Raw genomic sequence first — 57671 nt, 5'->3', positions numbered from 1 at the left:
CCGGTATCACCGTCAAGTTCGAGGTGGTGCCGTGGGATGTGCTGCTGCAGAAGCTGACTACCGACATCACCGCCGGCACCAATGCCGATCTGTCGATCATCGGCACGCGCTGGTTGATCGACTTTGTCCAGCAGGACGTCGCCGAGCCGCTCGACGGCTACATCAAGCCCGACTTCAAGGACCGCTTCATCGACACCTTCCTGTCGCCGTCGATCATGGAAGGCAAGACCTATGGCCTGCCGATCGCGGCCTCGGCGCGCGCCATGTATTACAATAAGGAGCTGTTCGAGAAGGCCGGCATCGCCAAGCCGCCGGCAACCTGGACCGAGCTGCAGGAAGATGCGCGCAAGATCAAGGCGCTGGGGTCAGGCACTTTCGGTTTCGGCCTGCAGGGCAAGGAGATCGAGACCGACGTCTACTACTATTATGCGATGTGGTCCCAGGGCACCGAGATTCTCAACAAGGATGGCACTTCGGGCCTTGGCACGCCCGGCGCGCTTGAAGCCGCCAAGCTCTACAAGTCGATGATCGACGAAGGCCTGACCGAGCCGGGTGTCACCTCCAACAACCGCGAGGACGTGCAGAACCTGTTCAAGCAGGGCAAGGTCGGGATGATGATCACGGCACCCTTCCTGTCCAACCAGATCAAGGACGAGGCGCCGAACCTGAAATATGGCGTGGCTGCCATTCCCGCCGGGCCAACCGGCGCGCGCGGCACCTATGGCGTCACCGATTCCATCATCATGTTCAAGAACTCCAAGAATAAGGACGAGGCCTGGAAGCTGCTCGACTTCCTGTTCACCACGGAACAGCGCGCCAAGTTCACGCAAGGCGAAGGCTTCCTGCCGGTGAATAAGGAAGAAGCCAAGATGGATTACTACGTCAACAATGCCGATCTGGCGGCGTTCACCGCGCTGCTGCCCGACGCCCGCTTCGCGCCGGTCATCCCAGGCTGGGAGGAGGTCGCCCAGATCACCTCCGACGCCATGCAGAAGATCTATCTCGGCGGCGACCCCGAGGCAGCATTGAAAGACGCAGCCGCCAAGGCCAACGCGGTGCTGAAGAAATAGGGCGTATCTCCCTGCGCCCGTGGCGCGCTCCACTCAGGCGGGGCGCGCCACCCCTTGATTCCCGGCAAGGTGCGGCGGATCCGAAATTCGCATAAGCAGAACCTTCTGATCCAGCGCCCCGAGGTTGCAGGCCAGCCGATGCAAAACCGTTTCTTGCCCTATCTCCTGACCTTGCCCAGCCTGTTCCTGGCGGCGATCGTCATCTTCTGGCCGGTCTGGGACCTGATCCAGATCTCGACGCATGACGTCAGCCGCTTCGGCCAGCTTCGCGACTTCAACGACTTTGCCAATTTCGCCACGCTCACTGCCGATCCCGATTTCATGGCCGCGCTCTGGCGCACCGGCCAGTGGACGGTGATGGTCGTCGGTGGTGCGCTGCTTTTGTCTGTCCCGGTGGCAATGATCCTCAACACCGATTTCTATGGCCGGGGTATTGCCCGCGTCATCATCATGCTGCCCTGGGCGGTGTCGCTGACCATGACCGCGGTGGTCTGGCGTTGGGCACTGAGCGGCGAAAGCGGCATGCTGAACTCGGCGCTGATCGGCCTCGGCCTCATCGACCACAATATCCAGTGGCTGGCGAGCGCCGAGACCGCCTTTCCCATGCAGGTGCTGATCGGCATCCTGGTGACGGTGCCGTTCACGACGACGATCTTCCTCGGCGGGCTGTCGTCGATCCCCGACGACCTTTACGAGGCGGCGGCGCTCGAAGGGGCGACGCCGCTGCAGCAGTTCCGCGAGATAACCTTTCCGCTCTTAAAACCGTTCATCAACATCGCCATCGTGCTCAACACCATCTATGTCTTCAATTCCTTCCCGATCATCTGGGTGATGACACAAGGCGGGCCGGCCAACTCGACCGATATCCTGGTCACCCACCTCTACAAGCTGGCCTTCCGCATCGGCAAACTCGGCGAAGCATCGGCGGTGTCGCTGGTGATGTTCGCCATATTGCTGGCCTTCACCATGATCTATGTGCGGCTGGCGATGCGGGAGCAACGCGCGTGACAAATAAGCTCATGACGGGCAAGCTGAAGCGTTCGATCATCGCCTGGCTGCTGCTGGCGCCGCTGATCGTGGTGACGATCTTTCCCTTTGCGGTGATGTTCCTGACCGCGGTCAAGCCAAGACAGGAAGTGCTGTCGCCGACCTGGTGGCCGAGCGAATTCCGTTGGTCGAATTTTTCCGACATGTGGGTGGCGACCGGCTTCGGCCAGGCGCTGCTCAATTCGCTCTACGTGTCTGTGATCGCCACCGTCGGCGCCATCCTGATCTCGGTTCCGGCGGCCTATGCGATGTCGCGCTTCCGCTTTGCCGGCTACGGCGCCTTGCGCCAGTTCCTGCTGATCTCGCAGATGATTTCGCCGATCGTGCTGGTGCTCGGCCTGTTCCGGCTGATGGCGGCATGGGGCCTGGTCGAGAGCACGACGGCGCTGGGCTTCATCTACATGGCCTTCAACGTCGCCTTCACGGTGTGGATGCTGCAGAGCTATTTCGACACCATTCCGCGCGATCTCGAGGAGGCGGCCTGGATGGAAGGCGCCGGCCGCTGGCTGACCTTGCGCAAGGTGTTCCTGCCGCTCTGCCTGCCGGCGATCGCGGTGACCGCGATCTTCACCTTCATCAATGCCTGGAACGAATTCGTCGTGGCGCTCACCATGCTGCGCAGCCAGGAAAGCTATACGCTGCCGATCCAGGTATTTTCGCTGGTCGCCGGCCGCTACACCATCGAATGGCATCACGTCATGGCCGCGACGCTGCTCGCGACCTTGCCGGTGGCCATCCTGTTTATCTGGCTGCAGCGCTACCTCGTTCGCGGGCTGGCGCTCGGGGCGGTCAAATAGCGCCTATTCACGACGGAGCTTTCATGCGCATCTTCACCGCCTCGCTGGCGACAGAAACCAACACCTTCTCGCCGGTGCCGACCGATAGGGCCTCGTTCGAGATGGCTTTCTATGCCGGGCCAGGCAAGCATCCGGAAACGCCGACGCTGTGCTCCTCGCCAATTGTGGCGCTGCGCCGGCGTGCCGTGGCCGAAGGGCTTGACGTCGTCGAGGGCACCGCCACCTGGGCGGAGCCGGGCGGCCTGGTGCAGCGGCAGACCTATGAGGCGCTGCGCGATGAGATTCTCGGCCAGCTGAAGGCAGCGCTGCCAGTCGATGCCGTCATCCTCGGCCTGCATGGCGCGATGGTGGCGCAAGGCTATGACGATTGCGAAGGCGACCTGCTCGAACGGGTTCGCGCAATGGTTGGGCCGGACGTGGTGATCGCGGTTGAACTCGATCCGCACAGCCATCTGACGCCGAAGCGCGTGGCGGCCTCTGACATCCTCGCCTACTTCCTCGAATTCCCGCACACCGATTTCTACGAGCGCGGCGAGCATGTCGTCGAGCTTGGCCTCGCCGCGGCGCGCGGCGAGATCAAGCCGGTCATCTCGACCTTCGACTGCCGCATGATCCAGGTGCTGCCGACCAGCCGCGAGCCGATGCGCTCCTTCGTCGACCGCATCAAGGCGTTGCACGGCAAGGACGGCGTGCTGTCGGTCTCGGTCATCCATGGCTTCATGGCGGCCGACGTGCCCGAGATGGGCACGCGCATCCTGGTCGTCACCGACAATGACAAGGCCAAGGGCGACGCGCTGGCGGAACGGCTGGGGCGGGAGCTTTACGCGCTGCGCGAAAAGACGGCGATGACCATGTTGAGCGCCGCCGACGGCATCGATCGGGCGCTGGCCGTGCGCGCGCAAAATCCGGGCAAGCCGGTGGTCATCGCCGATATCTGGGACAATCCCGGCGGCGGTGTCCCCGGCGACGGCACCTTTGTGCTGCGCCATATGCTGGCGCGTGGCCTGGACAAATTCGGCGTTGCGACGATCTGGGATCCGATCGCGGTCACCTTCTGCCTGGCCGCGGGCGAGGGTGCCATCATCGACTTGCGCTTCGGCGGCAAGGCCGGGCCGCAGGCAGGCGAGCCGATCGACGCGCGCGTGCGCGTGCTCAAAGTGGTTCCGGAGGGTTGGCAAAGTTTCGGGCCAAGCCGGGTGACGCTCGGGCCGACGGCGCTGGTCCGCCTCGAAGGCACCGAGGTCGACATCATCCTCAACACCAATCGCACGCAGACCTTCGAGCCGGATATCTTTTCCAACATCGGCGTCGATCCGATGAGCAAGGATATCCTGCTGATCAAGTCGACCAACCATTTCTATGCCGGCTTCGAGCCGATCGCCGCCGAGATCATCTATGTCTCGGCGCCGAGTTCGTATCCCAGCAATCCGGCGGTGACCAACTACACCAAGCTGAAGCGGCCGATCTGGCCGCGGGTGGCTGATCCATGGAAGGTGTAGGGCTTTCCCTTCTCCCACAGGGGAGGAAGGGAAAGGCTGGCCCTACACCAGCCCGCGCTTGGCCATCATCGCTTCGGGCGACGGCATCTTGCCGCGGAAGGCGGTGTAGAGTTCTTCCGGGTCCTTCGAGCCGCCGGCGGCGTAGATGTTCTTGCGCAGCCGCTCGGCCAGCGCCGGATTGAAGGGGTCGCCGGTTTCCTCGAAGGCGGCGAAAGCGTCGGCATCGAGTACTTCCGACCACATGTAGGAATAGTAGCCGGCCGAATAGCCGTCGCCGGAAAAGACATGGCCGAAATGCGGGGTGCGATGGCGCATCGCGATTGTGTCCGGCATGGACAGCTTCGCAAGCGTTTCGGCTTCGAAACGAAGCGGCGCCTCCGGTGCATCCGGCCGGGCGTGATAGGCCATGTCGATCAGCGCCGAGGCGGTGAATTCGACGGTGGCGAAGCCGGCGCCAAACGTGCGCGCCGCCAGCATCTTGTCGAGCAGCGCCTTGGGCATCGGCTTGCCCGTCTTCACATGCAAAGCATGCTTTTCCAGCACCGCCGGCACCGTCAGCCAATGCTCGTAGAGCTGCGAGGGAAGTTCGACGAAATCGCGGCTGACCGAGGTGCCCGCGACCGACGGCCAGGTGACGTCGGTCAGCATGCCGTGCAGCGCATGGCCGAACTCGTGGAACAGCGTCTTCGCCTCGTCGACCGACAGCAAAGCCGGCTCGCCCACCGGCGGCTTGGCGAAGTTCATGATGTTGTAGATCACCGGTTTCGAGCCGTGGCCCAACCTATAGCCGGACTGCAGCGCGCTCATCCAGGCGCCGGAGCGTTTTGACGGCCGCGCGAAATAGTCGGCAAGGAACAGGCCGCGCTCGCTGCCGTCGGCATTTTTCACCACGAAGACGCGGGCATCCGGATGCCAGGCGGCGATGCCTTTTTTCTCCTCGAAGGTGATGCCGAACAACCGTGTCGCCACATCGAAGCAGGCGTCGATGATCCGGTCGAGCTGCAAATAGGGTTTCAGCTCCGCCTCGTCGAAGGCGAATTTCTCCGCGCGCAGTTTCTCCTGGTAGAAGCGCCAGTCCCAGGCGGCGAATTTTTCATTGCTGCCGGCTGCGGTGGCCAACCGCTGCAGGTCGGTCTGGTCGGCGGCCGCCTTCTCCAGCGCTTTCTCCCACACCGGATCAAGCAGCGCGTGCACCGCCTTCGGTGTCTTGGCCATGGTGTCGTCGAGCTTCAGCGCGGCGAAGGAGGCGTAACCGAGCAGCTTTGCCCTTTCGGCGCGCAGGCGCAGCATGTCGCGCACGACGGATGTGTTGTCGGTGGCGCCGCCATTCTGGCCGCGCATGGTGAAGGCGCGGAAGGCGATCTCGCGCAGATCGCGACGTTCGGAGAAGGTCGAGAACGGCTCATAAATCGAGCGCGACAGGGTCACGGCATAGCGGCCCTTCTGGCCGCGCATTTCGGCGGCTTCGGCCATCGAGCTTTTCAGGAAATCCGGCAGACCGACAAGGTCGGCCTCGTCGAGATACAGCGCCCAGTCGCGCTCGTCGGCCAGCACATTCTGGCCAAAGCTGGTGCCGAGCGAAGACAGCTCCTCGCTGATCTTGGCCAGCCGCTTCTTGCCGTCGGCGTCGAGTTTGGCGCCAGATCGGACAAAGCCCTTCCAGGTCTTTTCCAGCACCCGCAGGGTCTCGGCATCGAGCTTCAGGCTCTCACGGCGCTGGTAGAGATCGTCGATACGGGCAAACAGCTGCTCATTCATCGAAATCGCCGAGAAATGCCTGGACATTTTCGGCGAGATGTCGCGCTCCAGCGCCTGGATCGTATCATTGGTGTAGGCGCCGGCGCGGCACCAGAAGATCGACGAGACACGATCGAGTGCTTCGCCGCCGAGCTCCAGCGCGGCAAGCGTGTTCTCGATCGTCGGCGCATCCTTGTTGCCGGCGATCGCCTCGATCTCGGCCTCATGCGCCTTCAGCGCCGCATCGAAGACCGGGGAGAAGTCGCCGTCGCCAATGCTGGCAAAATCGGGCAGGCCGAGCGGCCCACGCCACGCGGTCAGCGGATGGGTGGATAGGTCGACGGCTTTTGTGGAAGGCATGGACAGTCTTTCGCTGGAGAAGGCAGGGGTGGGCCGCCACCGATGTAGGGCGCGGCCGGCGGACTCGCAATATCGCGGTTGGCCGATATCCGCCTCAGAAGCCGTCGCAGTTCTCTGCGATTGCCGCTTGCGAACTGGCGGTGATGCGGTTGTCGGTCACCGCGAAGGTTTCCTGCATCAGCATGTCGTTGTTGGGGAAATCGTAACAGGCGACCACCGTGGTGACGCCGCCTTCGCTCTTCTCGATCCGGTGCCGGATCGCAGCACCCGCAACGGCACCTTTCCATTCGTCGATAGAAGCGATGAATTCCTGCTTGCTTTGCACGATGCCGAGGTCGTCCAGCTTGATGCGGACATCATCGGAGAGCAGGTCGGACAGTTCGGTGCGGTCGGCGACCAGCAGTGCCGAATACCAGCGGCTGATGATGGCGCGGTCATCGGCGCGGGCGGCAATAATCGCGACCAGCAGCGCGGCCGCCGTGAAAACGATCGACCGGATGTTCGCCACCTTGCGCGCCGCTGTGTTCATCCCAGCTCCGGCCGTTCGAAATCGCCGGTCTCCTTGTTCATCGTCCAGAGTTCACCGGTCGAAATGTCGAACCAGGCGCCGTGCAGCGACAGCCGTCCCTTGCCTTCGAGGATCGAGACGCAGGGAAAGGTCCGGAGATTGGCGATGGAATAGCGGATCGAGATGCGCTCCAGCGCGGTCTGGCGCTCCGTCGCCGTCATGAAGGTGCTGGAGGACACGGTTTCGGCGGCCGGTGCGATCAGGCTCATCCACTTGCCGATGAAGTCGCCGGGCGACAGCGGCGCGGAATTGGTGTCGAGCGCGGCGCGGATGCCGCCACAGCGGCCATGGCCCATGACGACGATGTTCTTGACCTTGAGGCTCTGCACGGCGAATTCAAGCGCCGCCGAGGTCGAATGGAATTCGCCGTCCGGCGCGTAGGGCGGCACCAGATTGCCGACATTGCGCAGCACGAAGAGTTCGCCCGGCCCCGCATCGAAGATCGCTTCGGGCGCCGAACGGGAATCGCAGCAGGCAACGATCATCGTTTCCGGGGCTTGGCCTTCGCGGGCAAGCTCGCGGTAGCGTCCGCTCTCGGTGAGATAGCGGCCGCTCATGAAATTGCGGTAGCCGGTGAGAAGATGTTCGGGGAGGTGGGACATGGGCGGCGTCTGGAGCCTTTCCGGGTTGGAGGCGGCAGCTCGTTGCGGTCAAAAGAGCCTCTAACCGTAAAAGCCCGTTGCGAGCAATGCAGAATTATGAGGGCTGGCTATAAATGCCATGCATCAGGCGCAGCCTTGGCCATGCTCACGCCCAGATGGCAATGGGAATGCCAAAACCGTCGCGGGCCGGCGGGTCGGGAAACGGCCGTGCCTCACCGCTGGCGATGCGACCGGCGATCAGCATCATTGCGGCTGCGTCAAGGAAATCATCGGCGGCGGCACCGCGCGGCGGCTGGTCGAGAAAGCCCTTCTCGTAGCCATGCCGGCAGAGCAGCGCCTTGCGTTCCGCCATGCCGGCCGGATTGACGCTGCCCTTGATCTTCTTCGGCAGTTGCATGGCCTGGTCGCCGTTCAGCCGGCAGAAGGCGACTTCCGGATGCGATTCGAACACACGGCCGCGTAGATCGGGTCGCGCGATCAGCAGGGCGTCGATCTCGCGGATCTTGGCAAAAATACCGAATGCCTGGATCGAAACGCCGCGCGGCGGGTCGGATGTGGTTTTGGCCACCTCGCTTGCCCTGATGTGCGCGGCATACCAGGCTTCGATGGTGGTGAAGTCGTTGGTGTCGGCATAGAGCGCGGCGCGGGACGGGATCGAGAAGACACTGGATTGGCGTGCCCCAAGCAACGGCCGCACCAGCGCCTCCGGGCCGCGCCCGCCTTTGCTCGAAAACTCGGGCAAGCCGATCGGCATGTCGACGGCAACAACCGCGTCATCGGGAAGTGCCGCAAGCAGAGCGGCGAAGCTGGCAAAGACAGCGACGGAGGGTGTCGAACCGGGGTTACGAGGTGTCGAACCGGGGTTACGAGGTGTCGAACCGGGGTTACGAAGTGTCGAACCGGGTTCGCGCCGCACGGCAATCCAGCCGGCTTTGCAGCCGTCGACGCCGACCAGCACGGTCTCGGTCGATGTCACGCCCGGCGGTCCCGCCCCGGATGCGTGAGGTGGCGCAGCTGGACCATCGCCATCGGGTGCGACAGGCTCGGGGCATCGGTTTCAAGCTGCAGTTCGTCACCGCCGCGCTTGGCGGTGCGCGCCAGGATCTCGTAGACCGCCGCCGTTGTCGACTGCAGCGCCTTGATCGCCGGCTGGCCCGACAGGATGCGTGCCAGGTAGACGGCCGCCGTCAGATCGCCCAGGCCATTCGGTGGCTTGTCGATCAGGCGGTGCTCGGCGAGCAGCGCCTGGTTGCCGTCGATCAGCAGGTTGCCGGTGCCGCCTGACATCATCGACGGCGCCGAGGTGACCAGCATGGTCGATGGCCCGGCATGGAGCGCCGCCGCGATCACCGATTTCAGGTCGGGCAACGGGGCGCCGGCCATCCATTCCAGTTCGTAGCGGTTGGGGGTGGCGATGTCGGCGATCGGCATCAGCCGGTCGCGCATGGCGATGGCGGTCGGCTCCGGCACATAGAGGCCGCCCGAATCACCCATCACCGGATCGCAGATATAGATGGCGTCAGGTGTCCTTGCCTTCACGGCGGCGACCAGCGAGGCGACGGCCTCGGCCTGACCGGCCTCGCCGAGGTATCCGGACAGCACGGCGCCGACCTCGCCCAGCCATGGCGCGCGCTCGAGATCGGCCATCAACGCCTTGAACTGATCGAGCGGCGGTACGATGCGCGTCGCCCGCCCATGGCCGGGATGCCAGGGCAGGATGACCGTCGGCACCGCCCAGACCGGGAAGCCCAGGGTCTCCAAGGCAAAGACGGCGGCACGATTGCCGACCGAGCCGCGCGCGACATGGCTGGAAATGACGATGACCGCACGCGGCGCGTCGGTTTGTTCGGCGCTCATTGTTGCTTGATTCCTAACTGCCCCGGATGACGTAAAGCACGAGCCAGATCATCAGGCCCAGCGCCAGCAGCAGGCCGAGTGTCCGGCCAATGCGAGTGCCCCAGACTTCGATCGGATCAGCACGATCGGCATCGGCCGCGGTGACGTGATCGTGCAGGCCTTTCGTGGCCCGCGCCACAAGCGAGTTGCCGGCCGGATCCGTCTCGCGCGCAACGCGCTCGAGGATACGGCGCGATTCCTTCTCGCTGTCCTGGCGTTCCGCCATGATGATGTCCCGTTTTGCCCGGACCTTATCGCGTTCGCGCGGCCAATCACAGGGCCTTGCAACGGCATCGGGCGTGCCAGGCAAACGGCTGCCGGTCGGGCGGTTTTCTTGCGCGCTGATTGTGGTAATGCTTGCCACGCAACTTCTACCGAGGAACCCCATCATGTTTGCCCAGCGCCTTGCCTCACCGTCCATGTTCCGCACGCTGCCCGCCTTCCTGGTGATGGCGATCGTGCTGCCGCTGCTGGCCGGCTGCGGCTACAACACCATCCCGACGGCGGAGGAAAACGCCAGGGCGGCATGGAGCGAGGTGCTGAACCAGTATCAGCGCCGCGCCGACCTCATCCCCAACCTGGTCGAGACGGTCAAGGGCTATGCCTCGCACGAAAAGGACACACTCGACGCGGTGGTCGAAGCCCGCGCCAAGGCCACACAGATCACAGTGACGCCGGAAACGCTGAAGGATCCCGAAGCCCTCAAGAAGTTCCAGGACGCCCAGGCAGGGTTGACCAGCGCGCTGTCGCGGCTGATCGCGGTCTCGGAAGCCTATCCCGACCTCAAGGCCAACCAGAATTTCCTGGCGCTGCAGGCGCAGCTCGAAGGCACCGAGAACCGCATCGCGGTGGCGCGGCGCGACTACATCCAGGCGGTCAGGGACTACAATCTGACGCTGAAGACGTTCCCGTCGGTGCTGTGGGCGACATTCTGGTTCCGCAGCAACGAGCCGTTCGCCAATTTCACCGTCGATGAAGACAAGATGCAGCCGCCGAAGGTCGATTTCGGCACGAAGCAGGGCGGGTGATCGTCGGGGCCAAACGTCGTGATCTTGCAGGCCGATAGGGGGCGACGCGTCATTCGTCTTGTCGCCGTCGTGCTCCTCATCCTTGTGCTGCCGTTCTCGGCCCTCGCCGCCGATCTCCCGGAGCTGACCGGTCGTGTCGTCGACAATGCCGGCATCATCGATGCGGCGACCAAGACAGTCCTGACGCAAAAGCTCGCCGACTTCGAGACAAAAGGCTCCGACCAGATCGTCGTCGCGACGATCCCCAGCCTCGACGGCGAAGAGATCGAGCCTTACGCCAACCGACTGTTCCGCTTCTGGAAACTCGGTCAGGCGAAGGAAAACAACGGCGTCCTGCTGCTGGTTGCACCAAACGACCGCAAGATGCGCATCGAGGTCGGTTATGGTCTTGAGGGGACGCTGACCGACCTGCACACCAAGCTGATCATCGAAAACGACATGGTGCCGGCCTTCCGCGCCGGCGATTTCTCCGGCGGCATAGAAAAGGCCGTCGACGACATGATCATGGTGCTGGAAGGCAATCCGGAGGAGCTGGAGGCGCGCGGCGAGCGCAACCAGCAGGCCCCCTTCAATTCCGACGACCTGTTCTTCGCCGTCTTCATCAGCATCTGGGCGATCATCTTCTTCGGCAGCATCGCGGTCTCCGTCCTGCCGCCGATCTTCGGCCAGAAGCTCGGTCCCGGCCGCTATCGCTGGCTCGGCATGACCTTCGAGCCAAACCGGCGGTCGCCCCGTGGCGGCTGGTCGTCGGGAAGCTCTGGCGGCGGCTGGTCTTCGGGCGGCGGCGGTGGCGGCTTTTCCGGCGGCGGCGGTTCGTCCGGTGGCGGCGGCTCGTCGGGAAGCTGGTGATGGCATGACGTTACGCACCATCAGCTTGATGAGACCTCGCCGCTTCGCCACAGCTGTCCTGATGGCCGTGGCCGTGCTGTTCTCCTGCTTCATGGCCTACGCCGCCGACTTGCCGGCCCTGACCGGCCGTGTCGTCGACAATGCCGGCATCATCGACGCCGCGACCAAGGCAGCGCTGACGCAAAAGCTTGCTGACTTCGAGACCAAAGGCTCCGACCAGATCGTCGTCGCGACGATCCCCAGTCTCGATGGCGAGGAGATCGAACCTTACGCCAACCGGCTGTTCCGCTTCTGGAAGCTCGGCCAGGCTGGCGAAAACAACGGCGTCCTGCTGCTGGTGGCACCGAACGATCGCAAGATGCGCATCGAGGTCGGCTACGGGCTGGAAGGCACGCTGACCGACCTGCACACCAAGCTGATCATTGAAAACGACATGGTGCCGGCGTTCCGCGCCGGCGATTTCTCCGGCGGCATAGCCAAGGCCGTCGACGACATGGTCATGGTGCTGGAAGGCAATCCGGAAGAACTGGAAGCGCGGGGCAAGCGCAATCCCGCCGATGACAGCACGTCCATCGACCCAATCGTCGCCGTGTTCCTGATCCTGTGGGCGACGATGTTCTTCGGCGGCATGGCGATGGCATTCCTGCCGCCGATGTTCGGCACAAAGCTGTCGCCAGGCGTGTACAAATGGTTGGGGATGACATTTCGCTACGGCCGCGGGCCGAGCAGGTCGGGCAGCAGCAGCTGGACAACGGGTTCGTCGTCAGGCAGCGGCTGGTCGTCGGGAAGCTCCGGTGGTGGCTGGTCTTCGGGGTCAAGCAGCGGTGGCGGGTTTTCCGGTGGCGGCGGCTCATCCGGTGGTGGCGGTTCTTCAGGAAGCTGGTGAGACAGATCATGGCAACACGACCAATCAGCCCGCAGGATCATGAGCGCATCGCAGCCGCGATCCGCTCCGCCGAATCGAAAACCGACGGCGAGATCTACTGCGTCGTGGCGCATGCCAGCGACGGGTATTTCTTCCCGGCCGCTTTCATGGCGACCGTAGGCATGCTGATCGTCAGCCTGGCCGTCGGCTATGGGCTGGAGGCCTGGTGGCTGTCGATCCGGCTGCCGCATTTCGTCCTCGCCCAACTCCTGGCACTGGCCTGCGTGCTGGCCTTGTTGTGGGTGCAGCCCGGCCTGCGCATCCATCTGGTGCCGGGGCGGCTGCGCTATCAGGCCGCGCACGCCAATGCGATCAAGCAATTCCTCGCCCGCAATGTCCACCGCACCACGGCGCGCACCGGTGTGCTGATCTTCGTCTCGATCGCCGAACGCTATGCCGAAGTGGTCGCCGACTCGGGCATCGATGCCAAGGTCGGCCAGGATGTCTGGGACGGCGTCGTGCGCGACCTTACCGCGCATGCCGGCGACGACCGGCTTGCCGACGGCTTCGTCAAGGCGATCGAGCAGGTGGGCGCGGTGCTGACCGAGCATTTCCCGGTCACGGCGGGCGACAGCAACGAGGTGGACGATCATCTCGTCGAAATCTAAGCCCTTCCGAAGAGGTATTGAAGGCATCTCACCGAGGCGGTGATCGCCTGTGAGAAAGCGGTCGGCAGGCCGCCCGGACTCTTGCAATCGGGCGATGCGGGTTTATGGTTAACAAATCATGAATACGCTGACCATCGACATCCGGAAGGCCGACCCGCGCGATGCCAGTGCCATCGCCGAGGTGCATCTGGAGGCCTGGCGCGGCGCCTATTCCGGCATCATTCCGCACCGTACGCTGACATCGATGATCAACCGTCGCGGCGCCGACTGGTGGGCGAACGCGATTCGCCGCGCCGCCACCGTTCTGGTGGTCGAAATCGGCGGCAAGATCGCCGGCTATGCGACGATCGGCAAGAACCGCGCCCGCGAACTGCGCCAGCAAGGCGAAATCTACGAATTGTACCTGCGCCCTGAATATCAGGGCATCGGGCTAGGCAGCCGGCTGTTTGCGGCAGCTAGGGCGCGTCTGGCCGATCACGGGCTGAAAGGCATGGTGGTCTGGGCGCTGGAAGACAACCAGAACGCGCTTGCCTTCTACGCCGGCGCCGGCGGCCGCGATGTCGCCGAGGGCGTCGAGATCTTCGAACAGAAGGCGCTGAAGAAGGTCGCTTTCGTCTGGGAATGACAGACCGGCCTTTCGGCCACTCGCGTCTTCCGATCGCACCCAGCACCATTCGCCGCATTGCGCCGCGCGGCAGCGCCCGCTATCGATCTCTCATCAAAAGAGGGACAAAGCCATGCGCATCGAAGCCATAGCCAGCGGAAAGAATCCGCCTGAGGACGTCAACGTCATCATCGAGGTGCCGATCGGCGGCGAGCCGATCAAGTATGAGATGGACAAGGAGGCCGGCACGCTGTTCGTCGACCGCTTCCTGCACACCTCGATGCGCTACCCCGGCAATTACGGCTTCGTGCCGCACACGCTGTCGGGCGACGGCGATCCGATCGACGTTCTGGTCTGCAACACGCGCGCGCTGGTGCCGGGTTGCGTCATCAATGTGAGGCCGATCGGCGTGCTGATCATGGAAGACAATGCCGGCCAGGACGAGAAGATCATCGCCGTGCCGTCACCGAAACTGACGCTGCGCTATGAGAACGTCACCGAATACACGCAACTGCCCGACATCACACGCCAGCAGGTGCAGCACTTCTTCGAGCACTACAAGGATCTCGAGCCCGGCAAATGGGTCAAGATCGAAGGCTGGCACGATTCCAAATATGCCAAGAAGATGATCGTCGACGCGATCGCGCGGGCCAAGGCGAGCAAGTAGCCGGACCGGTCAGTTATCGACCCGGCCGAAGGCCGGCACGTTGCCGATGACGGTGTGCCTGTCCTTGCCGCAGGCGAAGGTTCGCGCCTTGTCGTCGGCAAGCTTGCGTGCCTGATCGTTGGCGGCGGGATTGCCGGTGGCCAGAACCAGGCCGATCGTGCAGCCGTCGCGGGCTTCCATCTGGCCGACCTTGGCGACGAGCAGCACTTCGGTCGGCTTGTTCTCACCCTCGGGATTGCTGATCGAGCGGCGATGGATCGCGGCAAAGGGCACGGCCTTGTCGCCTTTGGTCTCGATGCGCCATTCGATCTTGGCTCCGGATGAATTGAAACCGGAAAAGCTCTCCCACACCGTCGTCATGTCGCCGCCGGGCGGAAACCCGTAGAACAGCGATTCACGCGCGTCGTCATAGGCAATCAGCACGGGATAGCCGCGATAGCCCGAACAGGCGAGTTCGGCCCAGTCGCCGTCGCCTTCCTCGGCCTGCGCGTAGGTCACGCAGTCCTTCTTCGAGTCGAGATCGGTATAGGCGCTTGCAATGCCATCGGCGTGTGCAGTCTGGCAGAAGCCGGCGAGAATGAGCGGAATCAGCAGGCTACGCATCGCGAGACGTCTCCGTTGCAGGCCATTGCAGCGTAGCGCCAAACGCTATTTCTTCAAACTGGCTTCAATCAGCAGATCGGCGTTGCGGGCGACCGCTTGTGCCGGGCCGCCGAGCCCGAACAACTGACCGCTGATATAGGCCCCTTCGATCAGGAGCAGCAGGCCGTCGCCGAGCGTGTCAGGGTCTTGTGCGCCCATCGCAACGGCCATCCCGCGCAACCGGCGGCGCAATTCCTGCTTGTTGGCCTCGCTGACCACGCGGGCGGGATGGTTGTGGTCGGGATATTCGACCGCCGCATTGGTCATGCCGCAGCCGCGATAGTCCGCCACTTGGGTGCGCTTGCCGATGCGGGTCAGGAACGCCTTAATCTGCGCGCGCGGGTCGCCGGGATGAGCGGCGACCGCCTCGTCGAAACGCTCCCAGTATTCAAGATCGTATTGCCTGAGATAGGAAGCGGCCAACTCGTCCTTGGAGGGAAAGCTGCGATAGAGGCTGGGCTTGGTGACGCCGGCCCGTTTGACGATCTCGTCGACGCCGATCGCCCTGATGCCGCGCCGGTAGAACAAGTCATAGGCCACATCGAGAATCTTCTTGGCGGCCTTCGGCGGCGCCGATGCATGACCGTCGCTGATGGTCAGATCAATATTTTTGTCCGTTGGCATCGCGTGACTCGATTGACAATGTTACCGATCGGTACGTATACGTGCTCCCACCCTGCAACGTACCGGTCAGTAACATGATAGCTCAATCCCGCCCATTTGGCCAGCGCTACGCTTTCGTCGTGGTTGGCGTCATCTTCCTCTGCCTGCTGGTCGCGGCCGGCCTGCGGTCCGCTCCCGCCGTCATGATGCTGCCGCTTGAGAACAGTTTTGGCTGGCGGCGCGACATCATCTCGCTGGCCGCCGGTGTCGGCATCCTGCTTTACGGCCTGACGGGGCCATTTGCCGCAGCCCTGATGGAGCGGATCGGGCTGCGCCGCACGCTGCTGGCCTCGCTGGTGGTGATGTCGGGCTCTACCGCGCTCAGCCTGCTGATGACCAAGCCCTGGCACCTGTTCATCACCTGGGGCGTGTTCTCGGGCATTGGTTCCGGCGCTGTCGCTAGCGTACTCGGCGCCACCATCGTCAATCGCTGGTTCAAGACCAATCGCGGCCTTGTCATGGGATTGATGTCGGCCTCCAGCGCCTCCGGCATGCTGGTGTTCCTGCCGCTGATCGCCGCGCTGGCGCAGTCGGGCGGCTGGCAACCTGTCGTCGTTGCGGTGGCGATCGCCACCGCGGCCCTGATACCGCTGGTCTGGCTGCTGGTGCCGGAGCGGCCGGCTTCGATCGGCATGGTGCGCTATGGCGCCCAGGCCGACGACGTGCCGCCGGCCCCGCCCGCTTCACAGGGCAATTTCCTCGCGCATACGTTCTCGACGCTGCGCCGCGCCGCCGGCACAAGGGTGTTCTGGTATCTGTTCGCCACCTTCTTCGTCTGCGGCTTCACCACCAACGGTCTGGTCGGCACGCACCTGATCGCCTTCTGCGGCGACATGGGCATCGGCGAGGTGCAGGCCGCCGGCCTTCTGTCGATGATGGGCATTTTCGATCTGATCGGCACCACATTGTCGGGCTGGCTCACCGACCGTTTCGACCCGCGCAAGCTGCTCGGCGTCTATTACGGCATCCGTGGCCTGTCGCTGATCTATCTGCCCTATTCCGGTTTCTCGGCGACCAGCCTGATCATCTTCGCCGTGCTCTACGGCCTCGACTGGATCGCCACCGTGCCGCCGACGCTGAGGCTCGCCAATGAGGCGTTCGGCGATCGCAGCGGGCCGATCGTGTTCGGCTGGATCGTCGCCGGCCACCAGATCGGTGCGGCCACCGCCGCCGCCTTCGGCGGCACCATGCGCGAGTTGCAGGGCAATTACGAGCTGGCCTTCCTGATTGCCGGCATGACGGCGATTGCCGCGGCGTGTATCTCGCTGCTGATCAACACCAGCAAGCCGGCATTCGAGGCGGAGCCGCAGGCGGCGTAGGCGCGGCGGTCGAGCGCTAATCTCCCCCCTCGAGGGGGGGAGATCACCCGCCTGTTAATCGTCAGAAAAACTTCATCATCCCGAGATACGCCTGAAACATTGACGCTGGACCTTGGTGGCACCGTTCAAGCGATCCAGGAGACAGCCGTGAACAAGCTCTCGATGACCCGACGCGCCTTCGTCACCTCCGCCAGCGCCGTCGGCCTGGCCGGCGTTTCGAGCCTGGCGCTGCCCTACTATTCGCGTGCCAACCAGCGGCCGGCCTTCACCCATGGCGTCCAGTCAGGCGATGTCGACGCAACCAGCGGCATGGTGTGGACGCGCACCGACCGCCCGTCGCGCGTCATGTTCGAGGTGTCGTCGACGGAGAATTTCGCCAATGCGACACGCCTGGCGCCGCTCGATACCTCGCCGGCCAGCGACTACACGGTCAAGCGGCTGCTCACCGACCTCGCTTCCGATCAGGACATCTTCTACCGCATGACATCAGCCGATCTCGCCGACATCAACGCCGTTTCCGAGCCGATCACCGGGCGCTTCAGGACGGCGCCGGCTTCGAAGCGCGACATCCGCTTCGCCTGGTCAGGCGACACCGCCGGCCAGGGCTGGGGCATCGACGAGACCGGCATGAAGACCTACGCCACGATCGGCAAGCACACGCCCGACTTCTTCCTGCATTCTGGTGACACCATCTATGCCGACGGCGCCATGAAGGACGAGGTCGACCTGCCCGGCGGCGGCAAGTGGAAGAACGTCGTGCTGATCAACGGCAAGCGCAAGGTCGCCGAGACGCTGGACGAATACCGAGACCAGTGGAAATACAACATGATGGACAGGAACGTGCTTGGCCTGAGCGCCATCTGCCCGACCTTCTACCAGTGGGACGACCACGAAGTGCTGAACAACTGGTCGGATTCGAAGGATCTCAGCGCCGACAATCGCTACACGGAGAAATCCATCCACGTGCTGGCGGCCCGCGCGGCGCGCGCCTTCCATGAAATGACGACGATCCGCTACGAACCGTCCGAGCCCGGCCGCGTCTATCGCAAAATTGCCTATGGGCCGCTGCTCGACGTGTTCTTCCTCGACATGCGCTCCTATCGCGGCCCCAACGGTCCTGGCATGCAGGATGAGATGACGCCGCAATCGCGCATGCTGGGCGAACAGCAGACGAAATGGCTGAAGCGCGAACTGGCGAATTCGAAGGCGACCTGGAAAATCATCGCCGCCGACATGCCGCTCGGCCTCGTCGTCTGGGACGATGGCGCCAAGAAGGCCGGCGCTGAAGCGGTCAGCAATGGCGACAATGGCTTGCCAAAAGGGCGCGAGCTCGAGATCGCCGACCTGCTGCGCTTCATCAAGAATGCCGGCATCAGCAACACCGTCTGGCTGACCGCCGACGTGCATTATACGGCTGCGCACTACTACAACCCGGACAAGGCGCAGTTCCAGGATTTCAATCCGTTCTGGGAATTCGTCTCAGGTCCCATCCATGCCGGCACGTTCGGCCCGAACGATTTCGACACGACGTTCGGCCCGGAGCTGAAGTTCATCAAGGCGCCGAGCGCCGAGCAAGGCCAGAACCTGCCGCCATCGGCCGGCCTGCAGTTCTTCGGGCTTGTCGACATCAACGGTGCCAGTGAGCAGATGACCGTGCGGTTGATGGATCGCGACGACAACGAGCTCTACAAGGTAACGCTCGACCCGGTGCGGTCGGCGTAAGCGCGCGCTCTGTTGGAAAGGTGTCGCGCGTCCAGGGCGCGCGGCGTCTTAGTCCGGGTAGCAGACCATCGGTATATTAGGCCACACGGCGCTGTCGCAGTTGGCGCTGACCTGCCTCTGCTTGAAGGCGGCGCTGACCGGGCCGGTCACCATCGGGTCGACGCCGTCCGGTGCATCGGCAAAGATCTGCTCGGCGGTCTGCGTGTCGGACTGCACAACTGCGCGCGCGCCCTTCTGCGTCGCGGCCGACTGCGCGGCGTTTGCGGCCAGCAGGACGGCGAAGGCAACGGACGCGATGAGCGGCCAGAATCGGTTGAGTCTATCGGTCATGACGTTCGAACTGCCCGGGCCCTGAAAGGTTCCCGCCTTGGTTAACAAAACCATCTCACACGCAGATGCTTAAGATTTGATGAGTATTTGGTGTCGCGCCTCCTCTTTCGCAACTGCGAAAAACCCTGTATGAGCCGCGCAACCGAAAGAGGCAGCGCCTTTTGGCCTGCTGCCTGCAACGCTTCCGAGACCAGAACATGAAAATCCGTAATATCGCGATCATCGCGCACGTCGACCATGGAAAAACCACCCTTGTCGACCAATTGCTCCGGCAATCCGGCTCCTTTCGCGACAATCAGCGCGTCGCCGAGCGCGCCATGGATTCCAACGACCTCGAAAAGGAACGCGGCATCACCATCCTTGCCAAGGCGACCTCGGTCGACTGGAAGGATACCCGCATCAATATCGTCGACACCCCTGGCCACGCCGATTTCGGTGGCGAGGTCGAACGCATCCTGTCGATGGTCGATTCGGCCATCGTGCTGGTCGACGCCGCAGAAGGGCCGATGCCGCAGACCAAATTCGTCGTCGGCAAGGCACTCAAGGTCGGCCTGAAGCCGATCGTCGTCATCAACAAGATCGACCGCCCGGACGCCCGCCATGTCGAGGTGGTCAACGAAGTGTTCGACCTGTTTGCAGCGCTCGACGCCACCGACGACCAGCTCGACTTCCCGATTCTGTACGGTTCAGGCCGTGACGGCTGGGTTTCGGAAAATTCGGAAGGCCCCAAGGATCAGGGCCTGGCGCCGCTGTTCGACCTGGTCATCAAGCATGTGCCGGCGCCGACCGTGCATCCCGGCCCGTTCCGCATGATCGGTACCATCCTGGAAGCCAATCCGTTCCTCGGCCGCATCATCACCGGCCGCATCGAGAGCGGCACGCTGAAGTCCAACCAGCCCGTCAAGGTGCTGCACCATGACGGCACGCTGGTCGAAACCGGCCGTATTTCCAAGATACTCGCTTTCCGCGGCCTCGAACGCCAGCCGATCGAGGAAGCTCAGGCGGGCGACATCGTCGCCATTGCCGGCCTGTCGAAAGGCACCGTCGCCGACACCTTCTGCGATCCGGCGGTGAGCGAGCCGCTGCATGCGCAGCCGATCGATCCGCCGACCGTGACCATGTCGTTCCTGGTCAACGATTCGCCACTGGCCGGTACCGAAGGCGACAAGGTGACCAGCCGCGTCATCCGCGACCGTCTGTTGCGCGAGGCCGAAGGCAATGTCGCGCTGAAGATCGAGGAATCGCCGGACAAGGATTCGTTCTTCGTCTCCGGCCGCGGCGAATTGCAGCTGGCCGTGCTGATCGAGACGATGCGCCGCGAAGGTTTCGAGATCGCCGTGTCGCGTCCGCGCGTCGTCATGCAGAAGGGTGAGAACGGCGACCTGCTCGAGCCGGTCGAGGAAGTCGTCATCGACGTCGACGAGGAACATGCCGGCATCGTCGTGCAGAAGATGTCGGAGCGCAAGGCCGAGATGGTCGAGCTGCGTCCGTCCGGCGGCAACCGCCAGCGCATCGTCTTCCACGCGCCGACGCGCGGCCTGATCGGCTACCAGTCGGAACTGTTGACCGACACGCGCGGCACCGCCGTGATGAACCGGCTGTTCCATGCCTATGAGCCTTACAAGGGCGAATTGCCGGGCCGCACCAATGGCGTGCTGATCTCCAACGAGCAGGGCGAGGCGGTGGCCTATGCCATGTGGAACCTTGAAGACCGTGGTCCGATGGTCATCGATCCCGGCGTCAAGGTCTATCAGGGCATGATCATCGGCATCCATTCCAGAGACAACGATCTCGAAGTGAATGTGCTGAAAGGCAAGAAGCTGACCAACATCCGCGCCGCCGGCAAGGATGAGGCGGTCAAGCTGACCCCGCCGATTCGCATGACGCTGGAGAAGGCCTTGGCCTGGATCCAGGACGACGAGCTAGTCGAGGTGACGCCGAAGACCATCCGTCTGCGCAAGCTCTATCTCGATCCGAACGAGCGCAAGCGCTTCGAGAAGTCAGCCAAGGCGGTCGGCGCGGCGTAAGCTCGCTATTTTTCCAACAGCCGAGAGGGGCGGAGCAAACCAGTGCTCCGCCCCTTTTCGTTCACCCACCGGCAGCCGCGATGATGGTCTGCCGATCGACCTCGCCGGACAGATCGATGTGGATCGTCATGCCCTCGCGGGCCGGCTTGCGCAGGGCCTTCGCCCCGTCCCGGCCAAGGATCAGCAATCGTTTCTCTTCCAGCGCTTGAAGCCGTGATCGCGAGATGCCGAGTTCGCCGGCGAGCAAACGATCGAGCCGGAGCGACGTCGGCATTTCGAGTCCAAGCTGGAGTTCCAGCACGGTCGCGGCTTCCCTGGTGTCGCCGAGCCTGCGCTTGTGCACGGCGACGTCGGGGAATTCCTCGACATGTCCCACCCGGCTGCGCAGCGCAACGACGTCGAAAGCATGGCGGCGGGAGAGTGCCGAATCGTTGTTTTCGAGCGCCTGTAGCAAGGCAGGCTCGATGTCGCGGCGGTTGCAGCGCTCGAAAATGTCGAAATTCCAGGAATTTTTGCAGTCGGTGCAGCGATAGATCAGCCACACATCAATACGCTTGCCATTGGCGTTGACGCGGAATTTTCCGCTGCTGCAATAGGCCTTCACAGTGCCGCAGCGATTGCAGTTGATGAGCGGTCGAGGTGCGGTCTTGGGCGCGATTGCCCAATGGATACGCAGAATTCCAGACATGCCGATAAGCCCTTCCCGTCGGGAAGTTCGCCAGGTCGGCGATGTCGAGATGCCCATGCGGGCACGGCGTGGCGAGAGGCTGCGGTTCTTGGAAATCAGGTGTCACGGGCGGAAAGCGCGCGACAGCGGTCCAGCAGTGCCAAACCGGTCTCGAACCGCCGCCCAGAAGAACACATGAACATGAAAACAGACACCGCGAATGCGGTGTTGTGCAGTGTGTCGGGGGAGTTGACGAGACCGGCGATTACGTAGGCAAAGTGAAGCTCAAAATTGTTTCGCGGCGACCTCTCTAGCCGCGGGATGCCGGACCGACAAGCGCCTTTTTGTCGGTGCTACCGCAGCCGAGCCACTTGCGCTAATGTCTGATATCGAAGGTTTTCAACCAGAGACCCTGGCCATGCACCACACCTCGCTCCTCATCTTCGCCGGCGCTTTGTTCGTTGCCGCCGGTTCACCCGGTCCGTCGATCGCGGCCCTCGTCGCGCGCGTTATCGCGAAAGGCTTTCGCGACGTGTTCCCGTTTCTGCTCGCCATGTGGATCGGCGAGGGCATCTGGCTGTCGCTGGCGGTGTTAGGGCTGGCCGTCGTAGCGCAGACCTTCCATTTCGCCTTCGTAGTCGTGAAATGGGTCGGCGTTGCCTATCTCGCTTACCTCGCCTGGAAGATGTGGACCGCCCCCGTCGATGCGAAAGAGGGCGAGATGCCGCGCGAGGATTCTCCGACAAAGCTGTTCTTCGCCGGCATGGCGGTGACGCTCGGCAATCCCAAGATCATGATGTTCTACCTGGCGCTGCTGCCGACCATCATCGACCTTGCTTCGGTCAGCATCGTCGGCTGGGTCGAGCTGACGGCGACAATGGCCGTGGTGCTGGTCGCCATCGATCTCGCCTGGGTGCTCGCTGCATCACAGGCGCGCAAGCTTTTGAAGAGCAAGCGCGCCATGAAGATCGCCAACCGCGTCAGCGCCACGACCATGGCCGGCGCGGCAGCGGCCATCGCGGCGCGGTCCTGAGCCGAAGCGTCCGCCCATCATATTGATGATCGGCGCGATCTCGACGTTGCAGTTCGGCTCCATCAGAATCGGACAGTCCCTAGTCTTGCTGGCAGCGTCATCGATGTCCTTTGCCTCGATGATCGAATAGCCGCCGGTCGGGTTGCTGCCGCCATGTTCTCGATCTTGCCTTCGGCAAGACGGTCTTCGACTGCCGGCTTGCGGTCACGCCGCCTGCCGATCATCGGACCAAACCGGCAAACAAGTAACGAGAATGCGAAATTGCTAATATAAGGCCTGGCTGGATTCCAGCTGCCGAGCCTCACCGAGCCATGGCATGGTATTCGTCGTTCGGCCGCATATCGATTGCCGCGGCCACCCGGTTCGACATGTTGAAGAAGGCCGCGGTCGAGGCGATGTCCCAGATGTCGCGGTCGGTGAAGCCGGCCTTGCGCAGTGCCGCCCGGTCGGCCTCGACGACCTTCGCCGGCTCCTCCGTCAGCTTGGCGGCGAATTCGAGCATCGCCGCCTGCTTCGGCGAAAGCTCGGCGGCGCGGAAATTCATCACCATCATTTCACCGAGCGCCGGGTCGCCGGACAGCTGACGCACCGCAGCGCCATGCGCGGTCAGGCAATAATAGCAGTGGTTGATCGAGGAGACGGCGACCGCAATCATCTCGCGTTCCAGCTTCGACAGGCCGGAATCACCCAGCATCAGATCATTGTACATGTCGGTGAAAGCACGCAGCTTCTTCTCGTCGAAGGCGTAGGCGCGCAACACGTTGGGAACCAGGCCGAGCTTCTCTTCGCATTTGGCGAAATAGGCTTTTGTCGCCTCACTCAGCTCCGCCTGGCCAAGGTCAAGCGCGGTGATTTTGCCGGTCATCGGTCATTTCTCCTCGTTGGGCGATGCCTTGTTGCCGAATTCCGATATTTCTTTGCAAGCCGTCAAACCTTTGTCGCCAAACAGCGGTCATCTGCTACCATAGTGGTAAAAGCATTGACGGGAGGGAAGTGCGTCATGGCCAGCGTGAAATCCGCGAGCAAGCCGAAGAAAAAAGCCACGGCAGCGACAAAAGCGGAGGAAAGGCCAGCCAGGCTTGCCGACTATCTGCTCGCCCGAGCGCCGGCTGAAGACATCGCCACCTATGAAGCGGCCGACCTCGAACGCGCCGCAGATCTCGCCGGCCGGGCGATTGCCGTTCACAAAAAAGGCGAGTGTGTCGTCGCCGTCGATGCCGATTCCGGCGTTGTGCGAGACGGCCGCCCGGTGACGGTCATCACCGTCGTCAACGACAACATGCCATTCCTGTTCGATTCCATCCTCGGCGAGATCACCGAGACATCAGGCGAACCGACGCTGGTCACCCATCCGGTCATCGTCGTGCGCCACGGCAAAGGCGGTGTGGATGAAATCCTCGGCGACGGCAATTTCGCCAAGGACGACGGCAACCACGACCGGCTGAGCGTCATCCATGTCCATATCCCGCGGCTGACCGCCGAGCAGGCCAGCGGATTGACAGAGCGGCTGCGCAAGATGCTCGGCCAGGTTCACGCCGCCGTGCACGACTGGAAGCCGATGCTGGCCCGCCTCGATCAGGCGATTTCCGAGTTCCGCTACTCGGCCGTGCCACTCGACAAGAAGAGCGTTGCCGAGGCCATCGCCTTCCTCGAGTGGCTGCGCGACGACAATTTCACCTTCCTCGGCATGCGCGAGTTCAAATACACCGGCGGCGAGGAAAGCGGCACGCTGGAGCGCGCAGACAAGCCCGGCCTCGGCATCCTCACCGACCCCGATGTGCTCGTGCTCAGGCGCGGCACCGAAGCGGTGACGACAACGCCGGAGATCCGCGCCTTCCTGCATGGGCCAGAGCCGCTGATCGTCACCAAGGCAAACGCAAAGTCTTCCGTGCATCGCCGCATCTATCTCGATTACATCGGCATCAAGACCTACACTGCAAAGGGCACGCTGGCGGGCGAATTGCGCATCGTCGGCCTGTTCACCTCGACCGCCTACACGCGTTCGGTGATGAAGATCCCATATCTTCGATCAAAGGCCGAAACCATCATCGCCAAGTCCGGCTTCGACCGGCACGATCACTCCGGCAAGGCGCTGATCAACGTTTTGGAGAGCTATCCGCGCGACGAATTGTTCCAGGTGCCGGTGCCGATCCTGAGGAAGCACGCCGCCGCCATTCTCGGCCTGGTCGAGCGGCCGCGCGTGCGGGCGCTGGTGCGCGCCGACCAGTTCGACCGCTTCGTCTCGATCCTCGTCTTCGTGCCGCGCGACCGTTACGACAGCGTCGTGCGCGAGAAGATCGGCAGCTATCTGAAGACCGTGTTCGAAGGCCGGTTGTCGGCCTACTACCCGGCCTTCCCCGAAGGCGGGCTGGCGCGCGTGCATTTCATCATCGGCCGTTCCGGCGGCAAGACGCCCAAGGTCGAGCAAGCGACGATCGAGGCGGCGATCCGCGACATCGTGCGTACCTGGGAAGATGCCCTTTCCGATGCGGCGGAGGCCAGTGGCTCCGACCAGGCGTTGAAGCGCATCGCCGCGCGGCTGCCGGAAAGCTACCGCGATTCGTTCAGCGCGGCGGTGGCGCTGGCCGATGCCGGGCGCATTGCCAAAATCAGCGCCAGCAATCCGATCGCCATCGACTATTATCGCCATGCCGAGCAGAAGCCGCACCAGGCGGCGCTGAAGATCTATCACCATGGCAGTCCGGTGGCGCTGTCGCGTCGGGTGCCGGTGCTGGAAAACATCGGCTTTCGCGTCATCAGCGAACGCACTTTCGAGGTCGGCGACGACCAGTCCGGCATGATCAATAGTGATCAGCCCGGCATGGTCTTCATCCACGACATGGAGCTGGAAAACAGCTACGGCAAGCCGATCGACTTGACGGACAGCGGCGCCCTGTTCGAGGACGCCTTCCTGTCCGTCTGGCGCGGCGACGTCGACAATGACGGCTATAACGGCCTCGCCCAGACCGCCGGTCTGTGGTCGGGCGAGATCACCATCCTGCGGGCCTATGGCCGCTACCTGCAGCAGGTCGGCATCCCGCAAAGCCAAGATTTCATCGCCGCCGCGCTCAATCGCTATCCCGACATCGCGCGCGGCCTGCATGCGCTGTTCATCGCCCGGCTTGGTCCGACGGCCGAAGGGGAAGGCGTCGTGGCGGCAAAGCATCTCAAGGCCAAGATCAAGGAGGCGCTGGAAGATGTGCCGAATATCGACGACGACACCATCATCCGGCGCTACCTCAACCTGATCGAAGCCTCGCTGCGCACCAATCATTTCGTTGCCGATACGAGGGCTAAAGGCCAATCGCTGGCGATCAAGCTCGATTCGCATGCGGTCGACGGTTTGCCGGCGCCGCGGCCGTGGCGGGAGATCTTCGTCTATGGCTCCGAGGTCGAGGGCGTGCATCTTCGCTTCGGCCCGGTGGCCCGCGGCGGCCTGCGCTGGTCGGACCGCGCCCAGGACTACCGCACCGAGGTGCTCGGCCTGGTCAAGGCGCAGCAGGTCAAGAATGCCGTCATCGTGCCGGTAGGCGCAAAGGGCGGCTTCTTCCCCAAGCGCCTGCCGGTGGGCGGCAGCCGCGATGCGATCTTCGAGGCCGGCACATCGGCCTACAAGAACTTCGTCTCCAGCCTGCTATCGATCACCGACAATATCGGCCTCGACGGTGTCATCCCGCCGGCTGGTGTCGTGCGCCGCGACCCGGACGATCCGTATTTCGTCGTTGCCGCCGACAAGGGCACGGCGACTTTCTCCGACACCGCCAACGCGATTAGCGAGAAGCATGGCTTCTGGCTCGACGACGCCTTCGCCAGCGGCGGCTCGGCCGGTTATGACCACAAGAAGATGGGCATCACCGCCAAGGGCGCCTGGGAGGCGGTCAAGCGGCATTTCCGCGAGATCAACCGCGACATCCAGACCTCGCCCTTCACCGTCGTCGGTGTCGGCGACATGTCGGGGGACGTGTTCGGCAACGGCATGCTGTTGTCGCCGAAGACCAGGCTGATCGCCGCCTTCGACCATCGCGATATCTTCATCGATCCCGATCCCGACATGGCGGCTTCGATGGCCGAGCGCGAGCGCATGTTCGCTTTGCCGCGTTCGAGCTGGCAGGACTACGACAAGACGAAACTGTCGGAAGGCGGCATCATCGTCTCGCGCAACCAGAAGTCGATCACCTTGCCGGCGGCAGCAGCGGCGGCGATCGGCCTGGGCAAAACCACCGCCACGCCGGTCGAGATCATGACCGCCATCCTCAAGGCGCCGGTCGATCTTCTCTGGTTCGGCGGCATCGGCACATATTTGCGGGCATCCACCGAAACCAATGCCGAGGTCGGCGACCGAGCCAATGACGCTATCCGCATCACCGCGCTCGACGTGCGCGCCAAGGTCATCGGCGAGGGCGCCAATCTCGGCGTCACGCAGCGGGCGCGCATCGAGTTCGGCCTGAATGGCGGCCGCTGCAACTCCGACGCCATCGACAATTCTGGCGGCGTCAACTGCTCCGACGTCGAGGTCAACATCAAGATCGCGCTGGCGTCCGCCATGCGCAAGGGATCGTTGACGCGGCCGGCACGCAACAAGCTGCTGGCCGAGATGACCGAGGAGGTCGGCTCGCTGGTGCTGTCCAACAACTACCAGCAGACGCTGGCGCTTTCGATCGCCCGCAAGCGCGGCCTTGCCGACATCGCGCACCAAAGCCGTTTCATGACGGCGCTGGAGGCACGCGGCCTGCTCGACCGTGCCGTGGAGACGCTGCCGTCGCCTGCGGCACTTGCCGAGCGCGAAGCGCGCGGCGAACCGCTGACACGGGCCGAGCTCGGCGTTCTGCTCGCCTATGCCAAGATCGTGCTGTTTTCCGACGTCGTCGCCAGCGACGTGCCGGACGATGCGCATTTCGACCGCGACCTGATGGGCTATTTCCCGGACCGGATGGCGAAGAAATACGCCACTGAGATCCATGGCCACAGGCTGCGCCGCGAGATCATCACCCGGGTCGTCGCCAACGATCTGGTCAATCGCGGCGGCCCGTCCTTCGTCGACCGGCTGCAGGAAGCCACGGGGTGCACCGCCGCCGACGTGGTGCGTACTTTCGCCGTCGTGCGCGACGGTTTTGCGCTGCCGGCGCTCTATCGCGAGATCGACGCGCTCGACAACCAGATCGACGGCCAGGTGCAGCTCGATCTCTATCAGATGGTCAGCCGGCTGATCTACGTGACCAGCGGCTGGTACCTGAAGAACGATGCCGGCACGGCACCCCTTGGCCAGCGCATCACTGAGCTGCAGGAAGCCCGCAAGGCGCTGGAACCCAAGCTCGTTTCGCTGCTGCCGGCCTTCTCGCGCGAGCGGATCGAAGAGAAACGCCACGGGCTGTTCAAGAGCGGCGCGCCAGAAAGGCTGGCCGAACAGCTGGCGCTGAGCGAGGTGGCGGAACTCATCCCCGACATCGCGCTGACGGCACGCACCGCCGGCGCCGACATCGTCGCCGCTGCCAAGGCGTTCTTCGCGGTCAGCGATGCCTTCCGCATCCCGCGTGTCGAGGACGCGGCACGCTCGATAACGCCCTCGGACTACTACGATCAGATGGCGCTTTCGCGCGCCACCGATACGATCGGCGCGGCACGGCGCGGCATCGCGGTGGCGGCACTCACCGGCCACGCCAAGACGGCCGATCCGGTGGCGGCCTGGCTGGAAGCCGGTGGCGAGCGGGTGGCGCGCATCCGCGAGAGGCTGCAGGCGCTGACCGAGGGCGGCGACATCACCGTGTCGCGGCTGTCGGTCGCGTCGGGGCTGATCAGCGATCTTACGGGGATGTAGTCTCGAAGCCTGGCGTTACCCTCCCGCTTGTGGGGAGGTCGCTGCGAAGCAGCGGGGTGGGGGGTGGCGCCGGACCCACCCGGACCCTCGGTCCGACCTACAAGGGGGAGGTCGGGGTTGGCGCCCATGCCCCGTTCACTCGGAAATCAAGGGGACAAGCCAATGAACGGCGACGCGACGCTTGTTCGTTTGCGTGCCCATCGGAAAACATGCAGACATGGCGCGAGCCGCCAGCGACATGAGGCGATCGGAGGGGACATGACCGAGGTAGCAGTGCAGCGCGCGTCCGGGCGCGGCATCTGGGGATGGATGCTGTTCGACTGGGCGGCGCAGCCGTTCTTCACGGTCGTCACCACTTTCATCTTCGGGCCCTACTTCGTCTCGCGCATGGCCAGCAATCCGGAAACCGGCCAGGCGGCCTGGGGCTACGGCATCGCCGCGGCCGGCCTTGTCATCGCCGTGCTGTCGCCGATCCTCGGCTCGATCGCCGACCAGACCGGACCGCGCAAGCCGTGGATCGCGTTTTTCGCCGCGGTCAAGATCACAAGCCTTTGCCTGTTGTGGTTCGCGGCCCCCGGCTCTAACCTTTTCCTGGTCGTGCTGTTGTTCTCGCTGGCATCGGTCGCGGCCGAGTTTTCGACCGTGTTCAACGATTCGATGATGCCGCGGCTGGTGCCGAAGAGCGAGATCGGCCGGATTTCCAACATGGCCTGGGGCCTTGGTTATCTCGGCGGCATGATTGCGCTGATCTTCGTCGTCGCCTGCATGGCCGGTTCGCCGGAGACCGGCAAGACGATCATCGGCATCGAGCCGCTGTTCGGGCTCGACCCGAAGCTCGGCGAGGATGCACGCGCCACCGGGCCTTTGTCGGCCGGCTGGTACTTCCTGTTCATCCTGCCGATGTTCTTCTTCACCCCCGATGCCATCAAGGGCCTGCCGATCGGTCCGGCGGTGCGAGAGGGATTGGCGGAGCTGAAAGTAACACTGGGTGAGGTGCGCAAGCGCAGCGGCATCTTCCGCTTCCTTGTCGCCCGCATGATCTATCAGGACGGAGTCAATGCGCTGCTGGCGCTGGGTGGCACTTTTGCGGCTGCAATGTTCCATTGGTCGATCACGGAGATCGGTATTTTCGGCATCATTCTCAACGTCGTCGCCATCTTCGGCTGCCTGGTTGCAGCCCGTCTCGACATGGCGCTTGGCTCAAAAACCATCGTGATGATTTCGCTGGTCCTGCTCAGCATCGCCACGATCGGCATCGTCTCGACCGGACCGGGCTACACTTTGTTCGGCCTCTGGATGATGCCTGGACCGGACAGTGGCGGCCTGTTCGGCACGGCGGCGGAAAAGGCCTACATCTTTTTCGGCCTGCTGATCGGCGTGGCTTTCGGGCCGGTGCAGGCGTCGTCGCGGTCCTACATGGCGCGCAGCGTCACGGCGGCAGAATCCGGCCGCTATTTCGGCATTTATGCGCTGGCCGGGCGGGCGACCAGTTTCCTGGCGCCGTTCATGGTCGCATCCGTCACCCTGGCCAGCGGCTCGGCGCGGCTCGGCATGGCGGTGATCGTGCTGTTCCTTGGGGTCGGCATGGCGATCCTGATCAAGACGCCCTATCCGGCGGACCGGCCAAGCGAATAGCCGCTCTTCCCTTCTCTCCCAAGGGAGAAGGAAAGGGCGCTAATGCCTGAAATGCCTCACACCCGTAAACACCATGGCGATGCCGTGCTCGTCGGCGGCGGCGATGACGTCCTTGTCGTTCATCGAGCCGCCGGGCTGGATGACGGCGGTGGCGCCGGCGGCGATCGCCGACAGCAATCCATCGGCGAAGGGGAAGAAAGCGTCGGAGGCGACGACCGAACCCTTGGTCAGCGGTTCGGCAAGGCCCGCGGCCTCGGCGGCGTCGAGCGCTTTGCGGGCGGCGATGCGTGAGGAATCGACCCGGCTCATCTGGCCGGCGCCGATGCCGACGGTGGCGCCGTCCTTGACGTAGACGATGGCGTTCGACTTGACGTGCTTGGCGATGCGGAAGGCGAATTTGAGGTCGGCCATTTCGGCGGGCGTCGGCGCGCGCTTGGTCACCACTTTCAGCTCGAGGTCGTCGACCACGGCATTGTCCCGGCCCTGGACGAGCATGCCGCCGGCGACGGATTTGACCGTCGTGCCTGATGTGCGCGGGTCCGGCAGGCCGCCGGCGACCAGCAGGCGCAGGTTCTTCTTCGCCGCGACGATCGCCGCTGCCTCGCCGGTCGCGCCGGGCGCGATGATCACCTCGGTGAAGGTCTTGACGATTTCTTCGGCGGCTTCGGCGTCGAGGACGCGATTCATGGCGACGATGCCGCCGAAGGCCGAGACCGGGTCGCAGGCGAGCGCCTTGGCGTAGGCCGCCTTTAGCGAGGTGCCTTCGGCGACACCGCACGGGTTGGCGTGCTTGATAATGGCGACGGCGGCGGAGCGTGCCGGATCGAATTCGCCGACCAGTTCGAAGGCGGCGTCGGTGTCGTTGATGTTGTTGTAGGACAGCTGCTTGCCCTGCAGCTGGCGCGCCGTGGCGACGCCCGGCCGCTTGTCGCCGTTGACGTAGAAGCCGGCGCTCTGATGCGGGTTCTCGCCGTAGCGCATCACCTCGACAAGCCTGCCGCCAAAGGCGCGCCATGTCGGATGCTCGATCTCGAGCGCTTCGGCGAACCAACCGGAGATCGCAGCGTCATAGGTGGCGGTGCGGGCAAAGGCCTTGGCCGCCAGCTTCTTGCGGAAATCCAGCGACAGCGAGCCGATGTTCATCTCCAGCGCGTTCAGCACCGAGGCGTAGTCGCCGGGATCGGTGACGATGGCGACATAGGCGTGGTTCTTGGCCGAGGCGCGGATCATCGCCGGCCCGCCAATATCGATGTTCTCGACGATCGATGCGTAGTCGGCGCCGGAGCGGCGGACCTCCTCGAACGGATAGAGATTGGAGACGACGAGATCGATCGGCTCGATGCCGTATTTGCGCATTGCCGCGGAATGCTCCGGGTCGTCGCGCACGCCCAGCAGCGCGCCATGCACGCTGGGATGCAAGGTCTTGACGCGGCCATCCATGATCTCGGGAAAACCGGTGAGCTCGGAGACGTCGCGCACCGCCAGGCCCGCTTCAGCGATCGCCTTTGCCGTGCCGCCGGTCGAGACCAGTTCGACACCAGCTGCTGCCAGCGCCGTGGCGAAATCGATGAGGCCGGTCTTGTCGAAGACGGAGAGCAGGGCGCGACGCACGGGAACGAGGTCAGGTGCGGGAATGTTCTTGGCGGCGACGGCCATGGGCTGGCGGCCTTTCACGGCTTGTGTGATGGATGCCCGCGCCCGTAGCACATGCCGCCCGGAAATCAAACCGGCGGTCAGGCAAGCTCAGTTGTTTTCCGGGTAACCGGCTATGCGGGTGCGCGTCAGCTGCCAGTGGACTTCGGCGACTTCCGAGGCCTTGAAGGCTAGCACGATCTGGCGGCTGCGGCGGGGGCCGCCGAGACCGGCGAAATAGATCGATTCCTCGACCTCCGGCACCACTTCGGCTGATGTGAACACCCAGGTGTCGGCCTGATCTGCGGCCAGCACCAGGCGATCATGCTCGTCCTGCAGGAGGTTGATGTCGGGGTGGACGTGGAAGCGGATGGTGACGAAGTCGCGTCCGTTGTTGCGGATTGCAGCGTTGCCGGGGCGCTGGAAACGGTCTCTGCCGGCCAGCACATTGCCGTTCGCCGACAGTTTCAGCTCGCGCTCATGCAGGAAGCCGAAGCGCGGGACATAGCCGTCGTGGCGGGCGATGAACCCCTGAACGCCCTTCTGGTCGGTACGCTTGCACTGCACATGCTGCGGGCCGCCGATCAACGGCGAACCGAGCAGGTCGTTGACGCGCAGCGAATGGCTGAAGCGTGCCGACGAGGTGTCGTTGATGGTGGCGGTCGAGTGCGCGGCGGTGGCGCGCGCCAGCGGCCGGAATTCAGCTGCGCCATAGGTGTCGATGCCGGCGTTGACGATGTAGTGCTGGCGGCCGGACGACAGTTCGAAGGCGAGGCAGCTGGCGTGTGCTGCGTTGGACACGTCGACCGGCGGCGGCAGGCCGGTGTCGGCGATGACCGTGCTGCCACCCATCGACAGGCGCTCATAGCCGGAATGCGGCGCATGCAGCAGGGGCGCGCCAGCGGTATCGTCGTGGCGCAGGATGGTGGCGATGCGGTCGTGGATGGTGGCGCCCATGCCGTTGAAGCGGGCGAGGCTGCCGTCCTGATGGCGGAAGAAGCGCAGCGCCGGCAGCATGCGGTCGATGGCGCCGATCAGTGCCTGCGGCGGCGTCTCCGCCTGGTTGGCATAGGTCTGGCGCAGCGGCAGAAGGTCGGCGAGGATTTCCAGGACGACCATCGGATTGCGCGAAATGTGCCCGCCGTCGGCGAGGATCTGGCGGTCGAGTTCCTCGGCAAGGTTTCGGGTTGCGCCGCGCAGTGCCGATGCCGGCGCCGGCAGGGACAACGCGGCGAAGGCGAGCGCGATGCGGGCCCGCAGCCTGTCCTTGCCGTCGGGCATTTCGCGCGCCATCGACCGGAGGTAGCGGATCTGGATGGCGAGCGACTTCAGGAAAGCGCGGTAGAAGGGGAACTCGGCCCCCTGCAGCACGACGGAGGAGTGCTGCAGCCAGGCGATGATGCGCTTGGCCGTAGTGCCTGGCTCCCAGGCGATGCCGGAAATATGGCTGCCATGCATGGCGATCCAGTCGGAGACCAGGGCGCGGGCATTGGCGGCTGCAAGCTCGGTGCCGGCGGCGCGCATATGGCGCAGCCAGCGAAAACCGTGCAGCGTCTTCTGCCAGCCGTGATTGGGTACGGTGATCTGGAAAGGCGACTTGCCCCCGGTCTCGACCAGATGTCCCGACAGGGGATAGCGGCCGTAATAAATCTCGAGTGCAATCTGCGGGTCGGCGAGGCGCAGGTCAGGCGGCGCTATGAGCACACGTTCGGGCGTGCGGCCGGAATAGCGCCAGCGATAGACAGGCCCGGCACGCAGGCGTCGGCGCGTCTTGCGCCAGAACTCCTTCGCGACAAGCGTCCACAGACGCGTCGTGCTGCTGGCAGCAAGTGCCAAAACCCCTCCTGATCGTCCTCTACCCCGGCGCCGAGTTTACATGATTGAACGACTCGTGCGAAGGCGAATTCCACGGGACCGTGCCGGTTCACCCGGTTTTGCCCCCGAGCCTCCCTAAAAAAGTCATTAAATCCAGTCAGTTAAATCCCAAAGCGCGCCGCTGTAATCCGATGCGAAGCACCTCAGGGTTGTGTTTCACATATGTCGTTGCCCCAAAACCGCTGCGGCATACATTAGCCGGCTCGACGCATCCGGGCGGCGAAGAAGCCGTCGAGGCCCGAGCGCTCCGGCGCGCCGAGGTCCAGGTCGGCGGGCGTGGTGCGCAGCGTGCCTTGCGGCGTCAGGAACGGATCGATGCCGGCAATCTCACCTTGCCGCAGCGGATCGTTGGCTATGTCAGCCCTGCCGGCCAGAAAGGCGCGATGGAGATCCTCGCCTTCGAGCGGGTCGAGCGAGCAGTTGGAAAAGACGATCCTGCCGCCGGGTTTCACCAGCGTAACAGTGCGGGCGAGCAGCCTGCGTTGCAGGTCGGCGAGTTTCTCGACATCGGCCGCCGTCTTGGTCCATGGCACGTCGGGATGCCTCCGCACCGTGCCGGTCGACGAGCAGGGCGCGTCGAGAAGAACGGCGTCGAACAATTCCTTCGGCTCGTATTTGAGCAGGTCGGCCGGGACGATCTCGGCGGACAGGCCGAGGCGGTCGAGGTTCTGCGTCAGCCGCATTAGCCGGTTTTTCGAGGTGTCGACGGCGGTGACCTTGGCGCCGGCGAGAATGAGCTGAGCGGTCTTGCCGCCGGGAGCTGCGCAGAGATCGGCGACACGAAGCCCCCTGACATCGCCGAACAGCCGGGCCGGCAGACTGGCCGCGGCATCCTGGACCCACCAGGCGCCCTCGGCAAAGCCGGGCAATTCGATGACGGGTCCAACAAGCTTTTCCACCCGGACCGTGCCGGTCGGCAGAACGATGCCGCCGAGCTTTTCGGCCCAAAGCTCGGGATCGGCCTTGACCGAGAAATCGACCGGCGCCTCAACGCGGTGGGCTGCCAGGATCTGCCTGGCCTTCTCAGGGCCATAGGTGGACTTCAGCCGGTCGGAAAACCATTTGGGCGCTTCGTCGGTGGCGGCAAGGGCGGCAGGCAATTCCGTTTCCTTGGCGCGCGCGAGCGTGCGCAGCACGCCATTGACGAGGCCGGAGAAGCGCACCGTGCGCGGATCGGACTTGGCGTGGGTCACGGCCAGGTCGACTGCGGCGCTGTCGGGGATGTCGAGGAACAGGATCTGGGCCGCCGCCACATGCAAGATGTGCGACAAAGCAGTGGCATTGGGCGGCAGCGGCTTCTCCAGGCGTCGCGCCAGCAGCCCTGATATGGTCATGCGATAGCGTAGCGCGGTGACCAGAATGGCGCGCACGAGGCCGCGATCGCGCAAATCGAGCGCCCTGTATTGCGGGTGGCCGTTTTCGTGATCGGTCAGGCCGTCGAGCGGCGTCCTGGCGTCGATGACGGCGGCAAGCAGGCGCGCCGCCGCCTTGCGTGCGGCGAGGCCGGCAACGAAGTCGCCGCCGTCCTTGTGTTCCTGATCACCTGAAACCGTGCGTCGAGGTCCTCTGTCCGCCACGCTCACGACCACCGGCCCTTGGGTCCGGTCGGGTTGCGGCCCCACGGGTTGGATTTCGGCCTGGCGGGCTCCGCCGGCTGCTCGGGCTGCGCGGCCTCGCCCCACGGGCCGGATGGCCGCTGTTCGTCCGCCTGCCGTGGCGCCTGGCGCGGAGCGGCCTGGGTTTCGCTGCCTTGCATCTGCTGCGCCATCGCCTGCAAGGCGGCGATGCGGTTTTCTGTGCTTGGGTGGGTGGAAAACAGACTGTCCATGCGCTCGCCGGAAAGAGGATTGATGATGAAGAGATGCGCGGTTGCCGGATTGCGCTCGGCATCGGGGTTGCGGATGCGTTCGGCGCCGCGGGCGATCTTGTCAAGGGCCGACGCCAGCCAGAGCGGGTGTCCACAGATTTCGGCACCGCGCCGGTCGGCCTCGTATTCGCGGGTGCGGCTGACCGCCATCTGCACGACCATCGCGGCAAAGGGCGCCACGATCATCGCCGCCAGCACGCCGACAAAGCCGAACGGGTTGTTGTTGTTGTCGTCGTTGTCGCGATTGCCGCCGAAGAAGAAGGCGAAATTCCCGAGCATCGAGATGGCGCCGGCAAAGGTGGCGACGATCGTCATGGTCAGCGTGTCGCGGTGCTGCACATGGGCGAGCTCGTGCGCCATGACCGCGGCGACCTCTTCATGCGTCAGCGCCTGCAAAAGGCCGGTGGAGGCGGCGACCGCGGCGTTCTGCGGGTTGCGGCCGGTGGCGAAGGCGTTCGGCTGCGGATTGTCGATCAGATAGGTCTTCGGCATCGGCAGGTCGGCCTGTTTGGCCAGCGACTGGACGATGGCGTAATATTCGGGCGCGTTCCTTTCGTCGACCTCGACGGCGCGGTTCATCGACAGCACCATCTTGTCGGCGTTCCAGTAGCTGAACAGATTGGTGCCGGCGGCGAACAGGAAAGCGATCATCATGCCGCCCGATCCGCCGATCAAGAAGCCGACGCCCATGAACAGTGCGGTTATCGCGGCAAGAAGCATGGCGGTGCGGATGGTGTTCATCGTCTGCTCCTGTCCAACTGGTGGTGAAAGGGGGTCGATAGTCGTGCGTTCATCGCTATATGATGGGAAACGCCAGTTCCTGTTTCAATCCGTTGGAAGTATCGCGTGAACGACGAAACCAGTAAAATCGATGCCGACCTTGGCCATGATCCCTCGCCAAAGGCGCTGACGCCGGCAGCCAGACGGGCGCTCGCGGAGGCCGAAGCAAGGCGTGTAAAATATTTGGAGAAAGAAGCGGCAGCGCCGAAGGAAATCGGCGGCCGTGGCGGCAAGGAGCCCGGCCGCTATGGCGACTGGGAGGTCAAGGGCCTGACCAGCGACTTCTAAGGTATGTTGATATTCAGGTGATGCTGGCCTGCAAGCGTTGGTTTCCTGCGCTTCCGGTGCTCACGTACTTTAGTACGCTCTGCTCCGGTTCTCGGAAACCAACGCTTTCGTCTCAGCCTGACCTGAATCTCAACACACCTTTAGACGGCGTTGCGCTACATCTTTAGGCGGCGCTGCGCTGCGGTTCCAGCGCGATCCAGCCATGCTCGTCGATGGTGATGCCAACCGTGTCGTAGCCTGCGATCGCGGCATGCTGCGTTGGCAAGGGATGCTTGTGCGTGGCGTTGATGACCATGACCGCCGCGCCCGCCGCCTCGGCTGCGGTGATGCCAGCCGGAGCATCCTCGAACACGAGGCAGTCGCGCGCATCGAAGCCCAGCCGTTCCGCGCCAAGCCGGAAGCAATCGGGCGCCGGCTTGCCGCAGGAGACATCTTCCGCCGCGACGAGGACGGAAGGGACAGGGATGCCGGCGGCCTGCATGCGCAACAGCGCCAGTTCACGCGGCGCTGAGGTCACGATCGCCCAGCGCTCGGGCGGCAGCGAATTGAGAAACGCCGCCGCGCCGGCGATCTGGAGAATGCCGTCCAGATCGGCTGCCTCGGCCTTCAGCAGCAGATCAGCCTCGTACGCCGGGTCTACGCCCGGGAGTGCCAGGCCGGTGATGGTCTCGATCGCCCGTACGCCATGGATAGTCGGCAGGAAGGCGGCAACGTCGAGGCCCTGGCGGCTTGCCCAATCGCTCCACACCCGTTCCGCCGAGGCGATGGAATTGATGAGCGTGCCGTCCATATCGAAGAGGAAGGCCGCGAATTTTCTGCCTGAATACATGATTTTCCTTGAGTCCGGGGGAGCGCTTGTGGCGTTCCCGAACCTAACGTCTCGGCCACGGCAGGGGAAGACATGGGCCGGGCTTTTCAATCGGCCCAGGGAACCACGCCAGTCTTTTCGCGTTTGAGCAAAACTGTTTTTCGCGACGATCGAAGGGGGACTGCGATGCTGATCCGGCTCGGCTACGAAATCGCCATCGAATGCACCGAGGCCACCCCGGTGATTTCGCTGCTTGAGATCCACAAGGACCGCCAGGCCGACATCAAGCGGCAGACGCGCGTGCTGACCTCGCCGTCGGTGCCGACCAAGCTCTACCACGATCTGTACGGCAATGCCTGCCGCCGCTTCACCGCCCCCGCCGGCGGCTTTCGCATCCTTTACGATGCGGTCGTCGAGGACAGCGGCGACACTGACGAGGTCAACACGCTGGCCAGGGAAGTGCCGGTGGCGGAATTGCCCGACGAGGTGCTTGGTTATCTGCTGGGCAGCCGCTATTGCGAGACGGATCATCTGAGCGGCCTGGCCTGGCAGCTCTTTGGCCATGTCCCGCCGGGCTGGGCCCGCGTGCAGGCTATCGTCGATTATGTCCACAACCGGCTGTCCTTCGGCTACGGCTATGCACGCTCGACCCGCACCGCGGCGCAGGCGCATGAGGAACGGGTCGGCGTCTGCCGTGACTTCGCCCATCTGGCGATCACGCTGTGCCGCTGCATGAACATTCCGGCGCGCTATGTGAACGGCTATCTCGGCGACATCGGCGTGCCGGTCGATCCGGCGCCGATGGACTTCTCGGCTTGGCTGGAAGTGTTCCTCGACGGCAAATGGTACACGTTCGATGCCCGCCACAACACGCCGAGGACCGGCCGCGTCGTCATCGCGCGCGGCCGTGACGCCACCGACGTGCCGCTGCTGCACAGCTTCGGCCCGCACCGGCTCAGCCTGTTCAAGGTGTGGACCTACGAACAGGAAGGCAATTTGTTCAACCCGCCCTATCACGGCATCGACAGGACGGTCAGCGCACGGATGCTGGCCTAAACACGTTCTACGGTCTCGGAACATCTGGTCCGCTTCGGCACACAAGCCCTGTGCCGCAACAGGACGTCATCGGGCATTCCTGCGATCTTAGGTCAGATGATGGTAAGCGGTTTGTAAACGAAGCCGCGGCCGTGTCTTTTTGTTTACCAATCGTTCACCTTTGTGAAGCTCGAAACCAAACAAAAACAATGCGTTGGTGTTGAGCAGCCAGCCCTCCAGGGCGCGGCGGCGTCATCCGGCTGGAATCCTGCATTGTCCTTCCTGCGGCGACGAGGCCGAGGCGAGTGGAGGCTGTAGGATGCGGAATTACGGGGGTCTTGTTCACGCGGTCGGCGGGTTCGCCAGGGATCGCGGTGGAAATTTCGCAGTCCTGTTCGGCCTTGCTGCCTCGGTCTTGGCGCTGAGCGTCGGCTTTTCCGTCAACGTCTCGCAGCTGTACAATGCCAGATCGAGCCTTCAGGGCGTGGTCGACGCCGCGGTCACGTCGACGGCGCGCGACCTGACGACCGGCGTCATCAAGGAAGCCGACGCCAACAAATCGGTGCAGGCCTTTCTCGACGCCAACAGCCAGGCCGGCATCCTGCGGGTCGATCAGATCGTGCTCGACAGCCTGATTGTCAGCAAGACCGCCAAGACGGTCCAGGCGGACGCCCATGTCGACGTCGCCCTGTATTTCCCGATTCTTGGCATGGGTGACATGAAGCGCGTCACCGCTTCAACGACGGCGCTCTATTCGGACAAGACCGTCGAAGTGGCGATGATGCTCGACATAACAGGATCGATGAGGAAGCGCGGCAAGGTCGACAAAATCCGCGATCTGAGAGCAGCTGCAAAAAACGCCGTTCTGACGATGCTGCAGAACCAGGATCCGAAGAACCCCCGCATCCGCGTCGCGATTGTGCCTTACGCATCAGGGGTGAACGCCGGCAAGCTGGCGGAAAACGTCTATGCCGAGAAGCAAGGGAGCTCTGAGCTGCCACCCGTCGCCGGCAGTCCGCTTCTCGTCGCCAAGACGGGCAAAAATCTGCTGCCCTCCTTCAGCGACTACACCTCCATCGTCGGCGCGGCGATGCCACATCCCGACAACTGCACCACGGAGCGCAAGGACAAGAACGGCAACGCGGATATGAGCGCCGATGGCCCAGACACTGTTCGCACCGACAGGAACGGCAAGAAATATTATGCCTTGGTCAATCGGGATGATCATCTCGATGGCGGAGGAATGAACAGGTGCCCTGATGCGGAAGTGATTCCGTTGACTGCCGATTCCGAAGCATTGCTTGGTTCGATCGACGACTTCCAGGCCGATGGTTATACGGCCGGCGCGATCGCCATTCAGTGGACCTACTACATGCTGTCGCCGCAATGGCGCACTGCGATCAAGAATGCCGGTCTCGGCAAAGGCGCCTCGGATGCCGACGCGAAGAAGATCGCCAAGGTCGCGATCCTGATGACCGATGGCCAATTCAACACCGCCTTCGCTGGTGCCGGGGGCAGCTACAACAGCCAGGGCAACCTTGCGCGCGGCAACGCCGAAACGCTGTGCGGCAACATGAAAAATGACGGCATCGAGATTTTCACCATCGGCTTCGATCTGAACAACAAGGACATGTCGGCAACCGAGCGGGACCAGGCAAAGGCGGTGCTGAAAGGCTGTTCATCGAAAGACGCCTCCGCCGCCAAGAGACATTTCTTCGAGGTGTCCACCGGGGCCGAATTGAACGACGCCTTTCAGGAAATCATCCGCAACACCGAAAAGGTCGCATTGACCCAGTAATCCGCAAACGTAAAAGGCCGCCGCTTCTTTCGAAGCTGGCGGCCTTCCGTGTTTCCGTCCGTGGCGCGGCCCTAGGCGATGACCCAAGAGGTCCTCCGCCGCGCATCTCGCGCCTTAACGGGAAGACTGCTTCCCGAAAGTGCAATCCGCTGAGGCCACGTTCTGGAAAACGAAATCACTCGACATCGGATCACCTCCTTTCGATCTGTTGAACACACTGAGATGATGGGGTCTCATTTGAGAAATGGCAAGGTGCCACCCTCAAAAAGCAGGGTGTGTGTCTTTCCAGACAGGCTGGCCAGACGGGCGGCTTGCAGTCCAGGGGCAAACAGACAACATTGGCGCTCTGGCTTTGGGGAGGAAGCATGGACGCCAACGACAAGGCCGCGCGGATCGTTCGAACGGTTGTTGAAACGCTGAAGCCGGGCTTTGCTGTCAAGCTCTGGACCGGCGAGCGCATTGGCCCCGCCACCGGCCCTGTGCTCACTGTCAACGATCAGGACATCGTCTGGCAGATGGTGAAGCGACCGTCCCTGTCGACGCTGATCGAGATGTGGATTTCCAAGACGATAGACATCGAAGACGGGACGATTTTCGATTTCTACGCCCTGCCGTCGCAAGGCAGGCTCAGAACCAAGATCAAGTCGCTGCCGAAGATGGCGATCCTGCGTGATCTGCCAGCCGTGCTGTTTTCAAGGAAACAGATGACGGCGCGGACCGATCTTTCGGGGCGCAATCCTTATGTCAGCGGTTCGAGCCAGGAAGCGATCCAGCATCACTATGACATTTCGAACGCCTTCTATCGGCTCTTCCTCGACGAGCGCATGGTCTACAGCTGCGGCTACTTCAAGGATTTCGCCAACAGCATCGACCAGGCGCAGATCGACAAGCTCGACCATATCTGCCGCAAGCTGCGGCTGAAGCCCGGCGAGAGGCTGCTCGACATCGGCTGCGGCTGGGGAGCGATGCTGATCCATGCCGCGAAGAACTACGGCGTCGTCGGCCACGGTGTCTCGTTGTCGGAAGCCCAGACGCAACTCGCCCGTGAGCGCATTCGCGCCGAGGGGCTGGAGGACAAGATCACGATTGAAATAAAATCCTACGCCGAGCTTACCGGTAGCTTCGACAAGATATCGTCGATCGGCATGTTCGAGCATCTAGGCCTCGCCAACCACGCCGCCTACTTTTCGACCGTTCACCGCCTGCTCAAACCCGGCGGCATCTACCTGCACCACGCCATCACCAGGCGCAGCAAGGGCGACATGAAAAAGACCTTGCGCAAGGGTCCGGAGTTCAAGGCGCTGATCAAATACATCTTCCCCGGCGGCGAACTCGACACGATCGGCATGACGCTCGGCAATCTCGAAGCCCACGGCTTCCTCGTCTACGATGTCGAGAATCTGCGTGAGCATTATGCCCGCACCTGCCGCCTATGGGCCGAGCGTCTGCACGCGCGGTTCGACGAGGCGATCGCCGAGGTAGGAGAAGCCAAGGCGCGCCTCTGGCTGCTTTATCTGACCGGCTGTTCGATCACCTTCGAACGCGCCTCGGCACAGATTTTCCAGACCGTCGTCACCAAGCGCGCGCGTGGCCCGAGCGGGCTGCCGCCGACGCGGGCGGATCTGTATCGGTAGCTTACAGGAAGCGTATCGTGTCGCCGACCTCGATGCTGGCCGGTCGATCCACCGTGCAATAGACGCCGAGATTGTGCGCGTTGTGGCGAACCAGATTGCGCAGGATCGCCGGATCGTTTTCGAAGCCATCCTGGGCGATGATGGTGAAACCGCAGCGGCGGCAGGGTTCCGAGATGGTCAGCAACAGGTCGCCGATCGCCAGCTTGCGGCCGATCCATTCCGTCTCGGGAAACGCCCCTTCGATTGCCGCCATGTCGACGACGATGTTGGGGCGAAAACGGCGCGGATCGGGGGTGCCTTCCGGATGCAATGCCTTCAGGCGTGCCAGCGACGCCGTGGTCAACAGATGGATCGGCGCCTTGCGATAACGCTCCGCCGTCAGCGGGCCGGAATAGTCAGGCGCGGCATTCTCCCGGCGAAACGGCCGGATCGAGGCCTCGAAGCCAAGATAGGCCGACACCGCGCGGTCGCTCTCGATCCCCGGCGCAGCCAGCCAGCCGCCGCCCGGAACGGCGATCTCGAGTTCGCGGGCCGGCGACAGCCGGGTGCGGATGCGCGGCACCTTGTGCCATTTCGCCTCGCGGTCCGGTCGTGCGATCTCGTTGTCGGTGGCATCGACCAGACCGAACAGGCGGTCGCCGTCGATGCTTTCCGAACCGACAAGGATCGCATCGAGCCGTTCGCCGGCGAGCGAGCTCGCCGGATAGCGCCAAAGCTCAGTAACGGAACCCAGTGCAGTCCCGGTTTGCATCAAGCCTTCTTGTTCTGCCGGTTGGCGATCAGGTCTTCGACGACGGCCGGGTCGGCCAGTGTCGAGGTGTCGCCGAGGGCTGAAAAGTCGTCCTCGGCGATCTTGCGCAGAATGCGGCGCATGATCTTGCCCGAGCGCGTCTTCGGCAGGCCAGGCGCGAACTGGATCTTGTCGGGCGAAGCGATGGCGCCGATCTCCTTGCGGACATGAGCGATCAGCTCCTTGCGCAATTCCTCGCCGGGCTGCTCGCCGGCCATCAGCGTGACGTAGCAGTAGATGCCCTGGCCCTTGATGTCGTGCGGGTAGCCGACGACGGCGGCTTCGGAAATCTTGTCGTGGCTGACCAGTGCGGATTCGACTTCGGCCGTGCCCATGCGATGGCCGGAGACGTTGATGACATCGTCGACGCGGCCGGTGATCCAGTAATAGCCGTCGGCGTCACGGCGGCAGCCATCGCCGGTGAAGTACTTGCCCTTGTAGGTGGAAAAATAGGTCTGGATGAAGCGCTCGTGATCGCCGTAGACGGTGCGCATCTGGCCGGGCCAGGAATCGGTGATGCACAGATTGCCGTCGGCCGCCCCCTCCAGCACCTTCCCCTCGCCGTCGACCAGCTGCGGCTTGACGCCGAAGAAGGGCCGCGTCGCCGAACCTGGCTTGAGGTCGGTGGCACCCGGCAGCGGCGTGATCAGGATGCCGCCGGTCTCGGTCTGCCACCAGGTGTCGACGATCGGCACCTTGCCGTTGCCGACGATGTTGAAATACCACTCCCAGGCTTCCGGGTTGATCGGCTCGCCCACCGAACCCAGCACGCGCAGCGATCTGCGCGATGTCTTGGTGACATGCGCATCGCCAGCGCCCATCAGCGCGCGCAGAGCCGTCGGCGCGGTGTAGAAGATGTTGACCTTGTGCTTGTCGATGACGTCCCAGAAGCGCGACTGCGACGGATAGTTCGGCACGCCTTCGAACATCAGCGTGGTGGCGCCGTTGGCGAGCGGGCCGTAGATGATGTAGCTGTGGCCGGTCACCCAGCCGACATCGGCGGTGCACCAGTAGATGTCACCGTCATGGTAGTCGAAGACATATTGGTGCGTCATCGAGACGTAGACAAGGTAGCCGGCGGTGGTGTGCAGCACACCCTTCGGCTTGCCGGTCGAGCCGGAGGTGTAGAGGATGAACAGCGGATCCTCGGCTTTCATCTTCTCCGGCTTGCATTCGGCCTTCACCGTCGCGACTTCGTCGTGATACCAGACGTCGCGTCCCGGCGCCCAGCCGACCTTGCCGCCGGTGCGGCGCACGACGACGACGTTCTTGACCATGACGAAATTCTTGGCGGCGATGTCGATCGCCTTGTCGGTGTTTTCCTTAAGCGGAATGACCTTGCCGCCGCGCAGGCCTTCGTCGGCAGTGATGACGAAGGTCGATTCGCAATCGACGATGCGGCCGGCCAGCGCATCCGGCGAAAAGCCGCCGAAGACGATCGAGTGGATGGCGCCGATGCGGGTGCAGGCCAGCATCGCATAGGCGGCTTCCGGGATCATCGGCATGTAGATGGTGACTCGATCACCCTTCTTGACGCCGTGCTTCTTCATCACATTTGCGAGCCGGCAGACATGCTCGTAAAGCTCGTTGTAGGTGATCTTCTTGTCGTCGTAGGGATTGTCGCCTTCCCAGATGATGGCGGTCTGGTTGCCGCGTTTCTTCAGGTGCCGGTCGATGCAGTTGACCGAGACGTTGGTCAGCCCGTCCTCGAACCATTTGATCGAGACCTTGCCGTCGAAGGAGGTGTTCTTGACCTTGCTGAAGGGCTTGAACCAGTCGATGCGCTTGCCGTGCTTGCCCCAGAACTTGTCCGGGTTCTTGACGCTGTCGGCATACCATTTCAGGTAGGTGTCATTGTCGATCAGCGCGTTTTTCTTCCACGCCGGCTGGACGCGATGGACATGAACCTCGGACATTTCTGACTTTCCTCCCGAACCAATCCGCCGGCTTGAAACGCCGGCGGGGATCGCGACTAGGCTGCCGCGAATTCGGCGGCATTATTACCAGTTCGTCTGTCATCGCAATATTAGACGTTGGATTCGCGCGGCGGGATGCCGCAGGTGGTTTCTCCGGGGCTGTCAGCACTCGGACAAGCTCGCTGCTAACTGCATGTTTTCACGCGGAAAACCTGTTTTCGATCAGGAAAAATCAATAGACAGTTAAGCAACGGCGCGCACACTCTGACGTTGGGAGGAAAGGAGACTCAACCAGGGACCGCCCGAGGGGACTGCCATGCGCGACCATTCCGAAATGGACCTGATGCTCAAAGGCTATGGCTTGACCACGGCCAAGATTCTTTATCATTTCCCCGATCACCCGCATCTCCTGCAGAGCTTCATCTGGCAGGACTATGATCTGGCGCCGCAATTTCCGGTGCTGATCAAGTTCATCGAGTTCTGGAAGGCCAAGCTGGACGGGCCGCTGCATTCGATCAGCTACACGCACCATAAGCTGATCGCGCCGAATGAATGGCGCAAGGTCGACGGCGAGTTCGTGGTTCATTGAACGGCGGCAAGGCCGCCGTTCAGTTCGATTGCAAGTTTCAGACCGCCGGCGGGTTGAGCCGGGCGAAACCTTCCTGCCGCCGGTACGGGAAATACGGGTAGGGCGCGGTGACTTCGCTTGCCGCATCGAGTGTCCTGATCTGCTCCGGCGTCAACGTCCAGCCGACGGCGCCGAGATTCTGCCGGAGCTGTTCCTCGTTGCGGGCGCCGATGATGACCGACGACACGGTCGGGCGCTGCAGCAGCCAGTTGATCGCGATCTGCGGCACGGTCTTGCCGGTTTCCTCAGCCACCGCGTCGAGGGCATCCATGACCCGGTAGAGATGCTCGTCCTCGACCGGCGGCCCGAAATCAGCTGTGTCGTGCAGCCGGCTCTTTTCCGGCAAGGGCTGGCCACGGCGGATCTTGCCGGTCAGGCGGCCCCAGCCGAGCGGGCTCCACACCAGCGCGCCGACGCCCTGGTCGAGGCCGAGCGGCATCAGCTCCCACTCATAGTCGCGGCCGACCAGCGAATAATAGACCTGATGGGCAACATAGCGCGGATAGCCTTGGCTGTCGGCTTGCGCCAACGACTTCATCACTTGCCAGCCGGAGAAGTTGGAGACGCCGACATAGCGCAGCTTGCCGGCGCGCACGAGCTCGTCCAGCGTCGACAGAACCTCCTCGATCGGTGTGCCGGCATCGAAGGCATGCAACTGCAAAAGATCGATATAATCGGTGCCGAGACGCTTCAACGCGGCGTCGACCGACCTGATCAGCCGCGAACGCGACGAGCCGTAATCGGCCGGGCCGTCGCCCATCGGCAGCGAGGTCTTGGTCGAGATCAGCACGGCGCCGCGGCGGCCTTTTATCGCTTCGCCAAGCACCTGTTCCGAAGCCCCGTTCGAATAGACGTCGGCGGTGTCGAACAAATTGACGCCGGCCTCCAGGCAGATATCGATCAGCCGCCGCGCTTCCCTGGCGTCGCTGTTGCCCCAGGCGCCGAACAGCGGGCCGGAACCGCCAAAGGTTCCCGCGCCGAATGAGAGTGCGGGCACTTTCAGGCCCGATGCGCCGAGACGTCGATAGTCCATCTTTTTACTCCTGGTTGTGTGGGTGTTGAAAGCGGATTTGCCGAGGACGGCTACGACCGGACGGAGGCAGGCGCGCCGAGCGCGGCGGTGCGATCGAGACGCAGCGCCAGTCCCGCCACACCGAGTGCCGCGAGCGGCAGCAGGGCGGCGACCCAGGTGAGGGAACCCAGACCAAGCCCATGGGCAATGACCGCGCCGCCAAGCCAGGCGCCTGCCGCATTGCCGAGATTGAAAGCGGCGATGTTGAAGGACGAGGCGAGGCTCTGGCCCGCACCTTGCGCCTTGTCCAGCACCCACATCTGCAGCGGCGCCACGGTGGCGAAGGCGGCGGCGCCGAGCAGGCCGACATAGATGACGGCCATCACCTGGCTGTGGATGGCGAAGGTCATGGTTGCGAGCACCAGTGCGAGCACCACGAGACTGCCCAGCACGGCCGGCACCAGCCAGCGGTCGGCGACCTTGCCGCCTGCGAGATTGCCGGCGATGAGACCGCCGCCGAAGACGAGCAGGATCGGCGACACGGCCGCTTCCTGGAAGCCGCTGATCTGCGTCAACACCGGAGCGATGTAGGTGAAGACGGCGAAGACACCGGCGTAGCCGAGCACGGTGGTGGCAAGACCAAGCAGGACGGGCATGCGGCGCAGAACGGCGAGATCGGCGCGCAGGTCGCTCTTTTCGGGCGCCGTCTGGCTGCGTGGTACCAGAGCCAGGATGACGGCGAAGGCCGCCAGGCCGACCGCGGTCACCACCCAGAAGGTCGTCCGCCAGCCGAAAGCTTGGCCGAGCCAGGTGCCGAAGGGCACGCCGAGGATGTTGGCGATGGTCAGGCCGGTGAACATCAGCGCGATCGCCGAGGCCTTCTTGTTGGGTGCGACTAGCCCGGTGGCGACGACAGAGCCGACGCCGAAGAAGGTGCCGTGGGCAAAAGCGGTGATGACGCGGGCGCCCATCAGCGTCCAGTAGTCGGGCGCCAGCGCACAGGCGAGATTGCCAAGCGTGAAGATCGCCATCAGCGCCAGAAGCACGGTCTTGCGTGGCCAGTTGCCGGTGGCGATGGTCAGCAAGGGGGCGCCGATGACGACGCCGAGCGCATAGCCCGAAATGAGCTGGCCGGCGGCCGAGATCGAAACGCCGAGATCCTTGCTGACATCGAGCAGCAGACCCATGATGACAAATTCGGTGACGCCAATGCCGAAGGCACCGGCGGCAAGCGCGTAGAGAGCAAGAGGCATGGCGGTTTCCACTTCGATGTCGAAGAGCGCCGTCCCGCGCCCCGACCCAAAAGATCGTGCGGCCATGCATTGTGAACCAGACTTGCCTTGGGCACATTTTCTGTGAAATAGATTCACAAATGGCCAGACCCGACATCAATCGCTCCGGCGAGATCGAAGTGTTCGTGCGCGTCGTCGAGGAAGGCAGTTTTTCCTCCGCCGCACGCGCGTTGCGGATGACGCCGTCGGCGGTGAGCAAGCTGATCGCGCGGCTGGAGGCCAGGCTTGGCACGCGGCTGGTCAGCCGTTCGACGCGAAAGCTGCAACTGACCCCGGAAGGCACGGCGTTCTACGAGAGCAGCCTGCGCATCCTCGCCGACATGGCGGCGGCCGAGCAGGAGGCAGCGGCGGGCGCGGCACCGCGCGGGCGGCTGCGCGTCAACACCTACGTGCCCTTCGGGGTGCACCGGCTGATCCCGCTTCTGCCGGGCTTCCTCGAACGCTACCCGGAAATTTCGGTCGATCTGGTGCTGACCGACAGCGTCATCGACCTGATGGCGGAACGCGCCGATGTCGCCATCCGTGCCGGCCCGCTGAGTGAGTCACGGCTGGTGGCGCGCAAGCTCGGGCAAAGCCCGGTGGTGGTCGTTGCGGCACCTTCTTACCTCGAGACGCACGGCATACCGCTGACGCCAGCCAATCTCGACAGGCACAACCGGATGGGCTTCGGTTTTGTTCGGCATGTCGATGGCTGGCCGTTCGTCGACGCGGCCGGCAACCCCATCATGGTTCCGATCACCGGCAACACTCTGGTCAGCGATGGCGAGGCGATGCGGCTGATGGCGCTGGCGGGCGCGGGCATCGCCCGGCTGGCCCGTTGGCATGTTGCGTCCGATATCGCCACCGGCCGGCTGGTGTCGCTGCTGGAGGCATTCAATCCCGGCGACGAGGAGCCCACCCACGCCGTCTATGTCGGCCAGGGCCGGCATCTGCCGGCGCGGGTGCGCGCCTTTCTCGATTTTCTGGGGGAGAGTGTACGGCTGACCTGACATCTCGGGAGTCACGGATTCCCGAGATGTCAGTGTGGGCTGTGTTTATGCTTTCGGCGTGAACGGCGCCGGGCGTCGGCCCGCTGCCTGACGCTCCAGCATCCAGCCGGGATATTCGGACGGCAGGGCGCTGACCTCGTCCAGACGAACCAGATCGTCGGTGTCGAGCTTCAGCTGGGTCGCGGCAAGGTTCTGCTCCAGCTGCTCCATGCGGCTGGCGCCGATGATGACGCTCATCACGAAGGGCTTGGCCAGGACATAGCCGAGCGCCACCGTGGCGACGCTCACATCATGCTTTTTGGCGATTTCGCGCATGACGGCAACGGCCGCCCAGGCGCGATCCTCATTGACCGGTGGGAAGTTGAAGCTGGCGCGACGGCCTTCGCCATTGTCCGGAGCGCCGGGGCCATATTTGCCGGACAGCAAGCCGCCGGCCATCGGCGACCACACCATCAGGCCGAGCTTCTCCTCGTTAAGCAAAGGCACGATTTCGCGCTCGAGGTCGCGGCCGGCGATCGAATAGTAGGATTGCACGGTCTCGAATCGGGCAAAGCCCTTGCGCTCGGCGATGCCGAGCGCCTTGGCGATGCGCCATGCAGCCCAGTTGGAGACGCCGACATAGCGGACCTTGCCGCTGGCAACCAGATCGTCCAGCGCCCGCAGCGTCTCGTCGATCGGCGTCACCGCGTCGGTGCCGTGCAGCTGATAGAGATCGATATGGTCGAGTTGCAGCCGCTCCAAGCTGGCGTCGACCGAGTCCATGATGTGGCCGCGTGACGAGCCGCGCTGGTTGGGGCCTTCGCCCATGGCGCCATGCGCCTTGGTGGCGATGACCACGTTCTGCCTGTTGACGTCGAGATCCCTGAGCGACTGGCCGAGCAGGCGCTCAGATTCGCCAAAGGAGTAGACGTCAGCCGTGTCGAAGAAGTTGACGCCGGCGGCGAGCGAATGGGCAACGATCTCGTTGACGCCCTTCTGGTCGAGGCTGGCGATCAGGCCCCATTGGGCATTCTGGCCGGCGGCGCCGAAGGTCATGGTGCCGAGGCAGAGTTCGGAGACGAACATCCCCGTATTTCCAAGCTGGTTGTAACGCATGGTGGAGGCTCCAGAGAGTTTGTGATGGCACAAAGCAAATAGGAACGGTACGTTTCGTTTCTAGTCCTGGAGCAAAGAGCCCGCCGAGTTGGCCTAAAGGCCGTTGCCTCTCAGCGACTGCCGAAGATCGCCGACCCAACCCGGACGCTGGTGGCGCCGAAGGCGATCGCCGTCTCGTAGTCGCCGGACATGCCCATCGACAGTTTGGCGACGCCGGCCTCATGCCCAAGCTTTTCCAGCAGGGCGAAGTGGGGGCCGGGGTTCTCGTCGGCCGGCGGGATGCACATCAGGCCTTCGATGGCGAGGCCATGCACATCGCGGCAGCGGGCGACGAAAGCCACCGCCTCGCGGGGCTCGATGCCGGCTTTCTGCGGTTCGGAACCGGTGTTGACCTGGACGTAGAGTCTTGGTGCGCGGCCCTGCCTGGCGATCTCCTTGGCGAGTTCGGCGGCGATCTTCTCGCGATCGACCGTTTCGATGACGTCGAACAGCGCTACCGCTTCCCTGGCCTTGTTGGATTGCAGCGGGCCGATCAGATGAAGTTCGATATCCGGAAATGCGTCCTTCAGATCAGGCCATTTGCCTTGCGCTTCCTGCACGCGATTCTCGCCAAAAATGCGCTGGCCGGCCTCGATGACGGGGCTTATCTCGGCGGCGTCAAAGGTCTTGGAAACCGCGACCAGCGTCACCGCGCCAGCATCCCGCCCGGCCTCCTGCTCCGCTGCGCCGATCTTCGCCTTGACCGCGAAAAACTGCTGAACGACATCGCCCATATGCAAATCCTGCTGTTTTGTCCGACGTTTTTGTCAGACGCGATACCCATATGGTTGACGGGTTTGCCAAACCATGGTGAACACCCGGACCACATTCCCTGAACTGCCGAGCTCTCGCCCGCGGTTCGCGCATGCTTTTAAGTGAAAAACGTCCCATGGCAACCGAACGATACAATCCGCGCGCGTCAGAGCCCAAATGGCAGAAGGCTTGGGACGCCAAGAAGCTGTTCGAAGCGCACAATGACGATCCGCGCCCGAAATACTACGTGCTGGAGATGTTCCCCTATCCGTCGGGGCGCATCCATATCGGCCACACCCGCAACTACACGATGGGCGACGTGGTGGCGCGCTACAAGCGGGCCAAGGGTTTCAACGTGCTTCACCCGATGGGCTGGGATGCCTTCGGCATGCCGGCCGAAAACGCGGCGATGCAGAACAAGGTCCACCCCAAGGAATGGACCTATCAGAACATCGCCACCATGCGCGAGCAGCTCAAGGTCATGGGTCTGTCGCTGGACTGGGCGCGCGAATTCGCCACCTGCGACGTCGACTATTATCACCGCCAGCAGATGCTGTTCCTCGATTTCGTCGAGAAGGGGCTGGTGACCCGCAAATCCTCCAAGGTCAACTGGGATCCGGAGGACATGACCGTGCTCGCCAACGAGCAGGTCATCGACGGGCGCGGCTGGCGCTCGGGTGCGCTGGTCGAACAGCGCGAACTGACGCAGTGGTTCTTCAAGATCACCGACTTTGCACAGGACCTGCTGGATTCGCTCGACGGCCTCGACGAATGGCCGGAAAAAGTGAAACTGATGCAGCAGAACTGGATCGGCCGCTCGGAAGGCCTGCTGATCCGCTGGGCTTTGGCTGTTCCAGACGCTGGCAAAATTGGCAACGGCGAGCATGAGCTGGAAGTCTATACGACAAGGCCCGACACCATTTTCGGCGCTTCCTTCATGGCTGTCGCCGCCGATCATCCGTTGGCCAAAAAAGCCGCCGAGAGCAATCCGGCGCTGGCGAAGTTCATCGAGGAAGTCCGTCATATGGGCACCTCGGTGGCGGCGCTGGAGACGGCTGAGAAGAAGGGCTTTGACACCGGCATCCGCGTCGTCCATCCGTTTGACGACTCATGGACGCTGCCTGTCTATGTCGCCAATTTTGTTTTGATGGAATACGGCACCGGCGCCATCTTCGGCTGCCCATCCGGTGACCAGCGCGACCTCGACTTCGCCAACAAATACGGCCTGCCGGTGATTCCGGTGGTGATGCCGGAAGGCGAGAATCCGGCGACGTTCCAGATCATCGATGAGGCCTATGTCGACGACGGCGTGATGATCAATTCGCGCTTCCTCGACGGCATGAAGCCGGATCAGGCTTTCGGCGAGGTGGCGAAACTGCTGGAGCAGAAGACCATCGGCAACCGGCCGATGGCCGAGCGCAAGGTGAATTTCCGCCTGCGCGACTGGGGTATTTCGCGCCAGCGCTACTGGGGCTGCCCGATCCCAATGATCCATTGCGAGGATTGCGGCGTGGTGCCGGTGCCGAAGGCCGACCTGCCGGTCAAGCTGCCCGACGATGTCGATTTCGACCGGCCGGGCAATCCGCTCGACCGGCATCCGACATGGCGGCATGTGAAATGCCCGCGATGCGGCAGGGACGCGCGGCGCGAAACCGACACGATGGACACGTTCGTCGATTCGTCCTGGTATTTTGCCCGCTTCACGGCACCGTGGGCGCATGAACCGACCGATCCCAAGGCGGCGAATGAATGGCTGCCGGTCGACCAGTATATTGGCGGCATCGAGCACGCGATCCTGCACCTGCTCTATTCGCGCTTCTTCACCCGCGCCATGCGTGAGACCGGCCATGTCGATCTGGCCGAGCCGTTCAAGGGCCTGTTCACGCAAGGCATGGTGGTGCACGAAACCTATCGCGTCGGCTCGGCATCGAACGGCCGCTGGTTGGCGCCCACCGAGGTGCGGCTGGAGGATATCGACGGCAAGCGCAGCGCCATCGACATCGCCACCGGTGAGGCCGTCACCATTGGCCCGCTCGAAAAAATGTCGAAATCGAAGAAGAATACGGTGAGTCCGGAAGACATCACCGATGGCTACGGCGCCGATACGGCGCGCTGGTTCATGCTGTCGGATTCGCCGCCCGAGCGCGATGTCGAATGGACCGACGATGGTGCCGCCGGCGCGCATCGCTTCATCCAGCGCATCTGGCGCCTGGTGTCGACGGCGGCCGAGACGCTGGCCGGCATCAAGCCCGCGGCGGCTGGCAGCGGCGAGGCCGCGGTGGTTTCCAAGGCCGCGCACAAGATCCTGAAGGCGGTCGGTGAGGATATCGAGAAGCTCGCTTTCAACCGCGCCATTGCCCGCATGTACGAACTGGCCAACGCGCTGACCACGCCGCTCAACGAGGTGACCGAAGGCAAGGCCGATGCAGCGCTGAAAGGCGCCTGCCGGCAGGCGGTGGAGGTTCTCGTGCATCTGATCGCGCCGGTCATGCCGCATCTGGCCGAGGAGTGCTGGGAAACGCTCGGCGGCACCGATCTGGTCGCCGAACGGCCGTGGCCGGTCTTCGATCCGGCGCTGGTCGTCGACAACGAAGTCACCTATCCGGTACAGGTCAACGGCAAGAAGCGGGGGGATTTGACAATTGCCCGCGACGCGGACCAAGGTGCGGTCGAAAAAGCGGTATTGGCTCTCGACTTCGTGCAGAAAGCACTCGAAGGCAAGGCTCCGCGCAAGGTGATCATCGTGCCGCAGAGGATCGTCAATGTCGTTGCCTGAGCCGGAAAAGACAGAGTTGAGCCGTTTGCTGCGCCGCATCGCGCTTGCCGGCCTGGTCGGCTCGCTCGCGCTTGTCTCGGCCTGTACGGTGCGGCCGCTCTATTCGAGTGCGCCGCTGTCGGGTTCGCAGGCCAGCGCCAGTGCCGAACTGGCGTCGATCGCCATCAAGCCGGTCGGCTCGCGTTCCGGCCAGCAGGTGCGCAACAATTTGATTTTCGGGTTTGGACGAGGCGCCGGCGAGCCGGCCTCACCGGCCTATTCGCTCAGTCTGGGCGTGACCGAAGCCGTCGAGTCCTCGGCACTTGTGCAGGTGGGGACTGACCAGGACGAGCCGACCGCCGGTTCCGTGACGCTGACCGGCACCTATACGCTGACCGATGCGAAGGCCGGTGTGGTGATCGCATCCGGCAAGCGTTCAATCACCTCGTCGTTCGACAGGCCGCGTCAGGAATTCGCCGCATACCGGGCGCAGATCGACGCCGAGAATCGCGCCGCGCGCGAATTGGCGGAGGCGCTGCAGCTGTCCATTGCCCAGGATCTGGTCAGGCACAGCAAGACGGCTGGCTAGCACGGCTCATCGTTTCACGGAAACGGCCTGGGCCCCAAGCCTTATGGGATGATCGTGAGACCACGATCAGATTCCCGAATCGAGATCGTCCGCATCGCCGCGAAGATACGCCATCAGTCCCCAGCACAGCGAACGCGCCACCGGCGGGTGGGCTGTGAGATGACGATCCGGCCGCGTCGCTCGCAGAGGCTGTCACGCCGATTTTGCTGCCCAATGATCGTCGGCGATCCATCCGGGAAGCAACTGTTAACCACTCGCTCCCTATTGCTCGGCAGACATTGCAGAGTGAGTCTTGAGAATGGAAGCCAGGCGTTTTTCCCGGGTCAATTTGTTGAAGGCAGCATCGCCCGATGATCCCGAGGGGAAGCGTTTCGACGGCATCAACGACAAGGGCGGTCAGCGAATTTCTTCGACCCCGACAGGCACTCTTGATCGCCCGGCGCACAAGAGACTGGATGGCCGGCAGCCCGGGACGCACCAGGCCGGCTATTCCGCGCCGGTTGTCGATCTCGGCGGCAACAAGCGACCCTATATGGAGCCGAGGGGTAGCTCGGCGGCGAGCAACGCGCCTTCGAAAATCGGCGATATTGAAAGTCCTGCCTGGCAAGAATATTTCTTCCTCGCGCCCAACGTGCGGTTTACCCGCACACCAGACTATGAGGCCAAGAAGAATCGTCCGCAGCACGAGCGTATTGTCGAGCAAGGCGGTGCAGACGCGCTCCCAACGCAGCGACTAGCCGCGCAACCCATGGTCGATCAGGCATCCTCCGTACCCTCGCTCCTGGCATTGCCGGCGTCGGTGAAAAGCCCTGCCTCCCAGCCGCTGGCCGGCCGCGGAGTCCCAACACAAAGGCCGTCACCGCCCGCTGCGGCTTTCGTTCCCCCGGGGCGCGCCAGAGAGAAGGCGCCAGTCGTTGCGCCAATGACGATCGCAACGGGACGAGCGTCCACGCGCGCGGTTGCCGCTCCGGGCGCCCCGACCAAACCAGGCACTCCCGAAAAGCTGCGCTGGCCCTATCTTTCTGATCACGCCTTCTTCGAGGCCATGGCGCCCTATCTGGTCGATGTTTCGTCCCAGGCCCGTCAGACCAGCCCAGCCTCACCTGCACCGGTCGCGGCAGTGCCTGTCGCCGTTGCGCGGGCCGACATCCGCTCGCCAATAGTGACCGATGCCACCTCACTGTTTCGTGTCATCGAGTGCCTTCCGGGCCAGGCCTCGAAACCGTTGCCAGACGTTTTGCCGGCTAATTCGAACGAGGCTCTCGCTCAGCCTGAAGTACCAGCGAGCAACGCGTCACCGCAGGCCCAGCCCGCTGCAATACCCGCTGCGGCGCGCGATGCCGCTCCCGCCCTGGCAAATGTAGACGCCACCGTCAGGGTTGCGGCCGCGCGACCTTCTTCACGCCTGCCTCGGACCGGCAAAACTGTGCCATCAACGTCGGGCGATCCCTACGAGCTTCCCCCGGAAGACCTGTTGCAGCAGCCACCGGAGGGACAAGGCTTCTACATGTCGCAGGAGCGGCTCGAGCAGAACGCCGATCTGTTGGAAAGCGTGCTCGAGGATTTCGGTGTGCGCGGCGAGATCATTCATGTTCGCCCCGGCCCGGTCGTCACGCTCTATGAATTCGAGCCGGCGCCGGGCGTCAAATCCTCCCGTGTCATCGGGCTTGCCGATGATATCGCCCGCTCCATGTCTGCGATTTCGGCGCGCGTCGCCGTCGTGCCTGGCCGCAATGTCATCGGTATCGAGCTTCCGAACGAGACGCGCGAAACCGTCTATTTCCGGGAGCTGATCGAATCGGAGGGCTTCCGCAAGACCAACTGCAAGCTGGCGCTTTGTCTCGGCAAGACGATCGGGGGCGAGCCTGTCATCGCCGAGCTGGCAAAGATGCCTCATTTGCTCGTCGCCGGAACCACCGGCTCCGGCAAGTCGGTTGCCATCAACACCATGATCCTGTCGTTGCTCTACCGGCTGAAGCCGGAAGAATGCCGGCTGATCATGGTCGATCCCAAGATGCTTGAACTCTCGGTCTATGACGGCATCCCGCATCTTCTGACGCCCGTCGTCACGGACCCCAAGAAAGCCGTCACCGCGCTCAAATGGGCGGTGCGCGAAATGGAGGACCGTTATCGCAAGATGGCGCGGCTCGGTGTGCGCAACATAGATGGCTACAACGAGCGCGCCGCCGCTGCCCGCGACAAGGGCGAAACCGTCGTCATGACCGTACAGACCGGCTTTGAAAAGGGCACCGGAGAGCCGCTTTTCGAACAGCAGGAAATCGACCTTGCGCCGATGCCCTACATCGTCGTCATCGTCGACGAGATGGCCGACCTGATGATGGTTGCCGGCAAGGAGATCGAAGGCGCGATCCAGCGTCTGGCGCAGATGGCGCGCGCTGCCGGCATTCACCTGATCATGGCAACGCAGCGCCCCTCGGTCGATGTCATCACGGGCACGATCAAGGCCAATTTCCCGACCCGGATTTCCTTCCAGGTGACATCTAAGATCGACAGCCGCACCATCCTGGGCGAGCAGGGCGCCGAACAACTGCTTGGCCAGGGCGACATGTTGCACATGATGGGTGGCGGGCGCATTTCCCGCGTGCATGGTCCCTTTGTTTCCGACGCGGAGGTCGAGCATGTCGTCGCGCATCTGAAGGCGCAGGGCCGCCCCGAATATCTGGAAACCATTACGGCCGACGAGGATGAGGAAGAAATCGAAGACGACCAGGGCGCGGTCTTCGACAAAGGATCCGTTGCAGCCGAAGACAGCGATGCCATCTACGATGAGGCGGTCAAGGTGGTGGTGCGCGACAAGAAGTGTTCGACGTCCTACATCCAGCGCCGCCTCGGCATCGGCTACAACCGCGCCGCATCCCTCGTCGAGCGCATGGAAAAGGAAGGATTGGTCGGCGCCCCCAACCATGTCGGCAAACGCGAAATCATCATGGGCCGGCGTCAGCAGGCGACCGCGCCTGACGAAGACAGCGCGGATTGACCGGTAGGCCCCTTGGCGGGGTGGCTTCGTCTAAAGCGCATTAAAAAAGGCCGGTTGCCCGGCCTTTTTGGTTGAAAGTGGCGCGGCTTCAGCCGATCTTCTGGCCGGTCTTGGCCCAGTCGGCGAGGAACTGTTCCAGGCCCTTGTCGGTCAGCGGGTGCTTGACCAATGCCTTCAGGGTCGCCGGCGGCGCGGTCACGACATCGGCGCCGATGAGCGCTGCCTGCTTGACGTGGTTCACGGTGCGAACCGAAGCGACCAGGATTTCGGTCTGGAAATCGTAATTGTCGTAGATCTGCCGAATCTCCTGGATCAGCTCCATGCCGTCCGAGCCAGTGTCGTCGACGCGGCCGACGAAGGGCGAGATGAACGAGGCGCCGGCCTTGGCCGCCAGCAGCGCCTGATTGGCCGAAAAGCACAGCGTGACGTTGACCATACGGTTCATCTGCGTGCGGATCGTCTTGCAGGCCTTCAGTCCGTCGAGCGTCAGCGGCACCTTGATGCAGACATTGGGCGCGATCTTGGCCAGCACCTCGGCCTCCGCCATCATGTCCTTGAATTCGGTCGCCACGACCTCCGCCGAGACCGGACCTTCGACGATATCGCAGATCTGCTTGGTGACGTCGGCGATCTTGCCGCCCGATTTGAGGATCAGCGACGGATTGGTGGTAACGCCGTCGAGCAGTCCCAGATCGTTCAGTTCACGGATATCCTTGATGTCGGCGGTGTCGACAAAAAATTTCATGGCGGGTCTCCTGAAGATTCTTATGTGCATGCGATGCACATTCGGGGTCGGACTTTGATCTAGACCAAAGTCAGGGCAAGGTCACGCCTCATGATCGAAGATTCGCCCTTTGTCGCAGCCGCACCGGTGCTGGTGCCGATGCCCGCCGAACGCCCCTACACCTATGCCGTGCCGGCCGGCATGCGCGTGGTGCCGGGCTCGATCGTGCGCGTGCCGCTCGGTCCGCGCCAGGTCGCCGGCATC

At 63.5% G+C, this 57671-nt stretch carries 49 protein-coding genes (2 of these 49 cut by a window edge); 26 read left to right on the top strand and 23 right to left on the bottom strand.

Going from position 1 to position 57671, the window contains the following annotated elements:
- From ASD99_RS23985 to ASD99_RS23970, 4 genes are all read left to right on the top strand, one after another.
- On the top strand, window positions 1-1070 hold the 3' portion of the coding sequence (locus ASD99_RS23985; protein WP_057145131.1) for an ABC transporter substrate-binding protein. It extends 163 nt beyond the left edge of the window; only the last 1070 of its 1233 coding nucleotides appear in the window; the start codon falls outside the window, past its left edge; it ends in the stop codon at window positions 1068-1070.
- A 138-nt stretch (window positions 1071-1208) separates the two neighbouring features.
- A complete protein-coding gene (locus tag ASD99_RS23980; RefSeq protein WP_056586822.1) occupies window positions 1209-2078 on the top strand; it encodes a carbohydrate ABC transporter permease in 870 nt (289 codons plus the stop codon).
- 11 nt (window positions 2079-2089) lie between these two features.
- On the top strand, window positions 2090-2914 hold the full coding sequence (locus ASD99_RS23975; RefSeq protein ID WP_056586028.1) for a carbohydrate ABC transporter permease: 825 nt from the start codon (window positions 2090-2092) through the stop codon (window positions 2912-2914).
- Between the two features lie 23 nt (window positions 2915-2937).
- On the top strand, window positions 2938-4413 hold the full coding sequence (locus tag ASD99_RS23970) for a M81 family metallopeptidase (RefSeq protein ID WP_057145130.1): 1476 nt from the start codon (window positions 2938-2940) through the stop codon (window positions 4411-4413).
- A 42-nt stretch (window positions 4414-4455) separates the two neighbouring features.
- Here the strand turns inward: ASD99_RS23970 and ASD99_RS23965 are convergent, their stop codons facing one another.
- From ASD99_RS23965 to ASD99_RS23940, 6 genes are all read right to left on the bottom strand, one after another.
- Window positions 4456-6510 carry a M3 family metallopeptidase gene (locus ASD99_RS23965; RefSeq protein WP_057145129.1) on the bottom strand — a complete coding sequence of 685 codons (2055 nt, stop codon included), beginning with the start codon at window positions 6508-6510 and terminating at the stop codon, window positions 4456-4458.
- A gap of 94 nt (window positions 6511-6604) precedes the next feature.
- On the bottom strand, window positions 6605-7039 hold the full coding sequence (locus tag ASD99_RS23960) for a hypothetical protein (RefSeq protein WP_056586034.1): 435 nt from the start codon (window positions 7037-7039) through the stop codon (window positions 6605-6607).
- Window positions 7036-7680, bottom strand: coding sequence for a carbonic anhydrase (locus ASD99_RS23955; protein ID WP_056586039.1), 645 nt, complete (start codon window positions 7678-7680; stop codon window positions 7036-7038). Before ASD99_RS23955 ends, ASD99_RS23960 begins: the two co-directional genes overlap by 4 nt.
- 145 nt (window positions 7681-7825) lie before the next feature.
- On the bottom strand, window positions 7826-8656 hold the full coding sequence (locus ASD99_RS23950) for a DUF429 domain-containing protein (protein WP_057145128.1): 831 nt from the start codon (window positions 8654-8656) through the stop codon (window positions 7826-7828).
- The gene (gene pdxY, locus ASD99_RS23945) at window positions 8653-9537 is read right to left on the bottom strand and encodes a pyridoxal kinase PdxY (RefSeq protein WP_057145127.1); all 885 of its coding nucleotides are present in this window, start codon (window positions 9535-9537) and stop codon (window positions 8653-8655) included. The genes ASD99_RS23950 and pdxY overlap by 4 nt, the downstream gene beginning before the upstream one ends.
- Window positions 9538-9550: 13 nt before the next feature.
- A complete protein-coding gene (locus ASD99_RS23940; RefSeq protein WP_056586825.1) occupies window positions 9551-9802 on the bottom strand; it encodes a hypothetical protein in 252 nt (83 codons plus the stop codon).
- Between the two features lie 163 nt (window positions 9803-9965).
- Between ASD99_RS23940 and ASD99_RS23935 the strand changes: the two genes are divergently transcribed.
- From ASD99_RS23935 to ppa, 6 genes are all read left to right on the top strand, one after another.
- Window positions 9966-10604, top strand: a complete 639-nt coding sequence (locus ASD99_RS23935) for a LemA family protein (protein ID WP_056586043.1) — start codon at window positions 9966-9968, stop codon at window positions 10602-10604.
- A gap of 51 nt (window positions 10605-10655) precedes the next feature.
- The gene (locus ASD99_RS23930) at window positions 10656-11453 is read left to right on the top strand and encodes a TPM domain-containing protein (protein WP_056586828.1); all 798 of its coding nucleotides are present in this window, start codon (window positions 10656-10658) and stop codon (window positions 11451-11453) included.
- Window positions 11454-11514: 61 nt separating this feature from the next.
- The gene (locus ASD99_RS23925; RefSeq protein ID WP_244482844.1) at window positions 11515-12339 is read left to right on the top strand and encodes a TPM domain-containing protein; all 825 of its coding nucleotides are present in this window, start codon (window positions 11515-11517) and stop codon (window positions 12337-12339) included.
- Window positions 12340-12347: 8 nt separating this feature from the next.
- Window positions 12348-12986 carry a TPM domain-containing protein gene (locus tag ASD99_RS23920; protein WP_056586048.1) on the top strand — a complete coding sequence of 213 codons (639 nt, stop codon included), beginning with the start codon at window positions 12348-12350 and terminating at the stop codon, window positions 12984-12986.
- Window positions 12987-13104: 118 nt separating this feature from the next.
- Window positions 13105-13611 (top strand): GNAT family N-acetyltransferase, encoded by a 507-nt coding sequence (locus tag ASD99_RS23915; protein WP_056586049.1) that lies wholly within the window; start codon window positions 13105-13107, stop codon window positions 13609-13611.
- A gap of 112 nt (window positions 13612-13723) precedes the next feature.
- A complete protein-coding gene (gene ppa / locus ASD99_RS23910; RefSeq protein WP_056586053.1) occupies window positions 13724-14257 on the top strand; it encodes an inorganic diphosphatase in 534 nt (177 codons plus the stop codon).
- Window positions 14258-14266: 9 nt separating this feature from the next.
- On the opposite strand, the gene ASD99_RS23905 is transcribed toward ppa, so the two are convergent.
- Together ASD99_RS23905 and ASD99_RS23900 are read right to left on the bottom strand one after the other, a co-directional pair.
- Window positions 14267-14860, bottom strand: coding sequence for a hypothetical protein (locus ASD99_RS23905; protein ID WP_057145126.1), 594 nt, complete (start codon window positions 14858-14860; stop codon window positions 14267-14269).
- A gap of 45 nt (window positions 14861-14905) precedes the next feature.
- Complete coding sequence (locus ASD99_RS23900) at window positions 14906-15523, bottom strand: TetR/AcrR family transcriptional regulator (RefSeq protein ID WP_056586057.1); 618 nt, start codon at window positions 15521-15523, stop codon at window positions 14906-14908.
- A 74-nt stretch (window positions 15524-15597) separates the two neighbouring features.
- Here ASD99_RS23900 and ASD99_RS23895 point away from each other — a divergent pair, with 74 nt between their 5' ends.
- Window positions 15598-16881 (top strand): MFS transporter, encoded by a 1284-nt coding sequence (locus tag ASD99_RS23895; protein ID WP_056586059.1) that lies wholly within the window; start codon window positions 15598-15600, stop codon window positions 16879-16881.
- Between the two features lie 162 nt (window positions 16882-17043).
- On the top strand, window positions 17044-18603 hold the full coding sequence (locus ASD99_RS23890) for an alkaline phosphatase D family protein (RefSeq protein ID WP_413813952.1): 1560 nt from the start codon (window positions 17044-17046) through the stop codon (window positions 18601-18603).
- 48 nt (window positions 18604-18651) lie between these two features.
- Here the strand turns inward: ASD99_RS23890 and ASD99_RS23885 are convergent, their stop codons facing one another.
- On the bottom strand, window positions 18652-18933 hold the full coding sequence (locus tag ASD99_RS23885) for a hypothetical protein (RefSeq protein ID WP_244482832.1): 282 nt from the start codon (window positions 18931-18933) through the stop codon (window positions 18652-18654).
- A gap of 197 nt (window positions 18934-19130) precedes the next feature.
- Between ASD99_RS23885 and typA the strand changes: the two genes are divergently transcribed.
- Window positions 19131-20960 (top strand): translational GTPase TypA, encoded by a 1830-nt coding sequence (typA, locus tag ASD99_RS23880; protein WP_057145125.1) that lies wholly within the window; start codon window positions 19131-19133, stop codon window positions 20958-20960.
- A 61-nt stretch (window positions 20961-21021) separates the two neighbouring features.
- Here typA and ASD99_RS23875 read toward each other — a convergent pair whose 3' ends face one another.
- On the bottom strand, window positions 21022-21648 hold the full coding sequence (locus ASD99_RS23875) for a DUF1062 domain-containing protein (RefSeq protein WP_057145239.1): 627 nt from the start codon (window positions 21646-21648) through the stop codon (window positions 21022-21024).
- A 397-nt stretch (window positions 21649-22045) separates the two neighbouring features.
- On the opposite strand from ASD99_RS23875, the gene ASD99_RS23870 reads away from it, so the two are divergent.
- The gene (locus tag ASD99_RS23870) at window positions 22046-22660 is read left to right on the top strand and encodes a LysE family translocator (protein ID WP_057145124.1); all 615 of its coding nucleotides are present in this window, start codon (window positions 22046-22048) and stop codon (window positions 22658-22660) included.
- 301 nt (window positions 22661-22961) lie between these two features.
- On the opposite strand, the gene ASD99_RS23865 is transcribed toward ASD99_RS23870, so the two are convergent.
- On the bottom strand, window positions 22962-23525 hold the full coding sequence (locus ASD99_RS23865; protein ID WP_056586068.1) for a peroxidase-related enzyme: 564 nt from the start codon (window positions 23523-23525) through the stop codon (window positions 22962-22964).
- Window positions 23526-23660: 135 nt separating this feature from the next.
- Between ASD99_RS23865 and ASD99_RS23860 the strand changes: the two genes are divergently transcribed.
- Window positions 23661-28475 carry an NAD-glutamate dehydrogenase gene (locus tag ASD99_RS23860; protein WP_057145123.1) on the top strand — a complete coding sequence of 1605 codons (4815 nt, stop codon included), beginning with the start codon at window positions 23661-23663 and terminating at the stop codon, window positions 28473-28475.
- A gap of 258 nt (window positions 28476-28733) precedes the next feature.
- The gene (locus ASD99_RS23855; protein WP_056586074.1) at window positions 28734-30110 is read left to right on the top strand and encodes an MFS transporter; all 1377 of its coding nucleotides are present in this window, start codon (window positions 28734-28736) and stop codon (window positions 30108-30110) included.
- A gap of 39 nt (window positions 30111-30149) precedes the next feature.
- Here the strand turns inward: ASD99_RS23855 and purH are convergent, their stop codons facing one another.
- The 4 genes from purH to htpX all read right to left on the bottom strand — a co-directional run bounded on the left by purH (window position 30150) and on the right by htpX (window position 36225).
- Window positions 30150-31766, bottom strand: a complete 1617-nt coding sequence (purH, locus tag ASD99_RS23850; protein ID WP_056586077.1) for a bifunctional phosphoribosylaminoimidazolecarboxamide formyltransferase/IMP cyclohydrolase — start codon at window positions 31764-31766, stop codon at window positions 30150-30152.
- An 87-nt stretch (window positions 31767-31853) separates the two neighbouring features.
- The gene (locus ASD99_RS23845; RefSeq protein WP_056586079.1) at window positions 31854-33578 is read right to left on the bottom strand and encodes a heparinase II/III family protein; all 1725 of its coding nucleotides are present in this window, start codon (window positions 33576-33578) and stop codon (window positions 31854-31856) included.
- 233 nt (window positions 33579-33811) lie between these two features.
- Window positions 33812-35200 carry an RsmB/NOP family class I SAM-dependent RNA methyltransferase gene (locus ASD99_RS23840; protein WP_162256724.1) on the bottom strand — a complete coding sequence of 463 codons (1389 nt, stop codon included), beginning with the start codon at window positions 35198-35200 and terminating at the stop codon, window positions 33812-33814.
- Window positions 35197-36225, bottom strand: a complete 1029-nt coding sequence (gene htpX / locus ASD99_RS23835; protein ID WP_057145122.1) for a zinc metalloprotease HtpX — start codon at window positions 36223-36225, stop codon at window positions 35197-35199. The genes ASD99_RS23840 and htpX overlap by 4 nt, the downstream gene beginning before the upstream one ends.
- A gap of 105 nt (window positions 36226-36330) precedes the next feature.
- Here htpX and ASD99_RS23830 point away from each other — a divergent pair, with 105 nt between their 5' ends.
- A complete protein-coding gene (locus tag ASD99_RS23830) occupies window positions 36331-36552 on the top strand; it encodes a DUF1674 domain-containing protein (protein ID WP_056586094.1) in 222 nt (73 codons plus the stop codon).
- 163 nt (window positions 36553-36715) lie between these two features.
- Here the strand turns inward: ASD99_RS23830 and ASD99_RS23825 are convergent, their stop codons facing one another.
- Window positions 36716-37381 (bottom strand): HAD-IA family hydrolase, encoded by a 666-nt coding sequence (locus tag ASD99_RS23825; protein WP_057145121.1) that lies wholly within the window; start codon window positions 37379-37381, stop codon window positions 36716-36718.
- 165 nt (window positions 37382-37546) lie between these two features.
- On the opposite strand from ASD99_RS23825, the gene ASD99_RS23820 reads away from it, so the two are divergent.
- From ASD99_RS23820 to ASD99_RS23810, 3 genes are all read left to right on the top strand, one after another.
- Window positions 37547-38416: a transglutaminase-like domain-containing protein gene (locus ASD99_RS23820; protein ID WP_056586098.1), complete on the top strand. Its 870-nt coding sequence runs from the start codon at window positions 37547-37549 to the stop codon at window positions 38414-38416.
- Window positions 38417-38714: 298 nt separating this feature from the next.
- Complete coding sequence (locus tag ASD99_RS23815) at window positions 38715-40193, top strand: TadE/TadG family type IV pilus assembly protein (RefSeq protein ID WP_057145120.1); 1479 nt, start codon at window positions 38715-38717, stop codon at window positions 40191-40193.
- A 365-nt stretch (window positions 40194-40558) separates the two neighbouring features.
- The gene (locus ASD99_RS23810; RefSeq protein WP_056586103.1) at window positions 40559-41827 is read left to right on the top strand and encodes an SAM-dependent methyltransferase; all 1269 of its coding nucleotides are present in this window, start codon (window positions 40559-40561) and stop codon (window positions 41825-41827) included.
- Between the two features lies 1 nt (window position 41828).
- On the opposite strand, the gene ASD99_RS23805 is transcribed toward ASD99_RS23810, so the two are convergent.
- Both ASD99_RS23805 and acs read right to left on the bottom strand, forming a co-directional pair.
- The gene (locus tag ASD99_RS23805; RefSeq protein WP_057145119.1) at window positions 41829-42578 is read right to left on the bottom strand and encodes an MOSC domain-containing protein; all 750 of its coding nucleotides are present in this window, start codon (window positions 42576-42578) and stop codon (window positions 41829-41831) included.
- Window positions 42578-44533 carry an acetate--CoA ligase gene (gene acs / locus ASD99_RS23800; protein ID WP_057145118.1) on the bottom strand — a complete coding sequence of 652 codons (1956 nt, stop codon included), beginning with the start codon at window positions 44531-44533 and terminating at the stop codon, window positions 42578-42580. The genes ASD99_RS23805 and acs overlap by 1 nt, the downstream gene beginning before the upstream one ends.
- Window positions 44534-44849: 316 nt before the next feature.
- Between acs and ASD99_RS23795 the strand changes: the two genes are divergently transcribed.
- Window positions 44850-45122 carry an usg protein gene (locus ASD99_RS23795; protein ID WP_056586111.1) on the top strand — a complete coding sequence of 91 codons (273 nt, stop codon included), beginning with the start codon at window positions 44850-44852 and terminating at the stop codon, window positions 45120-45122.
- A gap of 37 nt (window positions 45123-45159) precedes the next feature.
- Here ASD99_RS23795 and ASD99_RS23790 read toward each other — a convergent pair whose 3' ends face one another.
- Window positions 45160-46194 carry an aldo/keto reductase gene (locus ASD99_RS23790; protein ID WP_057145117.1) on the bottom strand — a complete coding sequence of 345 codons (1035 nt, stop codon included), beginning with the start codon at window positions 46192-46194 and terminating at the stop codon, window positions 45160-45162.
- A gap of 50 nt (window positions 46195-46244) precedes the next feature.
- Entirely contained in the window at window positions 46245-47426 is a 1182-nt protein-coding gene (locus ASD99_RS23785) for an MFS transporter (protein WP_057145237.1), read from the bottom strand.
- A 119-nt stretch (window positions 47427-47545) separates the two neighbouring features.
- Between ASD99_RS23785 and ASD99_RS23780 the strand changes: the two genes are divergently transcribed.
- The gene (locus ASD99_RS23780) at window positions 47546-48454 is read left to right on the top strand and encodes a LysR substrate-binding domain-containing protein (RefSeq protein WP_056586116.1); all 909 of its coding nucleotides are present in this window, start codon (window positions 47546-47548) and stop codon (window positions 48452-48454) included.
- 45 nt (window positions 48455-48499) lie between these two features.
- On the opposite strand, the gene ASD99_RS23775 is transcribed toward ASD99_RS23780, so the two are convergent.
- Window positions 48500-49549, bottom strand: coding sequence for an aldo/keto reductase (locus tag ASD99_RS23775; protein ID WP_057145116.1), 1050 nt, complete (start codon window positions 49547-49549; stop codon window positions 48500-48502).
- A gap of 110 nt (window positions 49550-49659) precedes the next feature.
- Complete coding sequence (locus tag ASD99_RS23770; RefSeq protein WP_057145115.1) at window positions 49660-50322, bottom strand: YggS family pyridoxal phosphate-dependent enzyme; 663 nt, start codon at window positions 50320-50322, stop codon at window positions 49660-49662.
- 155 nt (window positions 50323-50477) lie between these two features.
- Between ASD99_RS23770 and leuS the strand changes: the two genes are divergently transcribed.
- The 3 genes from leuS to ASD99_RS23755 all read left to right on the top strand — a co-directional run bounded on the left by leuS (window position 50478) and on the right by ASD99_RS23755 (window position 56683).
- Window positions 50478-53117, top strand: coding sequence for a leucine--tRNA ligase (gene leuS, locus ASD99_RS23765; protein ID WP_057145114.1), 2640 nt, complete (start codon window positions 50478-50480; stop codon window positions 53115-53117).
- A complete protein-coding gene (lptE, locus tag ASD99_RS23760; protein ID WP_057145113.1) occupies window positions 53104-53685 on the top strand; it encodes an LPS assembly lipoprotein LptE in 582 nt (193 codons plus the stop codon). Before leuS ends, lptE begins: the two co-directional genes overlap by 14 nt.
- Before the next feature lie 298 nt (window positions 53686-53983).
- Window positions 53984-56683, top strand: a complete 2700-nt coding sequence (locus ASD99_RS23755) for a DNA translocase FtsK (RefSeq protein ID WP_057145112.1) — start codon at window positions 53984-53986, stop codon at window positions 56681-56683.
- A gap of 88 nt (window positions 56684-56771) precedes the next feature.
- Here ASD99_RS23755 and fsa read toward each other — a convergent pair whose 3' ends face one another.
- Window positions 56772-57428 (bottom strand): fructose-6-phosphate aldolase, encoded by a 657-nt coding sequence (fsa, locus tag ASD99_RS23750; protein WP_057145111.1) that lies wholly within the window; start codon window positions 57426-57428, stop codon window positions 56772-56774.
- A 90-nt stretch (window positions 57429-57518) separates the two neighbouring features.
- Between fsa and ASD99_RS23745 the strand changes: the two genes are divergently transcribed.
- Window positions 57519-57671 carry the 5' end (the start) of a primosomal protein N' gene (locus tag ASD99_RS23745; protein ID WP_057145110.1) on the top strand. It continues 2031 nt past the right edge of the window, so the window shows 153 of its 2184 coding nt (coding positions 1-153); the start codon lies at window positions 57519-57521; its stop codon lies beyond the right edge, outside the window.

The sequence above is a fragment of the Mesorhizobium sp. Root695 genome (assembly GCF_001428185.1).
GTDB lineage: Bacteria > Pseudomonadota > Alphaproteobacteria > Rhizobiales > Rhizobiaceae > Mesorhizobium.
This window is presented reverse-complemented; position numbering and strand designations above follow the sequence as displayed.

Coding starts and splice junctions, on each gene's coding strand:
- ASD99_RS23980 (WP_056586822.1), top strand. CDS start 1,209: ATGCAAAACCGTTTCTTGCCCTATCTCCTGACCTTGCCCAGCCTGTTC.
- ASD99_RS23975 (WP_056586028.1), top strand. CDS start 2,090: ATGACGGGCAAGCTGAAGCGTTCGATCATCGCCTGGCTGCTGCTGGCG.
- ASD99_RS23970 (WP_057145130.1), top strand. CDS start 2,938: ATGCGCATCTTCACCGCCTCGCTGGCGACAGAAACCAACACCTTCTCG.
- ASD99_RS23965 (WP_057145129.1), bottom strand. CDS start 6,510: ATGCCTTCCACAAAAGCCGTCGACCTATCCACCCATCCGCTGACCGCG.
- ASD99_RS23960 (WP_056586034.1), bottom strand. CDS start 7,039: ATGAACACAGCGGCGCGCAAGGTGGCGAACATCCGGTCGATCGTTTTC.
- ASD99_RS23955 (WP_056586039.1), bottom strand. CDS start 7,680: ATGTCCCACCTCCCCGAACATCTTCTCACCGGCTACCGCAATTTCATG.
- pdxY (WP_057145127.1), bottom strand. CDS start 9,537: ATGAGCGCCGAACAAACCGACGCGCCGCGTGCGGTCATCGTCATTTCC.
- ASD99_RS23940 (WP_056586825.1), bottom strand. CDS start 9,802: ATGGCGGAACGCCAGGACAGCGAGAAGGAATCGCGCCGTATCCTCGAG.
- ASD99_RS23935 (WP_056586043.1), top strand. CDS start 9,966: ATGTTTGCCCAGCGCCTTGCCTCACCGTCCATGTTCCGCACGCTGCCC.
- ASD99_RS23925 (WP_244482844.1), top strand. CDS start 11,515: ATGGCCGTGGCCGTGCTGTTCTCCTGCTTCATGGCCTACGCCGCCGAC.
- ASD99_RS23920 (WP_056586048.1), top strand. CDS start 12,348: ATGGCAACACGACCAATCAGCCCGCAGGATCATGAGCGCATCGCAGCC.
- ASD99_RS23915 (WP_056586049.1), top strand. CDS start 13,105: ATGAATACGCTGACCATCGACATCCGGAAGGCCGACCCGCGCGATGCC.
- ppa (WP_056586053.1), top strand. CDS start 13,724: ATGCGCATCGAAGCCATAGCCAGCGGAAAGAATCCGCCTGAGGACGTC.
- ASD99_RS23905 (WP_057145126.1), bottom strand. CDS start 14,860: ATGCGTAGCCTGCTGATTCCGCTCATTCTCGCCGGCTTCTGCCAGACT.
- ASD99_RS23900 (WP_056586057.1), bottom strand. CDS start 15,523: ATGCCAACGGACAAAAATATTGATCTGACCATCAGCGACGGTCATGCA.
- ASD99_RS23895 (WP_056586059.1), top strand. CDS start 15,598: ATGATAGCTCAATCCCGCCCATTTGGCCAGCGCTACGCTTTCGTCGTG.
- ASD99_RS23890 (WP_413813952.1), top strand. CDS start 17,044: ATGACCCGACGCGCCTTCGTCACCTCCGCCAGCGCCGTCGGCCTGGCC.
- ASD99_RS23885 (WP_244482832.1), bottom strand. CDS start 18,933: ATGACCGATAGACTCAACCGATTCTGGCCGCTCATCGCGTCCGTTGCC.
- typA (WP_057145125.1), top strand. CDS start 19,131: ATGAAAATCCGTAATATCGCGATCATCGCGCACGTCGACCATGGAAAA.
- ASD99_RS23875 (WP_057145239.1), bottom strand. CDS start 21,648: ATGTCTGGAATTCTGCGTATCCATTGGGCAATCGCGCCCAAGACCGCA.
- ASD99_RS23870 (WP_057145124.1), top strand. CDS start 22,046: ATGCACCACACCTCGCTCCTCATCTTCGCCGGCGCTTTGTTCGTTGCC.
- ASD99_RS23865 (WP_056586068.1), bottom strand. CDS start 23,525: ATGACCGGCAAAATCACCGCGCTTGACCTTGGCCAGGCGGAGCTGAGT.
- ASD99_RS23860 (WP_057145123.1), top strand. CDS start 23,661: ATGGCCAGCGTGAAATCCGCGAGCAAGCCGAAGAAAAAAGCCACGGCA.
- ASD99_RS23855 (WP_056586074.1), top strand. CDS start 28,734: ATGACCGAGGTAGCAGTGCAGCGCGCGTCCGGGCGCGGCATCTGGGGA.
- purH (WP_056586077.1), bottom strand. CDS start 31,766: ATGGCCGTCGCCGCCAAGAACATTCCCGCACCTGACCTCGTTCCCGTG.
- htpX (WP_057145122.1), bottom strand. CDS start 36,225: ATGAACACCATCCGCACCGCCATGCTTCTTGCCGCGATAACCGCACTG.
- ASD99_RS23825 (WP_057145121.1), bottom strand. CDS start 37,381: ATGTATTCAGGCAGAAAATTCGCGGCCTTCCTCTTCGATATGGACGGC.
- ASD99_RS23820 (WP_056586098.1), top strand. CDS start 37,547: ATGCTGATCCGGCTCGGCTACGAAATCGCCATCGAATGCACCGAGGCC.
- ASD99_RS23815 (WP_057145120.1), top strand. CDS start 38,715: ATGCGGAATTACGGGGGTCTTGTTCACGCGGTCGGCGGGTTCGCCAGG.
- ASD99_RS23810 (WP_056586103.1), top strand. CDS start 40,559: ATGGACGCCAACGACAAGGCCGCGCGGATCGTTCGAACGGTTGTTGAA.
- ASD99_RS23805 (WP_057145119.1), bottom strand. CDS start 42,578: ATGCAAACCGGGACTGCACTGGGTTCCGTTACTGAGCTTTGGCGCTAT.
- acs (WP_057145118.1), bottom strand. CDS start 44,533: ATGTCCGAGGTTCATGTCCATCGCGTCCAGCCGGCGTGGAAGAAAAAC.
- ASD99_RS23795 (WP_056586111.1), top strand. CDS start 44,850: ATGCGCGACCATTCCGAAATGGACCTGATGCTCAAAGGCTATGGCTTG.
- ASD99_RS23790 (WP_057145117.1), bottom strand. CDS start 46,194: ATGGACTATCGACGTCTCGGCGCATCGGGCCTGAAAGTGCCCGCACTC.
- ASD99_RS23785 (WP_057145237.1), bottom strand. CDS start 47,426: ATGCCTCTTGCTCTCTACGCGCTTGCCGCCGGTGCCTTCGGCATTGGC.
- ASD99_RS23780 (WP_056586116.1), top strand. CDS start 47,546: ATGGCCAGACCCGACATCAATCGCTCCGGCGAGATCGAAGTGTTCGTG.
- ASD99_RS23775 (WP_057145116.1), bottom strand. CDS start 49,549: ATGCGTTACAACCAGCTTGGAAATACGGGGATGTTCGTCTCCGAACTC.
- ASD99_RS23770 (WP_057145115.1), bottom strand. CDS start 50,322: ATGGGCGATGTCGTTCAGCAGTTTTTCGCGGTCAAGGCGAAGATCGGC.
- leuS (WP_057145114.1), top strand. CDS start 50,478: ATGGCAACCGAACGATACAATCCGCGCGCGTCAGAGCCCAAATGGCAG.
- lptE (WP_057145113.1), top strand. CDS start 53,104: ATGTCGTTGCCTGAGCCGGAAAAGACAGAGTTGAGCCGTTTGCTGCGC.
- ASD99_RS23755 (WP_057145112.1), top strand. CDS start 53,984: ATGGAAGCCAGGCGTTTTTCCCGGGTCAATTTGTTGAAGGCAGCATCG.
- fsa (WP_057145111.1), bottom strand. CDS start 57,428: ATGAAATTTTTTGTCGACACCGCCGACATCAAGGATATCCGTGAACTG.